The organism is Streptomyces sp. SP18BB07 (assembly GCF_036322545.1).
GTDB classification, from domain to species: Bacteria; Actinomycetota; Actinomycetes; order Streptomycetales; family Streptomycetaceae; genus Streptomyces; species Streptomyces deccanensis.
This window is the reverse complement of sequence record NZ_JAQYWT010000360.1, coordinates 1-57,336: the sequence shown is the minus strand read 5'-3', so window position 1 is coordinate 57,336 and position 57,336 is coordinate 1. Positions and strand designations below refer to the sequence as shown.

Sequence of the window (57,336 nt, the reverse complement as noted above, 5' to 3'; positions counted from 1 at the left end):
AGCGCGCCCCCTCCGCCTACCGCTCGGAGTCCGCCGGGTACGCCGCCGTCGCCGCCGTCCTCGCGGAGACAGTGGACGCCGGCCGGACCGTCGAGGCCCACCGCCTCGGCACCCGCCGCATCGACCTCTCCGACCAGCGGATCCGAGAATGGACCGCCTGGGAGCGGTACACGATGTGGCTGCGGTCGGTGCTCTTCCCCGTCCTCAACCTCACGCACACCATGGTCCTCGGCTCCGTCCTGATCATCGGCGGAGTGTTCGTCCTCCAGGACTGGATCTCGCTCGGGCAGCTGACCACGGGCGCGCTCATCGCCCAGATGCTCGTCGACCCCATCAACCTGATCCTCCGCTGGTACGACGAACTGCAGGTCGCCGAGGTGTCGCTGGCGCGCCTGGTCGGGGTGCGGGACATCGAGCCGGACGCGGGCGACCCGGCCGTGACCCCCGAAGGACGCCATGTCCATGCCGACCAGGTGCGCTTCGGTTACCGCGAAGGCGTCGACGTCCTGCGCGAGGTGTCCCTGGAGGTCGCCCCCGGCACCCGGCTCGCCCTCGTCGGCCCGTCCGGCGCGGGCAAGTCGACCCTGGGACGACTGCTCGCCGGGATCTACGCGCCCCGCGACGGCCGTATCACCCTCGGTGGCGCCGAGCTGTCCCGGATGCCCGCCGAGGACGTCCGCTCCCACGTCGCCCTGGTCAACCAGGAGCACCATGTCTTCGTCGGCTCCCTCCGCGACAACCTGCTCCTGGCCCGCACGGGCGCGCAGGACGCCGAGCTGTGGGCGGCGCTGGGCGCGGTCGACGCCGACGGCTGGGCGCGGGCACTGGACGAGGGGCTGGACACCGAGGTCGGTTCCGGCGGGTTCACGCTCACCCCGGCGCAGGCTCAGCAGATCGCACTGGCCCGGCTGGTCCTCGCCGACCCGCACACCCTGGTCCTGGACGAGGCGACCTCGCTTCTCGACCCGCGGGCGGCCCGCCATCTGGAACGCTCCCTCGCCCGCGTCCTCGACGGCCGCACCGTCGTCGCCATCGCCCATCGTCTGCACACGGCCCACGACGCCGACGTCATCGCCGTCGTCGAGAACGGCCGCATCAGCGAGCTGGGCAGCCACGACCAGCTCGTCGCGGCGGACGGCGCGTACGCCGCGCTGTGGAGGTCGTGGCACGGCTGACCGGCGCGGCGGCACCGCCGACCACGGGAGGACGTCCACCACCGATCGAACGGCGGACCGGGCCTGGCCCCTGACCGGCCCGTGCACGGCGCTCACGGGCGGTGGGGCCGCCCCGGCGGAGCCCTGCCGCCGAACCACGAGGCGCACGGTCCTCGGCGGCCGGCACCACATTTGCATCGGCCGTCGGCTCCACATCCGCCTCGTCCGTCGGGTCCACACCCACCTCGGCGGCCGGGTCCGCGCCCGCCCCGCAGAGTCGGCTCCGACTCGGCCGTGCCGACCGGCTCCGGCCGAGTCCGGCGGCCGCCGCTGCCCTGCCGTTGCGCAGTGCCGAACGCGAGTGGAAGTCTGGTGGTGGGCACTGATTCGGGGGACGCCCGTGAACCGCCCGGTTCGCGGGGTTCGGGCCGCCGCCCAGCGGTCCGTGCGCCCACCGTCGCCGAACGGTGGCACCGGGCCCGCCCCACCACTGGAGGTACCCGTGGACAGAGCCGGCGGATGGGGAGACGACGTCTACCAGCCAGACGGATCCGAGATCCAGGACGACGCGGGGCTGCTGGACGCCGAGGACACCCTGGTCGCCGACGGTGTGGCCGACCCCCTCGACCGGGGCTGGTCCCCACCGGAGCGGCCATGGGCGGTGGAGCACACCGGGGTGACGGCGGCGGAGCGGCTGCGCGGCGAGACCCTGGAACAGCGCCTCGCCGAGGAACTCCCGGACATCGCCTACCCCGCCGGGGACGGCATCGGCGACTCCCAGGACACCGACGGCGAGCCGCTGGACAACGAGGTGGGAGACCTCCGCTCCGGCCGTCTGGTCGCCCCCGACGAGGGCGCGCACGAGGACGAGGAGAGCGGGCTGATCGCCACCGACGTGGGTATCGACGGAGCAGCCGCCTCCGCCGAGGAGGCCGCCATGCACACCGTGGACGAGGACACCCTGCCGAGCTGACCCCGACGTGAGGGCCGCATCCGGACCTGGGCGGCCGGTACGTCGCGGGGCGAGCCCGCGCGGCCCGGTCAGATGACGTTCAGCGCCGCCGCCGCGCCCACTCCCCCGAGCACCATGAACACCGGCATCAGCACTCGCAGCTCGACCCAACTGCCGGCCCGGAACCGCATCACCTTCGGTGGCCCCACGGGGTACCAGCGCTTGCGCCCGATCGGTATCGGCCACAGGATCGGGCACCCCGAGACGGTCAGCGAGTCCCCGATGTCGTGCACCAGCGCGCCGAGGACGATCGGCAGTCCGAGCCACAGGTACTCCTGGCCCGGCTGCGTGAACAGCCACTCCGCCCCGTTGCCCGACTTGTCCAGGACACCCGCGAGGATCCAGGCACTGGTCGCCGCCAGCAGCCACACCAGCACATCGCTGCTCGAACCCCGGGCCGCCCGCCACAACAGGCCCTCGATGGCCAGGACCAGGTGGACGAAGAGAATGGCCAGCACCGCCCAGCGGCCCCCGGTGATCGCGGCGACGGAGGCACCGGCACCGAGCAGCGCAGCCCACAGCCAGGTGTGCGTGAGCGTGCGGTGCCCGCCCGAGCGACGCGGGTCGCCCTGCTTCTTCGTCGCCTTGTAGACGGCGTACGACAGCTTGTCCACGATCTCGCACACCCAGCGCGACAGCGGACCGAAGGAGCGGGAGATCGTGGCCGCCTTGTGGTCCAGGTCCGGGGCGAGTGCGGCGCCCGCGCAGATCAGCGCACCGACCAGGAGCACCGGCCAGGGCATCGTGTGCCCGGTGGCGGCCGCCGCGGCTCCCGCGCCGAGCCAGGCCGCGGCTCCCGACAGTGAGTGTGCTGGTCCCATCATGGCCGTGCCCCGTCCCATTCCGTTCGTGCCGCTGTCCAGGCGCCTTGTGCCGCTGTCCAGTTGTCCAGGTGCGCTGACGCTCCGTCGGCGCCACAGCGTAGCGTTCGCGATCTTCGGTCCGGCAGCCGATTCCCCCCTCGGGTGCGCGGGCAGGCAAGATGGGGGCGTGACCCTCATCGATCAGCTGCCGCGGACCGCCGACCCCGACGCCCTCTACGAAGCCTTCGAGTCGTGGGCCCAGGAACGCGGTCTCACCCTCTATCCGCATCAGGAGGAGGCGCTCATCGAGGTGGTCTCCGGCGCGAACGTGATCGTGTCGACGCCCACCGGCTCCGGCAAGAGCATGATCGCGGCGGGCGCCCACTTCGCGGCGCTCGCCCGTGACGAGGTCACTTTCTACACGGCCCCGATCAAGGCGCTCGTCTCGGAGAAGTTCTTCGAGCTGTGCAAGATCTTCGGTACCGAGAACGTCGGCATGCTCACCGGCGACGCGTCCGTGAACGCGGACGCCCCCGTCATCTGCTGCACCGCCGAGGTGCTGGCCTCCATCGCGCTGCGCGACGGCAAGCACGCCGACGTCGGTCAGGTCGTGATGGACGAGTTCCACTTCTACGCGGAGGCCGATCGGGGCTGGGCCTGGCAGATCCCGATCCTCGAGCTGCCTCAGGCCCAGTTCATCCTGATGTCGGCGACGCTCGGCGACGTCTCGATGTTCGAGAAGGACCTCACCCGGCGTACCGGTCGCCCGACCGCCGTGGTCCGCTCGGCGACCCGCCCGGTGCCGCTCTCGTACGAGTACGTCCTGACCCCGCTGACGGAGACGCTCACCGAACTGCTCGCCACCAAGCAGGCGCCGGTGTACATCGTGCACTTCACTCAGGCGCAGGCCGTGGAGCGGGCGCAGGCGCTGATGAGCATCAACATGTGCACGCGGGAGGAGAAGGACCGGATCGCCGAGCTGATCGGGAACTTCCGCTTCACCACCAAGTTCGGCCGCAATCTCTCCCGTTACGTGCGGCACGGCATCGGCGTCCACCATGCCGGCATGCTGCCCAAGTACCGGCGCCTGGTGGAGAAGCTCGCCCAGGCCGGTCTGCTGAAGGTCATCTGCGGCACGGACACGCTCGGCGTCGGCGTCAACGTCCCCATCCGCACCGTGCTGTTCACCGCCCTCACCAAGTACGACGGCAATCGGGTGCGGACCCTGCGTGCGCGTGAGTTCCACCAGATCGCGGGCCGCGCGGGGCGGGCCGGCTTCGACACGGCGGGCTTCGTGGTGGCACAGGCACCCGAGCACGTCATCGAGAACGAGAAGGCGCTCGCCAAGGCCGGCGACGACCCGAAGAAGCGGCGCAAGGTGGTCCGCAAGAAGGCTCCCGAGGGGTTCGTCGGCTGGACCGACAACACCTTCGAGAAGCTCATCGCCTCCGATCCGGAACCGCTCACCTCCCGCTTCCGTGTCACCCACACGATGCTGCTGTCGGTGATCGCCCGGCCGGGCAACGCCTTCGAGGCGATGCGCCATCTGCTGGAGGACAACCACGAACCCCGCAAGCAGCAGCTGCGGCACATCCGCCGCGCGATCGCGATCTACCGCTCGCTCCTCGACGGCGGCATCGTCGAGAAGCTCGACCAGCCGGACGCCGAGGGCCGTATCGTCCGGCTGACGGTCGATCTCCAACAGGACTTCGCGCTCAACCAGCCGCTGTCCACCTTCGCGCTGGCCGCGTTCGAACTGCTCGACCCGGAGTCCCCGTCCTACGCCCTCGACATGGTGTCCGTCGTCGAGTCGACGCTGGACGACCCTCGGCAGATCCTCGCCGCCCAGCAGAACAAGGCGCGTGGTGAGGCCGTGGCCGCGATGAAGGCCGACGGCGTCGAGTACGAGGAGCGCATGGAGCGGCTGCAGGACGTCAGCTACCCCAAGCCTCTGGAGGAGCTGCTCTTCCACGCGTACAACACCTACCGCAAGAGCCACCCCTGGGTCGGTGACCATCCGCTGTCGCCGAAGTCCGTGATCCGCGACATGTACGAACGGGCCATGTCCTTCACGGAGTTGGTGTCCTACTACGAGCTGGCCCGCACCGAGGGCATCGTGCTGCGCTACCTGGCCGGCGCCTACAAGGCCCTCGACCACACCGTCCCCGACGATCTGAAGTCGGACGATCTGGAGGATCTGATCGCCTGGCTCGGTGAGATGGTGCGCCAGGTCGACTCCAGTCTCCTCGACGAGTGGGAGCAGCTGGCCAACCCCGAGGAGATGACTGCCGAGGAGGCCCAGGAGCGGGCCGACCAGGTCAAGCCGGTCACCTCCAACGCGCGTGCCTTCCGGGTGCTCGTCCGCAACGCCATGTTCCGCCGTGTGGAACTGGCCGCGCTGGACCAGGTGGGCGAGTTGGGCGAGTTGGACGCCGAGTCCGGCTGGGACGCCGACCGGTGGGGCGAGGCGATGGACAAGTACTGGGACGAGTACGAAGAGCTCGGCACCGGTCCCGATGCCCGTGGCCCACGGCTGTTGATGATCGAGGAGGAGCCGCAGAACGGGCTGTGGCGCGTCCGGCAGACCTTCGCCGACCCGAACGGCGATCATGACTGGGGCATCAGCGCGGAGGTCGACCTCGCGGCTTCCGACGCCGAGGGACGCGCCGTCGTCAAGGTGACCGACGTCGGTCAGCTGTGAGCACAGGAGAGGCCAGCACATGACGACCAACCCCGCCGAGCGGCTCGTCGACCTGCTCGACCTGGAGCAGATCGAGGTCAACATCTTCCGCGGGCGCAGCCCGCAGGAGTCCCTGCAGCGGGTCTTCGGCGGACAGGTCGCCGGCCAGGCGCTGGTCGCCGCCGGGCGCACCACCGAGGGAGACCGGCCCGTGCATTCGCTGCACGCGTACTTCCTGCGCCCGGGCCGTCCCGGGGTGCCCATCGTGTACCAGGTCGAGCGGGTGCGAGACGGCCGGTCGTTCACCACGCGCCGGGTCACCGCCGTGCAGCAGGGCCGCACGATCTTCAATCTGACCGCCTCCTTTCACAAGCCTGAAGAGGGGAGCTTCGAGCACCAGCTGCCGCCGGCCCGCAAGGTTCCGGACCCCGAGTCACTGCCGACGGTGACGCAGGAGATCAGTGAGCATCTGGGCAGGCTCCCCGAGCAGTTGGAGCGCATGGCCCGGCGTCAGCCCTTCGACATCCGGTATGTCGACCGGCTGCGCTGGACCGCCGAGGAGGTCGAGCACGCCGAGCCGCGCAGCGCGGTGTGGATGCGCGCTGTGGGTCCCCTCGGCGACGACCCGCTTGTGCACACCTGCGCGCTGACGTACGCCAGCGACATGACGCTCCTGGACGCCGTCCGTATCCCGGTGGAGCCGCTGTGGGGGCCCCGTGGCTTCGACATGGCGTCGCTCGACCACGCGATGTGGTTCCACCGGCCGTTCCGCGCGGACGAGTGGTTCCTGTACGACCAGGAGTCCCCGATCGCGGTCGGCGGCCGCGGACTGGCCCGCGGCCGTATCTACGACCTGGAGGGTCGCCTGCTCGTGTCGGTCGTCCAGGAAGGGCTGTTCCGCAAACTCGGCGCCTGACCGCAGGCGCGGCGCCGGGCCGGGCCAGCCCGGAGACATGACGCCTGACCGGCCCGCTCAGTGGTGTCCGCGCCGGAGCCAGCCCAGCAGACCGCGTCGCCCCTCGGGAGCGCTGCCGGCGCTGGGCCCGGGGTGCCCGGGACGGCGTAGGCCCCGGCGCGGCCGTCGTCGTGCCGGTCGCGCCGTCTCGACGGGCGTCTCGTGCCGGGCCCCCGAAGGCGGCACCTTCCGGCGGGGCCTCGGGGCGAGTCGGTGCGCTCGGGCCTCGACGAGGGACTGTTGGAGGTCCGTCCGCAGCCATGCGATCTCGTCGGGGTCGTCGGCGGTCATGATCCGTGCCGTGATCCGTGCGGCGGGCGAGTCGGGCGGCCCGTGGTCGGCTCGCGCCGGCCGGTGGAAATGCAGGTGGGCGCGCTCGTAGGGGTCCTGGACGATCTCGGCGACCTGGAGGGGGTCGAGCAGGGAGGCCGGAGCGGCGGCACGGCTCCAGGGGTCGTCGGCCTGCCGCAGCAGGAATCCGAGGTGGCGTCCTCGCCAGTTCCGGGGGCGCAGGTCCAGTCCCGCGTCCAGCCGGCGCCTGAGATCCTCCGGGATACGACCCGTCAGCCACGGAGCGTTCGATTCGTCGTCCGCGAACTGCCGTAGTTCGGCTGCCAGATAGATCCAGATCACTGCGCGGTAGCGGTTGAGATGGAACTTGACCGGCGTGAGCAGTCCCAGTCGGGCGAGGCGCATGAACCGGGTGGGCGGCACGCCCAGGATCTCGGCGGCTGCCTTGGATCCCACGGCATCGACCCGTTCCCGCAGGGTCTGTGGGAAGCCCTTCTCGGCACGGAGCCGGTCGATCTCCGCCCGTGTGATGCGACGGCCTCCGCCTCCGTCGTCGACGACCGTTCGTAGGCAGCCCAGTTGTACGGCAAGGTCGAGTTCACTGCGCTTCAGGCCCAGTTCGCGGGCGGCTCGGCTCAGGGCCAGGGTGCCGCCGGCCGCCCCGGCAGGTGCCGGGGCACCGCGTCGTGCGGTGAGCGTGGGGGGCTCGGTGCTCGCGCTGGTCTGGGTGGTCGTGGTGCGGGTGACGGACTGCGTGACGGTGTCGCCGGACATGGCGGTTCTCCCCCGTGCGGTGTGGTGCTCGCGCTGGTCTCGCGCTCGCCTCGGGAAAAACCGTAGCCCGTTCGCGGAAAGTCGTGGCGGACCTGTGGATAACTCTGCCCGCGAAGGAGAGAACCGCAGGTCAGTGGTCCATTGCGGCCGAGCGTTCGGGGTGCCTGGCGTCCACCCGGAGGTGTTCGCCGACGCGGTTGACCAACAGCGTCATCTCGTAGGCGATCTGACCGATGTCCGCCTCCGCCGCGCTGAGGACGCACAGGCAACTGCCCGGCCCGGCAGCCGTGACGAAGAGCACCGCGTCGTCGAACTCGATCATCGTCTGCCGTACGTCACCGGCGCCGAAGTGGCGACCCGAGCCCTTGGCGAGACTGTGCAGACCCGAGGAGACCGCGGCCAGGTGTTCGGAGTCCTCGCGCCGCAGGCCGGTGCTGGCCGCGGTGACCAGTCCGTCGTTGGACAGCACCAGGGCGTGCCGTATGGGTTCCACGCGCTCGGTCAGGTCGTCCAGCAGCCAACCGAGCCCCGCGTTCTGCGACATCGTTCGCACTCCCCGTTTCGTCGTTCCCCCGGACACGGAGGATCCGACGATTCAGCCTTCCCCACTGCTGCGGTCGGAGCAAGCAGGATCGGAACATGGCGGGGAAGATGACCGACAAGGCATGCCGGTCCTTCCGTGCGAACAGCGACAACGGGTGCTTCCCCACCCGAAACAGCGGTGTCAAGGGACAGGTTCCGGCCAGGGAGAGGCGTGTTGACGCCGGTTCAGCCCACGGAGTCGAGCAGCCGGGCGGTGTGCATGCGCCCCGCGTATTCGACGAGCCGTATCAGCACCTCCTTGCCGGAGTCGCGGTCCCTGGCGTCGCAGAGGACCACGGGGGTGCCCTGGTCGAGATCGAGGGCGCGTGAGACGTCCTGGGCGCCGTGGGCGCGGGTCTCCGAGAAGCAGTTGACGGCGACCACGAAGGGGATGTGCCGGTGCTCGAAGTAGTCCACGGCCGGGAAGCAGTCCTGCAGGCGCCTCGTGTCCGCGAGGACGACGGCGCCCAACGCCCCTTGTGCCAACTCGTCCCACAGGAACCAGAACCGGTCCTGGCCGGGTGTGCCGAACAGGTAGAGCGAGAGCCCCGACCTGATGGTGATGCGGCCGAAGTCCATGGCGACGGTGGTGGTGACCTTCTGGTCCACGCCGTCGGTGTCGTCCACCGACTGGCCCACCTCGCTCAGGAGTTCCTCGGTGCGCAGCGGCTTGATCTCGCTGACCGCGCCGACCAGCGTGGTCTTGCCGACGCCGAATCCGCCGGCGACGAGGATCTTCAATGCCAGGGCGCCCGTGTCGCCGTCTGTCTCATCGGAGTGCTCGGGGACCATCGATCACTTCTCTCGGGAGTGTCGGCCGTGGTGGACATCGGTACGGCTGTGAGGAGTCAGCATCTTGGCAACTGCCACTCGATCGCGGGGCGTTGGACCGGTATTTCATGGCACCGACCGCTTGTGCTCGTTCGGTGCCGGGTTGGATGCGCAAGTCGGTACGGGACGGAACCGTATGTGTGTTCATCTACAGCGCCCTCAGCCCCTCGATCACCTCGCGCAGGATTCGCTCGTCCGGTAGTTGCGCGGGCGGCACGGGTCGGCTGACGGTGACTCGACCCGACTCCAGGAGGTCCCCGAGCAGCACCCGTACGACTCCGACGGGCAGGTCGGCGCCCGCGGCGAGTTCGGCGACCGACTGGGTCTCGGTCCGGCACAGTTCGAGGAGCACGCGGTGCTCCGGACCGAGCGAGGGGTCGTCGGCGGCGGGTGCGCCGGTGTCGAGCGAGACCAGGGCGATCAGGTCGAAGCGGGTCCCGCCGGGGCCGGGCCTGGTGCGGCCGCCCGTCATGGCGTAGGGGCGGACGAGCGGCCCGGCCTCGTTGTCGTACCAACGGCTGCCGGGCGTTTCCTGCGGGGTGCCGGTGTCACTGCCTTCGGTCATGAGCACGGCCCGTCCCTGGTTCATCCGGCCGTGGGCGGGCGCGCGCCGGCGCGGGTCGGGGTGCGGAGGTGCTCTCCGACGCGTTTCACCAGCCGTGCCATCTCGTACGCCACCAGCCCGATGTCGGCCGTGACGGAGGTGAGGAGGGCGAGACAGGAACCGTCTCCGGCGGCGGCCACGAAGAGGAAGCCGTCGTCCATCTCCACCATCGTCTGGCGTACGCCCCCGATGCCGAAGTGGCGGCCCGTGCCCTTGGCGAGACTGTGGAAGCCGGAGGCGACCGCGGCCAGGTGCTCGGCGTCCTCGCGCCTGAGGTCGCCGGAGGCGCCGACCGCCAGGCCGTCGTTGGACAGGACCACGGCGTGCCGCACCTCGCGCACGCGCAGTACCAAGTCGTCCAGCAGCCAGTCGAGTTCACCGGAGCGTTCGGTGGCCCTGGTACTCGGGTCATGGATCATGCGAGGTCTCCTTCGCTGCTGTCGCCGGCCGTCACGGGGGCATGGCCGGTTTTTCTGCCGGGTGCCCTGCCGCCGCCTCGTGCCCAGCCGTCGCGGTAGGCGGCCATGCGGTCCCTGACGAGTTCCGGGGTGCGCTCGTCGTCCGCTCCGGGAGGCGTCGTCGGCGGAGGCTGCCCGGTGTGCCGCTCGCGCAGCTGGGGCGCGAGGTGTGCCTGGCGTACGCGACGCGGCAGGTCATCCGTGCCCTCGGGTTCCGGCGGCCGACGGTGCGGCCTCAGGGTGGTGACGCCGGGGGGCGGCTCGGGCGGGCCGTCCCCCGTGGTCCGTCCGGCGGAGGCGACGGGGGCCGTGAGGGCGGGCCGGTCCGTGGACTGTTCGACGCGTTCCTGTTGCGGGGCCGCGGTCACGCGCGCGTACTCGCGTTCCTCCGGCTGCGGAGATGCTTCGGCGGAGGCACCGGGTGAACGTTCCGCCGCTCCGCTGTGGAGCAGGGTGGTGGGGAGGAGGACCACGGCCGTGGTGCCGCCGTAGGGGGAGGGCCTCAGGTGGACCTTGATGCCGTGGCGGGCGGCGAGGCGGCTCACGACGAACAGGCCGAGCCGGTCGCTGTCGAACAGGTCGAGGGCCTCGGACTGTTCGATGCGGCGATTGGCCTCGGCGAGCGTCTCCTTGCCCATGCCGAGGCCCCGGTCCTCGACCTCCAGGGCGTAGCCGTTGCCCACCGGCTCCCCGGTGACCCGCACGCGCGTGTGGGGTGGTGAGAACTGGGCGGCGTTCTCCACGAGCTCCGCGAGGAGGTGGGTCAGGTCGGCGACCGCGGTGCCGGCGATCTTCGCTTCCGGAAGTTGCCGCAGCTCCACGCGCGCGTAGTCCTCGATCTCGGAGACGGCCGCCCGGACCACGTTCGTCAGGGAGACGGGCATGCGCCAGGCACGCCCGGGGGCGGCGCCGGAGAGGATGATCAGGCTCTCCGCGTGGCGTCGCATGCGCGTGGTGAGGTGGTCGAGGCGGAAGAGGTCGCTGAGTTCGTCGGGATCGTCGGAGCGGCGTTCCATGCTGTCGAGCAGACCGAGTTGGCGGTGGACGAGGATCTGGCTGCGGCGGGCGAGGTTGACGAAGACCCCGGAGATGCCGCTGGCGAGTTCGGCGCGTTCGACCGCCGCGCGGAGGGCGGCGCGGTGCACGGTGCCGAGGGCCTCGGCGACCTGACCGGTCTCGTCCTCCGCGGGTGGGCCGGGCGGGGCCTCGGTGTCGACGTCGATCTCCTCGCCTGCGCGCAGTCTGCGCATGGCGTGGGGCAGTTTGCGGCGGGCGATCTCCAGCGCGCCGTTGCGCAGGCTCACCAACTCGACGACCAGAGCGCGTCCGATGCGTACGGAGATGACGAGGGAGGCGGCGACCGCGGCGAGGCCGAGGAGCACGGCGGCCCCGGCCGGGGTGAGCAGTGCGCGGGTGAACGGGTCGGCCCGGTCGGCGACTTCGCGGCCGGCGTCCGCCTCGATGTCGCGCATGTCCTTCTGCACGCGCGCGTGGGCGGACGTCCAGGCGGCTGCGGGGACGGCCTTCAGCACCTGCGACCCGGCATGGCTCGCGAGCACCTCGTCCTCGAGGGCGCGCAGGTCGGCGTAGGCGTTTCCGCCGGCGAGTGCCTGCCAGGCGGCGCGTTCCGGGCCGCGCAGGTCCGCGCCGGCGGCGTCGGTCAGGGTGCGGCGTGTGTCGACGGCGCCGGTGAACAGCCGCAACCGCTCTCGGTCGAGGCTTCCGGCGATGTGGGCGCCGGACAGGAGCGTGTCCTCCTGCGCCAGCGCCTCGCCCGCGCGGGAGAACTCGAGCAGTACGCGCGCATCGGAGCCGAGTTCGGCGTCCTGGATGCCGGTGAGCGCGCCGCCCACGCCGAAGGCCGTGGAGATGGTGGTGGTGTACCGCTCGTACGTCTCGGCCCAGCCGCTGCGGCGGTCGAGGACCGAGGTCCGCAGCGCGCGCAGGTCTTCGGCGCCGGTCACGAAGCCGGCGAGGCGTTCGGCCACCCCTGCGGGCAGGTCGGTGCCGTCGGCGACGGTGTGGCGGTCGCCCAGGCGCAGGGCGTCCACCGCCCCGTCGGTGCGTCGTGCGAGTCCGCGCAGCGCGCTCTCCCGTTCCGTGGAGGGTGCGGTGGCGTAGCGTACGGCGGCCGCGCGTTCCGCCTGGAGCGCCGCGACGGCGTCGGCGACCGGGCCGCGTACGGAGGCGTCGACGCGTTGCAACTGGCGGTGGCGGGCGACGTCCTGGGCGGTGGTCACGGTGGCGTACGCCCAGAGCGCGAGCAGGGAGACGACAGGCACCATCAGCAGGCAGACGATCTTGGCGCGGACGGTGCGGGGGCGCAGGTGCCGGCGCCCCACGCGGGTGGGTGGTCCGGTCGTCGGGGCACCGGTCCCGTCGGTTGCGAGGGGTTCGTCGGCCGGGGGCCCGGCGTGGGCGCGGCGTCCGCGTATCACGGGTCGGGGCGGCGCCTCGGCGGCGGCTGTCGGGGTCCTGCGGGGTGTACGCATGGCCTCCTCGATCAGGGTTCGGGGGCGGGCTTCGCAGGCCGTCGCGCGCGGCTAGTGGGCGGCGGCGTTCTCGACCGGCCGCTGTGCCGACGCGGATGCCTCGCGCTCACCGGCCGTCGGCGACAGGGCGACGAACGCCGAGGTGAGGAAGAGGTAGGACCCGAGGCCGACGGCGAGGGGGAAGATGAACTGCATCGCCGTGGCCCCGGGCAGGACCGCCGCGGACGGAGTGACCTCCACGCGGACCGCCCACATCGCGGTGTAGTGCATGCTGCTCACCGCTCCGCCCATGACGAGGGAGGCGACGGTGACCGCGAGGGGCGACCTGATGTTGAGCGCCGCCCAGAGGGCGGCGGTCGCGGCGACGACGGCGATCGCGACGGAGAGGGCGACGAGCGCCGGATCGTAGGTCACGTTGCCGTGCAGCCGCACGGCCGCCATGCCCAGGTAGTGCATGCTCGCGACGCCCAGGCCGGTGGTGAGGCCGCCCAGCAGGAGCGCCCGGGTGCGGTCCCGGCTGTAGCCGACGGCGAAGACGCCGCCGCAGACCACGAGCATGGCGACCAGGAGGCTCAGCACGGTCAGCGGCACGTCGTAGCGGATCTCGGTGCCGGTGACGCCGAAGCCGAGCATCGCCACGAAGTGCATGGTCCAGATGCCGGTGCCGATCGCCGAGGCGGCGGTGACGAGCCAGTTGCGGCGGGACCTGCCGGTGGTGGCGAGCGCGCGGAACGTGCAGCGCAGTCCGAGGGCGGCGCCGATGCAGGCCATGGCGTACGACAGCGCGGGTGTCAGCCAGCCGAAGGTGGCGTGGTCCAGGTGTCCCATGGCCCCGGGACGCTAGTGGGGGCACGGGAGCACGGAGGGGGCGCATTTCGAAAGCTGCCGCAATGTGGCGCATATATGCAGGGGAACGATCGCCTCCCGCCCGAACGTGCGCGTCATCCCTCCGCCGTTCCGGTGAGGGATCATGCGGAGCATGAGCGACGACCACACACACGTCCAGGAGTTCTTCACGGCACGCGCGGCTCACTGGGACACCCGGTTCCCCGACGACGGGCCCGCCTACGCCGCCGCGGTCGCCGAACTCGGCCTGCGCGAGGGTGACCGGGTGCTCGACGCGGGCTGCGGCACGGGACGGGCCCTGCCGCCGTTGCGCGGTGCCGTGGGAGCCTCGGGAGTGGTCCTCGGGGCCGATCTGACGCCCGCCATGCTGGAGGCCGCTGTACGGGCCGGACGGGACCGTGACGGGCGGCTGGTGCTCGCCGACGTCGGCCGTCTGCCGCTGCGCACGGCGTCGCTCGACGCGGTGTTCGCCGCGGGGCTCGTCGCACACCTCCCGAGCCCCGCGGAGAATCTGCGGGAGTTGGCCCGGGTGGTAAGGCCGGGCGGCACGCTGGCGCTGTTCCACCCCATCGGCCGGGCGGCGCTCGCCGCCCGGCAGGGGCGGCGGATCACCCCCGAGGACCTGCGCGCCGAGGCGAACCTGAGGCCGCTGCTGGCAGGTTCGGGCTGGCGCATGACGTCCTACGCCGACGAGGACACGCGTTTCCTGGCGCTCGCCACACGGGTGGGCTGAGCCCCACCCTCGCCCGGGAGATCGCTCCGAGCGGGGTCCTGAATGCGCCGTTCGCCGCGCTTCACCCCGCCCTCCCCCTTCTGTGGCAGCGGGTCCGTCTCTACGTTGAGTAGGACGAGCTGTGATACCGACACGGGGGAGTAGGTAGCCCATATGTTCGACAGCGTTCGCAAGTCCTTCGACAGATTCCTCGACTCGTTGCGCGCGGAGCCCACCGCGCAGGAGACGAAACGCACGCACAACTTGTTCGAGGCCGCCGCCGTCTACATCGCGGCGTGCGCCGAGGACGATCAGGACCAGATCGACGAGGCCGTGACCTGGGTGTCCCCCGAGGCCCTGTCGTTCGGAGTGAGCGAGCTGGCGTGCCGGGCGGTGATCGCCCTCGCACGGGAGCGCGACGAGTCGCCGCAGACGGTCGCGCGGTCACTTCTGGGGCTGCCCGCCGCCTGAACGAGTGAGGGTCTCCGGTCGATTCGCCCCTGTCCACCCGGATACCTGCAGCTCGCCCCGGATATCCGCAGCTCCGCACGGGGTTCCCGCTCGTGACAAGGGCCTGCCGGGCGCATTAGGGTGCGCCGACGGACGAGCGAGAGCGATGGGAGGGCCGGCATGGCCGGGACGGACGACGGCGCCGTCACCGCCGGGGACGACGACGCGCTGTATGTGCTGACGGCGGTACTGCTCACGCCCGCGAACTTCCCCAGTGTGCTGGGCGACGACTACCCGGAGGCCTGTGCGGCCCTGGGCCTCGCACCGCTCGCGGACGGTTACGGGATCGTCCTGGGCCAGGACGGCGAGGGAGCGAGGTGGACGGTGGCGGTCGACGACGTGTCCCTGGTCGCCGTGGCCATCGCGTCGTGGGACTGCGGCATGGAGTACGACCTGTCGCCCGACGAGGACACCGTCGTGGCGGCGCTGCCGGGCTGGCCCCTCGCGGTCGCCGTGGCGGCCCCGGGGGTGCCCGCTCCGCACGATCCCGATCCCGAGGTCTCGGACCGGCCTCCGCTGAGTCCGCCGGACACCGGCACCTGGGGTCCCGCGCAGCGGCGTCTGGGCGCCGACGAGATCGCTCTGCAGTGGTCCATGTGGCGGGAGCAGATCGACGACGCCGCGTTCGCGGGGCAGGACGGCTCGGACCGGGCCGCGGCCGGCGAGACTCAGGAAGCCGGGGCGGCTATCGGGAAGGACGACGGCGCTCCCCGTACGGGCATCCGCCGGGTGCTCGCGGAGGCGCGCGCGTACGTGGAGTCCCCGCCGCCGCTCGGGCGGGTCCGCTCCTCGTTCGCGCCGGGTGACGCCCGAACCCTCCGCGCCGACGGTCCCGGCTGGTCGATGGTGGCCAGAACCGACGACATCGCCTTCGTCCTTCTCGACGAGGAACCCGGCGAGGTGCTGCCGGTGGGCAGAGGCCCGGAACTGCCCGGTCTCCTGGAGTCCCTCGACAAGATCGCCGTACGCCCGAACTGATCCCGTGTGCCGCACCGGCCCGCCCGCGCGGGCCGGTGGCACCTCAGCGGCCGAGCTCCTTGCGGCCGGTCCGACGCAGCCTGCGCCGCTGCGAGGGGTCCAGCGCCAGGTACGCGGCCGTGGGGATCCCCAGGACTATCAGGAGATTGGCCCAGAAGGGGAAGGGCAACAGGATCAGCAGGACGATCCCGATTGCCGCACCTCCTGCGACGATCTTCGTGCTCTTCGACATCTCCGTCGCCTCCTTCGCGGCCATCGCCGCTCTCTGTCCTGAAAACGGGATCGGACTCCCCGCAGTTCCGGCGACGACCCTGACGCGTCCCTGAGTCGAACCCCCGTACAACCCTGAGATGCCCTCGCCACGGAACGGGAAAAGTGACGCACCTCACTTAATGGAACGCCGGACGAAGGTTTGAGATGCGGTAACCTCGGCGATTCTGCTTCAGTAGTCAAATTTGAGGAGCCCGGTATCCCTGTGCCGACGAACCCCGCGTCGCCCCTCCCCCAAGTCTCCGAGCTGGCCCGCTGCCGCGCCGTTTTCGTGGCCGCGGACCCCGCCCGCACCGGCCGCGTCGCCTTCTGGCGACCGGACGACGCGGCGCCGCCCCCGGTCGTCCCGGGCTCCGGCGGGGAGCTGACACTCGTCCGGCCCGGCGACCGCGGCGTCCAGCGGGTCACGGTGCCCGTCGTGTCGCTCCCGGTGCACTCCGCGCTGCCGGTGCTCACGCGCGCGCGTGCCACCACCGGTGTCCACCGGTCCACGGCCTTCTGGGGCGCCGCCGCCCTCCTCGCGCTGCAGTTCGCGGCGCGAGGCCTGCTGTTGCCCGGCGTCACCGCGAGCGGACAGGACGCCTGGCGGGCGGGGCCGCTGCGGGCCGAGGATGTGGACCGGGTCAGGGAGCTGGCCGCCGCGATGCCGCCCGAGGCGCACGCGCTGGCCGTCGACGACGGCGAGCCGCCCCGACTGCCGGATCCGGAGCGGCTACTGCGCGCGTTCCTCGACGCCGTCGTGGACGCGCTGCCCCGCTCCCCCGCCGCCGGCATCGCTGCGGGCGGCCCGGCCTTCGCCGCCCGTGATCCGCAGCTCGTTCCCGAACAGCGCGCCTGGGCCGCGGACGTGGCCGCCGGGCACGACGCCGGGGTCCGCGTCTCACTGCGCGTCGAGATCCCCGGGCTCGACTCGCTCCGCGCCGACGACCCGGACGAGGCGAAGCCGACGTTCCGTGTCGTCCCGCAGCTGCACAGCTTGAGCGACCCGGCGCTCGTCGCGGACGCCTCCGCGGTGTGGGCCGACGCGGCCGCCTTCGGCCCGCGCGCGCGGACGGACGCGCTGCTGGCGCTGCGCCGCGCCGCCCGCGCCTGGGCCCCGCTCGGCCCGTTGCTGTCGGCAGCCGTGCCGGACGCCGTGGAACTCGCCGACGAGGAGGCCACCGAACTGCTCGGCGAGGGTGCCCGGCTGCTGGCGACGGCCGGTGTCGACGTGCACTGGCCGAGGGAACTGGCCCGTGGGCTGACCGCCCGCGCGGTCATCGGCCCGCCGGACGGCGACGAGCAGGGCCCTGCCGGACACGCGTCGGACGCCCCGTCGTACCTGTCCGCCGACGCGCTGCTCGCCTTCGACTGGTGGTTCGCGCTGGGCGACCAGCGGCTCACCCGGCAGGAGCTCGACCTGCTCGCGGAGGCGAACCGCCCTGTGGTGCGCCTGCGGGACAAGTGGGTTCTGGTGGATCCGGAGGAGATCCGCCGGGCCCGCGCGCAGCAGGACCGCAAGGTGTCGCCCGTCGACGCGCTCAGTGCCGCTCTGACGGGCTCGACCGAGGTCGACGGCCGGATGGTCGACGTGCTGCCCACCGGGTGGCTGGCGGCGCTGCGGGAGCGGCTGTCGGACCCCGAGGGGCAGGACCCGGTAGGGCAGCCGTCCGCGCTCGCCGCGACGCTGCGGGACTACCAGCTGAGAGGGCTCGACTGGCTGGCCCGGATGACCTCCCTGGGACTCGGCGGCTGTCTCGCCGACGACATGGGGCTCGGCAAGACGATCACCCTCATCGCGCTGCATCTGCATCGGCAGTCGGACCCCTCGTCCGCGGGCCCCACCCTCGTGGTCTGTCCGGCCTCGCTGATGGGCAACTGGCAGCGGGAGATCGAGAAGTTCGCACCGGGCGTGCCCGTGCGGCGCTTCCACGGATCCGGGCGAAGCCTCGACGGGCTCGCCGACGCGGAGTTCGTCCTCACCACGTACGGCACGATGCGGCTCGACGCGCCCCGACTCGCCGACGTGGCGTGGGGCCTGGTCGTGGCGGACGAGGCACAGCACGTGAAGAACCCGTACTCGGCCACGGCACGGGAACTGCGCACCATCGGGACACGCGCGCGCGTGGCGCTCACCGGCACGCCCGTGGAGAACAACCTGTCCGAACTGTGGGCGATCCTCGACTGGACCACGCCGGGTCTCCTCGGCCGGCTCGGCAGTTTCCGCACCCGGTACGCACAGGCCGTCGAAGGCGGCCGGGACCCCGCCGCGGCGGAGCGGCTCGCCCGTCTCGTACGGCCGTTCCTGCTGCGGCGCCGCAAGTCGGACCCGGGCATCGCGCCGGAGCTCCCGCCCAAGACGGAAACCGACCGTGCCGTGTCGCTCACCAAGGAACAGGTGGGGCTGTACGAGGCGCTGGTCCGCGAGACCATGGCGGAGATCGCCGCCGCCGACGGCATGGAGCGGCGGGGACTGATCGTGAAGCTGCTGACCGGGCTGAAGCAGATCTGCAACCACCCCGCCCAGTTCCTGAAGGAGGAGAGGCCGCGGATCCCTGGCAGGTCGGGGAAGTTGGAGCTGCTGGACGAACTGCTGGACACCATCCTGTCCGAGGGGTCGAGCGTTCTGATCTTCACACAGTATGTTCGGATGGCTCGGCTGCTGGAACGTCACCTGGCGGTGCGCGGGGTGCCCACCCGCTTCCTGCACGGCGGGACACCGGTGCCCGAGCGGGAGGCAATGGTCGAGGGCTTCCAGGACGGCGAGGTGCCCGTCTTTCTGCTGTCGTTGAAGGCAGCCGGGACGGGGCTGAACCTGACGCGGGCCGAGCATGTCGTGCATTACGACCGCTGGTGGAACCCGGCCGTCGAGGCGCAGGCCACCGACCGGGCGTACCGCATCGGACAGACACGGCCGGTGCAGGTGCACCGGTTGATCACGGAGGGCACGATCGAGGACCGCATCGCGGACATGCTGCTGCGCAAGCGGGAGTTGGCCGACGCGGTGCTGGGCGCCGGCGACGCGGCGCTGACCGAGCTGTCCGACGCCGAACTGGCCGATCTGGTGGACCTTCGAGGGGACGCGCGATGACGGAACGCACGGAACATGACGAAGAGCGCACGTTCGCCGCACTGCCTCCCGTGAGCGGCGGAGGTTTCGCGCGGACGTGGTGGGGCCGGGCCTGGCTGAAGGCGCTCGAGGACGCGGCGCTGGACGGGGAGCAGGTGAAGGCGGGGCGCAGGTTGGCGCGTGCGGGGGCCGTGGGCGCCGTGTCGGTGCGCCCCGGGCGCGTCACGGCGGTCGTCCAGGACCGTGACGGCACCGGCCGTCGTGCCGACGTCCTGCTTCAGGAACTGTCCGGGGATCACTGGGACCGTTTCCTCGACATGGCGGTCGAGCGGGCCGGGCACGTCGCCGCCCTGCTCGACCGTGACATGCCGCCGCATCTGGTCGAGGACGCCGCGACGGCTGGAGTCGAACTGCTGCCCGGGCTCGGTGACCTGGAGGCGGAGTGCGAGTGCGGTGCCTGGGACCATTGCGGACACACGGCGGCGCTCTGCTACCAGGTGGCCCGCCTGCTGGATCAGGACCCTTTCGTCCTGCTGCTGATGCGCGGCCGCGCCGAACGTGCGCTGCTGGACGAACTCCACCTGCGTGGAACCGAGTCGGCGGCGGGCTGCCAGGACTCACACGATGGCCTCCCGACGGGCCTCGTGGAGAGCCACCGGGACGGTGTGGACGCCGCCGAGGCGTTCGCCACGGGGGAGATCCTGCCGCCGCTCCCCGAGCCGCCCCGGTTGCCGACGGAGCCCGGATTGCCGCCCTCCCTGGACACCGAGACCAGGCCCGCGCCGGGACTCGACCCGACAGCGCTGAAGTTCCTGGCGGCGCAGACGGCGCAGGAGGCACACCGGTTGCTGGCCGAGGCTCTTTGCCCCGGCCACGAGCAGCAGCCCCTGGGCGACGAGTTGACGTTCCGCCAGGACGTGGTGCGGCTGGCCGCCGGTGCCCCGGCAGCGAGCATCGCGGCACGGCTCGGCGAGGGTTCGGGACGCGGCCGGGAGGGGCTGGCGCTCGCCGTCCGCGCCTGGCGGTACGGCGGGGCGGCCGGTCTCGCCGTACTGGACGAGGAGTGGCCCGTACCGGCGGAGTCGCTCGCACGCGCGCGTGCGGCTCTGGAGACGGCATGGGACGAGGGCGAGCGGCCTTCGCTGCGGTCCACGCACAACCGCTGGACCGTCGTGGGCGGGTCGACCCAACTGCGCCTCGGGCGGGACGGCCGCTGGTGGCCCTACCGCAAGGAGCGGGGTCGCTGGGCACCGGCGGGCCCGGCGGCACATGATCCGGCGACGGCACTGGCCTCGGTCACCGGCGAACCCGACAGCTGACGTCCGGGAGTGAGCCCGTCACTCGAACTTGTCACTCACCCATCACTCGCACTCATCACTCCGTGTGGCCGACCGGGTCCGGGAAGAGTGAGTCGAGGTCGCTGGGCAAGCCGGTCGGGAATCCGCTCGGCAGATCACTGGGGAATCCGCTGGGCAGATCGCTGGGCAAACCCGAGGGCAGCGTCGGAAGGTCGCTGGGCAGCCCGGACGGAAGGCTCAGCGACGGGGTCGGCGAAGCACTCGTACCGCCACCGGTCCCGCCCGACGGCTTCTCGTCAGGCGATCCCTCGCCCCCGGCGGCCACCAGCACCACGGCGAGGACGGCACCGAGGGTGATGACCACCGCCAGCGCGATGAGCACGAGCCTGCGGCGCCCGTCGGGGGCGGGCCCACCGGACGGATCAGGTGGCTGCCAGCCCCCGCCCTGACCCGGGGGCTGCCAGCCACCACCTCCCCCGGTCGGATCGCCCGGCGGCGGACCGAAGCCCCCTGACGGGGGACCGAACCCGCCGCCGTTCGACGGAGGTGATCCGTCCGGCGGGCGGGGCGGCTGGGACGGTGGCGGCGGCATGCCCATACCGTCCAGAGTCGCCGCGAAACGGCCAAGGCGCGAGCTCCGCGCGGGAGTTGCTACGGACTCATGCCGTGGACCGCATGATTCCGGCACATTCCGCGCCGACCGACCGAGGGAGGCGTAGGAGTCGGCCGAGACAGCGCCCGACCGGAGGAGGGGAGCCCTGACCGCCTCGGCTTCAGCATCGCTCCAGCCCTGAGCCTGAGCTGCGGCTCAGCTTCGGCTCGTTCGGCATCGGCTTCGGCTTCGGCTTGAACGGAAAGGGCCCCCACGCGCGGGTGGTCAGTCGCGCGCACCCAGCAGGTGGTCCATCGCCAGCTGGTCGAGCTGCTCGAAGGCCATGCCGCGCGCGGCGGCGGCCTCGGCGTCGAACTCCTCGAAGGCCGTCCGGTCCGCGAGGAGCGCCTGCAGGCCGTCGGCGGCCGTGGGCTGGGCCAACTGGTCCAGCCGGGCGGCGCGCAGCGCCTCCTGGACCGCCGGGTCCGCGCGGAAGGCGGCCGAGCGCTCCTTGAGGATGAGGTAGTTGCGCATGCAGCCCGCGGCCGACGCCCACACACCGTCGAGGTCCTCGGTGCGCGGCGGCTTGAAGTCGAAGTGCTTCGGCCCCGCGTAACCAGCGCTCTCCAGCAGGTCGACCAGCCAGAAGGCGGAGCGCAGGTCGCCGGCGCCGAAGCGGAGGTCCTGGTCGTACTTGATGCCGGACTGGCCGTTGAGGTCGATGTGGAAGAGCTTCCCCGCCCAGAGGGCCTGCGCGATGCCGTGCGGGAAGTTCAGCCCGGCCATCTGCTCGTGGCCGACCTCGGGGTTCACGCCGTAGAGCTCCGGGCGCTCCAGGCGCTCGATGAACGCCAGGGCGTGGCCGACGGTGGGGAGCAGGATGTCGCCGCGCGGCTCGTTCGGCTTGGGCTCGATGGCGAACTTCAGGTCGTAGCCCTGGGAGGTGACGTACTCGCCGAGGAGGTCGAAGGCCTCCTTCATGCGGTCGAGCGCGTCCCGGACGTCCTTGGCGGCGCCGGACTCCGCGCCCTCGCGGCCGCCCCAGGCGACGTAGATCTTGGCGCCCAGCTCGACCGCCAGGTCGATGTTGCGGATCGTCTTGCGCAGCGCGTACCGGCGGACGTCGCGGTCGTTGGCGGTGAAAGCGCCGTCCTTGAAGACGGGGTGCGTGAAGAGGTTGGTGGTGGCCATGGGCACGGTCATGCCGGTCGTGTCCAGGGCAGCGCGGAAGCGCTTGATGTGCTCCTCGCGCTCGCTGTCCGAGGATCCGAAGGGGATCAGGTCGTCGTCGTGGAAGGTCACACCGTAGGCGCCGAGCTCCGCCAGACGCTGCACCGACTCGACCGGGTCGAGGGCGCGCCGGGTGGCGTCGCCGAACGGGTCCCTTCCCTGCCAGCCGACGGTCCACAGGCCGAAGGTGAACCTGTCGTCGGGGGTGGGTTGGTAGTTCATGCCGCGGCTCCTTGCGCTCCGACTATTTCGTCATGGCGATTTACAAATTAGTATGCGGACGCGTCTCTGGGAAGACAAGATGTCGCCGGACGGAGGCGTCAGCCGCGTCAGCGGCGGTCACGAGCCGCGTGAGAAGGAGAGCCCGATGTCAGCTGCCGAGGGTCCGCTCGTCGTCGGTGTGGACTCGTCCACACAGTCCACCAAGGCCCTGGTCGTCGACGCGTCGACCGGTCGGGTCGTGGCGAGCGGACAGGCGCCGCACACCGTGTCCTCCGGCTCCGGCCGGGAGAGTGACCCCCGCCAGTGGTGGGACGCGCTGTGTGAGGCGCTGCACCAGTGCGGGGAGGCGGCGCGTGAGGCCTCGGCGGTGTCGATCGGTGGCCAGCAGCACGGTCTCGTCACTCTCGACGCCCGGGGCGAGCCGGTGCGGCCGGCGCTGCTGTGGAACGACGTGCGTTCGGCGCCGCAGGCTGCCCGCCTGGTCGAGGAACTGGGCGGCGCGAAGGCCTGGGCGGAGCGTGCCGGCAGCGTGCCGGGGCCGTCCTTCACCGTGACGAAGTGGGCCTGGCTGGCCGAGAACGAGCCCGAGGCCGTTCGCGCGACCACCGCCGTGCGTCTGCCGCACGACTACCTCACCGAGCGTCTCACCGGCCAGGGCACGACCGATCGGGGCGACGCCTCCGGCACGGGCTGGTGGGCGTCGGCGACGGAGGAGTACGACGCCGAGGTGCTCGCGCATGTCGGGCTGGACCCGACGCTGCTGCCCCGTGTGGTCCGGCCGGGTGAGGTCGCCGGGACCGTCCGGGACGCCCACGAGTTGCCTTTCGCCAAGGGAACCCTGGTCGCCGCCGGTACGGGTGACAACGCGGCCGCCGCGCTGGGGCTCGGGCTGCGCCCCGGCACGCCGGTGCTGAGCCTGGGGACCTCCGGCACGGTGTACGCCGTCTCCAGGCGCCGCCCGGCCGATCCGACCGGCACCGTGGCGGGTTTCGCCGACGCGCACGGGGACTGGCTGCCGCTGGCCTGCACCCTGAACTGCACCCAGGCCGTCGACCGGGTCGCCGCCCTGCTGGGCCTCGACCGCGAGTCCGTCGAGCCCGGCACGGATGTCACCCTCCTCCCCTACCTGGACGGCGAGCGCACGCCGGCCCTGCCGCACGCCTCGGGCCTGCTGCACGGGCTGCGTCACGACACGACCGGCGGACAGTTGCTGCAGGCCGCGTACGACGGTGCGGTGCACTCGCTGCTCGGCGCGCTGGACCTGGTGCTCGACTCCGACGCGGACACCTCCGTACCGCTGCTGCTGATCGGCGGGGGCGCGCGGGGTAACGCCTGGCAACAGACCGTGCGCCGCCTTTCGGGGCGTGCCGTGCAGGTCCCCGAGGCCAGGGAACTGGTCGCGCTGGGCGCCGCCGCGCAGGCCGCGGGGCTGCTCACCGGCGAGGACCCGGCAGCGGTCGCCCGCCGCTGGGGCACCACCCGGGGGCCGGTGCTGGAGGCCGTGGAGCGGGACGAGGAGACGCTCGCCAGGATCTCCCGGGTGCTGTCCGACGCCGCACCGCTGCTGGACCGCGGACCGGACAGCGACTGAACCGGGCGAGGGGAGCCCGGACCGGCAAGGGGCGTCCGGACCGGCGAGGGGCGTTCCGGACCGGCGAGGGGGTGTCCCCGGACCGGCGAGGGGGCCTCTCCAGTGGGAAAATCCGATTCCGGCATGATCTACAGGGCACGGACAGCAAAACGCACAGGGGCACCCGCGGGATCACCCGCGGGAATACGCACCGGCACGCACCGACGGGAGCCGAGGGAGGCATGACCGCACCACTGCACGAGACCCACCCGAGCGGCTCCGGCCGCCGCCTGCCCGACAACCAGCAGGGCATGCGGCGCCGCAATCTCTCCCGGGTCATGCACACCGTCAACGCCGAGGGGCCGCTGTCCCGGGCCGCCGTCGCCTCGCACATCGGCCTGACCCGGGCCGCCGTGTCGACGCTGGTGGACGAGCTGATCCGTTCAGGGCTCCTGGAGGAACTGGGTCCCGAGCGTCCCGGCCGGGTCGGACGGCCGGGCTCGGCGCTCGCCCTCAGCGGACGCGGCCCCGCCGGTGTCGGCGCAGAGATCGGCGTGGACCACCTCGCGGTCTGCGCCGTGGATCTGCGGGGTGAGGTACGGGCTCGGGCGGTGCGGCACGGCACCAACCGCCGCCGGGCGCCAGAGCCGGTCATCGAGGAGCTGACCGAACTCGTCCGACAGGTCGTCGCGGAGGCGGAGGGCGAAGGCCTGTGGCCCGCGGGGCTCGCCGTCGCCGTGCCCGGGCTGGTGGCGAGCGACGCCCGCACGGTGGTCCGCGCCCCCAACCTCGACTGGCACGACACGGACCTGGGCGCCCTGTTGCCGACCGATCTGCCGGTGACCGTGGACAACGAGGCCAACTTCGGCGGCCTCGCGGAACTCTGGCTCGGGGACGGCACACCGCCCGACTTCCTGCACGTCTCCGCGGAGATCGGCATCGGTGGCGCGGTCGTCGTGGACGGTCGGCTGCTCCGTGGAACACGTGGATTCGCGGGCGAGTTGGGGCATGTCCCCGTCCGGCCGGAAGGCCCCGACTGTGCGTGCGGTGGACGCGGCTGTCTGGAGCAGTACGCCGGTGAGGAGGCGGTTCTACGGGCGGCCGGACTGGAAACGGGCGAACACCGTGTCGAGTTCCTCGCCGAGCGGGCCGCCGTCGGCGACAAGGACGTGCACCGGGCCCTGCGCGGCGCCGGCACCGCGCTCGGGGTGGCGCTGACCGGCGCGGTGAATCTGCTGGACCCGCAGACCGTGGTGCTGGGCGGCGCCCTGGCCGCCCTGGCGCCCTGGCTGCTGCCTTCGCTGGAGCGGGAGTTGGCACGACGGACTGCCGGTCCTGCGTGTTCCGTCACCGTGTCCCGACTGGGCTCCGAGGGGCCCCTGCTCGGGGCGGCGCACTCGGTGGTGCGTGGTGTGCTGGACGATCCGGCGACGGTCGGGGTGCGGCCGTAGCCACGTGTCCCCCTGTCGGGTGACGAAGTTATCCACAACTCGCTGGTTTTCCACCGTTCTCCACACGCCCGGGCAGCCGATCGGCAATCGCCGTACCGTGATCCACGTGAGGCGCAGCCGTTCGACCTGCGGACGCGTCTACGAGTACGCATGCGAGCCAACCAGCGCAGGACCACTCACCCGAACGGAAAGGCAGAGCCACATGGAGCGAGCCAGGCCGTTGCCGAGCAGGCGGCGGCTCCTGCGGGGCACCGCCCTCGCCGCGATTCCCTACGCGTTGCTCCCGAGCCCCCGGGCCGACGCCCAGTCTCCGCCGCTCGACCACACACCCGCCCGATGGGAGCCGGCCAGCCCCGCCAACTACACCGCGGCCGACCGTCCGTCCGGCCGGCCCATCGATCTGGTGATCATCCACGTCACGCAGACCACGTACAAGAACACGCTGCCCGTCTTCTGGAACCCGGCGAAACAGGTCTCCGCGCACTACCTGCTTCGGGCGGCCGACGGACGGGTCACCCAGTGCGTCCGAGAACGCGACATCGCCTGGCACGCCGGCAACTGGGACTACAACGCACGGAGCATAGGCATCGAGCACGAGGGCTGGATCGACCGGCCCGAGTACTTCACCTCCGCCATGTACGAGCAGTCCGCGGCGCTCACCGCGGCGATCTGCGACAGGCACGGCATCCCGAAGGACCGCGCCCACATCCTCGGTCACTACGAGGTGCCGGGCACCGACCACACCGATCCGGGGCCGCACTGGGACTGGGACCGTTACATACGCCTCGTCGGAGCCGTCTGACGTTGCCGTAGCGCGCGGCTTGTCGGGGCGCGGGTCCGGCGGTGACGATGGGTTCCAGCCGTGAGCGCATGTCCGGGAGGCCGAGTTGACCGATCCATGGGTGGCTCTGGAACCGGGCGCCGACCCCGTCGAACGGGTGCGGGTGCTGCGTCGCGCACATGAGGCGTTCACACAGCGGGGCACGGTGGCGCGACCGGTGCGTTCCGTGGTGGCGGACTCGTGGCGGCGTTCGGCGAAGGCGGGTGTCGGACCGGAGGGCACCGCTCGGGTGGAACTGACGGACGGCGACCTCGGTTCCTACCGCGCGGAGCATCCGCTGGCCCGGGTGATGCCGTTGGTGCGCGAGTTGCTGGGCTCGTTCGCGTCGGACGGCGAACACCTGCTGGCCGTGTGCGACGCGCAGGGCAGACTGCTGTGGGTGGAGGGGGACGCGGCGACCAGACGGCGGGCCGACCGGATGAACTTCGTACCCGGTGCGCGGTGGGCGGAGTCCGCGGTCGGGACCAACGCTCCGGGCACCGCGGTCGCCCTGGACCGGCCCGTGCAGGTGTTCGCGGCCGAGCACTTCATACGGCGGGTGCAGCCGTGGACGTGCGCGGCGGCGCCGGTGCACGATCCACGCACCGGGCGGGTGCTCGGTGCGGTCGACATCACCGGCGGCGACGGCCTGGCGCATCCGCACAGCCTCGGCTTCGTCCAGGCGGTCGCCCGGGCCGCCGAGTCCCAGCTCGCCCTGCTCGCCCCGCCCGGGGCTTCGGCGGACGCGCTCGAACTGGCCGCTCTGGGCCGGGACGAGGCGCAACTCCTGGTCCGTGGACGGAAGATCAGGCTCAGTCGGCGGCACAGCGAGATCCTGGTGCTGCTCGCCCGCCACCCGGAAGGACTGTCCGGCGACGAACTGCTCTGCGCGCTGTACGAGGACGAGTCGGTGACACCGGTGACGCTGCGCGCCGAGCTGGCGCGGCTGCGCCGTCTCCTCGGGCCTGGGTTGCTGGGGTCACGGCCGTACCGACTGACGGTTCCCGTCTCGTCCGATGTGGCGGTGGTCGAACGGCGCCTGGAGACGGGCGCGGTGACGGCGGCCGCGTCGGTGTACGGGGGCCCGCTGCTGCCGGGCTCGCAGGCGCCGGCTGTCGTACGGCTGCGGCGCAGGCTCGCCGACGGGCTGCGCACGGCGCTGATCGCCGGGCACGACCCCGACCTCCTGGCGGACTGGGCGCACGCGCCCTGGGGCGAGGACGACGTGGAGGTGTGGCGGGCGCTCGCCACCGTACGCCCGACACCGGCCGTACGGTCCCGACTGCGCGAACTGGAGGCGGAACTGTCCGCGCCACCGGACTGGGTGCACCCTCGTCCTCGACGACCGTGAGGGATGCGGAGGCGCAACGTCGTTGCAACATTGTGGCTCCTAGCCTCCCCACGAGAGCCGCCCAACGGCGGGTGGCGCTTCTCGGGAGGCAGGTATTCATGACCCGTTTCGCAGCGCCCGGTACGGATGGCGCGGTCGTCTCCTACGAGGCGCGTTACGACCACTTCATCGGGGGTGAGTACGTGCCGCCGGCGCGCGGGCAGTACTTCGAGAACCCGAGTCCGGTGAACGGGCTGCCGTTCACCGAGATCGCGCGGGGTACGAGCGAGGACGTGGAGCGCGCGTTGGACGCGGCGCACGCGGCCGCGCCCGGCTGGGGGCGCACGTCCGTGACCGAGCGTTCGGACGTCCTGCGGAGGATCGCCGACCGGATGGAGGCGAATCTGGAGCAGTTGGCGGTCGCGGAGAGCTGGGAGAACGGCAAGCCGGTGCGGGAGACGCTGGCCGCGGACATCCCGCTTGCCATCGACCACTTCCGGTACTTCGCCGGGGCGATCCGCGCGCAGGAGGGTTCGCTGGCGGAGCTCGACGACGACACGGTGGCGTACCACTTCCACGAGCCGTTGGGAGTGGTCGCCCAGATCATCCCGTGGAACTTCCCGATCCTCATGGCGACCTGGAAGCTGGCGCCGGCGCTGGCGGCGGGCAACGCGGTCGTGCTCAAGCCGGCCGAGCAGACCCCGGCGTCCATCCACGTCTGGATGAGCCTGGTGGCTGATCTGCTTCCGCCGGGTGTGGTGAACATCGTCAACGGGTTCGGGGTGGAGGCGGGCAAGCCGCTGGCGTCGAGTCCGCGGGTGGCGAAGGTGGCGTTCACGGGCGAGACGACGACGGGGCGTCTGATCATGCAGTACGCCTCGGAGAACATCACGCCGGTGACTCTCGAACTCGGTGGAAAGTCGCCGAACATCTTCTTCGACGACGTGTGGTCGGCGAACGACGACTTCCGTGACAAGGCCCTCGAAGGCTTCACGATGTTCGCGCTCAACCAGGGCGAGGTGTGCACCTGTCCGTCGCGGGCGCTGGTGCAGCGCGGCAACTACGCCGAGTTCATGGAGGCGGCCGTCGCCCGCACGGAGCAGATCAAGACCGGGCACCCGCTGGACACCGAGACGATGATCGGCGCCCAGGCCTCCAACGACCAGCTGGAGAAGATCCTCTCCTATCTGGACATCGGTCGGCAGGAGGGCGCGAAGGTCCTGACCGGCGGGGAACGTATCGAACATGACGGCGACTTGAAGGGCGGTTACTACGTCCAGCCGACGATCTTCGAGGGCGACAACCGTATGCGGATCTTCCAGGAGGAGATCTTCGGTCCGGTCGTCTCCGTGACCTCGTTCAACGACTTCGACGACGCCATCAAGATCGCCAACGACACGCTGTACGGCCTGGGTGCGGGTGTCTGGACACGTGACACCAACACCGCCTATCGCGCGGGCCGTTCCATCCAGGCGGGCCGGGTCTGGACGAACTGCTACCACGCCTACCCGGCGCACGCCGCGTTCGGCGGCTACAAGGGTTCGGGTATCGGCCGCGAGACCCACAAGATGATGCTGGATCACTACCAGCAGACGAAAAACTTGTTGGTGTCGTACTCGCCGAAGAAGCTGGGCTTCTTCTAGGCACAGAAAAAGGGCGCCTGACCTGGTTAAACACCCGTCAGGCGCCCTCCGGTGCCTGGACTCAGGCACCGAGTCGATATGTACCCCTACTCCCAATATCTCCCGCAGGTATCCCACGTCTGACCAGCTGTTCCGGGATATATCCGGGCCAGATCCCGCTTACGCGCCTTCACGGCCGCCGTCCGGTGCCTCCCATTGCTTCATCGACTCCTCGATCATCCGGTTGGCGTGGTCCCGTGCCTCGGCCAGGAACTTGGCGTAGTAGCGGAAGAGAACCTGGATGCTCTGTCCCGCTCGGCGTGCGCACTCTGCGGGGTCGACACCGGATGCCAGCCAGAACGAGATGCCGGCATGACGCAGGTCGTAGGGGCGCTTGGCAAGTTCGAGAGCGTGCTCCTCAAGCGTGAGGGTGGCCTCGCGTGCTCGTCTCCAGGTGATGCTGTATGCCGCGAAATCGATGTAGTTCCCGGCTGCGTTCTGGAACACCCTTCCGTCGGCCGCGACGCCGAAGCGCTGGATGTGCTCGCTCAGCATGCGGACGAGTACTGGAGGTATGGGCACAGGGCGCGTGGCCTTGCTCGCGCGCCGTTTCAGCGAGTGGATTTCGTGGACGGCACCGTCATCCGTCCACTCCTTGCCGGCGGTCACTACACCGCCTTTGAGATTCAGCAGACCCCAGCCGTTCGCCGGCAGACGGCACTGGTTCCGCTTCAGGTGAATGACCTCTGCCGGGCGCATGGACGCGTAGTACATGCAGCCGAAGAAGGCGTAGAGGTGGGGTCCACGGCCAGGCAGAGCCCTGACAGCCGTGAGAAGTCGAGCGACCTGGGCGGGATTCGGCACGCAGTCGGGATCGACCTCATCGGCGACCTCCGGTGCCGCCCAGCGAAGGCCATTCAGTGGATGGTGCGAGAAGTAGCCGCGTTCCATGGCTGCCACGAAGACCTCGTTGACCGCGGCCTTCTTCCGTTTGGCGGTCGTCGCGGCAGCCGCCGTTCCGTCCACCTTCCGGCACAAGGCGTCCAGACCGCGGCGCAGCACAATGGGGTCCTCCAGTTCGCTGACCGGGAGCGAGTGCCGCCGTAGCCAGTCCAGCGCGGTCCGCCACTCTTCGCACGGCTGGCCCCTCCATGCCTTCTTGTTGAAAGCGCACGAGTAGAGGGCGCGTCGCAGGACACGGGGCTCGCGATACGCAGACCCTGGTTCGACGAAAGCAGGGGTGATCGTCGCCAGCGCGTCAGCGAGCGTGCGGCGGGTGTTGCCCGGGGTACGGTCCCACCGGTGCTCGATGTACTCCCGGGCCAGGTCGTACCAGGTAGTCCGCTGCTTCAAAGCCCGAAGCTCGGAGGCCGGCAGGCCGGTTCGTGTATCGAACGGCTCACCGTCACGAGCGGCGGTGATCAGCTTCGAACGTCGACTCTCGGCGAGCCCCTTGCTGATGAACGACTCGGAGTTCTCCAGGCCGTTCACCGTCCAGCGAACCTCATAAGCCTTACGGCGGTTATCCCGTTCCCGTATTTCCCAGAACCGGACTTTGTAACTCATCGCCATGCAGGCGTATCCCTTTCACACGCTTCCCACCACGCGTCGAGATCGGCGCGGCGGCAGCGCAGTTCACCGTTGGGCAGCTTGATCATTCGGGGTGCCTGACCACGAGCGCGCAGCCGATAGAAGGCCGATGGACTCATACGGATCTCAGCGAGAACCTCGGCGAGCTTGAGCGCAGGGGGGCGAGCCAATTGATGATTCCTCGGGGTGTCGGAAGTCTTCTCCAGACGGCCGGGCGGGAGCGGGCAACTTGCAGTGCTCCGCAGCACAGGCCGCAAGACCCGAACGGCTCCTGTGCCTTCGCAGCCGACGGGAATGGCATCAATGGTCTACGTGATCACCGGTTTGGCTAACCGGCGATCGTGGTCTATGTTGTCCACCCCCAGGACACTCACAGACACTCCGAGAAGGCAGACCCACTCGGCCGCCGCCTGGAGCAGCCGCTCGGCAAGTCGGGCCGAGGCAGGCAATACATCGTCACTGACTCCTTACTTCGGCGTCGTTGTACGTTGCCATGCTTCCGAAACGAGATCCAGTCTTTGAGGGCCTTCCTCGTCTGCCGTGGGCGAATTTGGCGCAGGTGATGCCTGAGAATGCCAAATTCGGCGTTGCTGGGGGAAGCAGCCAAAAATTCCGACCGGCGCCTTACAGGTATGCCGGCCCCGGCTGATTACTTACAAAAGACCGCCACAGGGCTGTCCTTCTCGTGTCGCTTCTCGGCGAGTGCAGTCGAACACAAGCCTGTTCAGGTAGTCCTGTACGGGCAGATGAGCCTTGGCTGCCAAGGCACCACCAACCCCGCGACCAGGCAGGCGAGATGACGCCGAGAGATCCCCGTGAACAGCCGATGCGCCAGGACCGCCCGATTGACCATGATCGCCACACCAGGATCGTGCCACCGGCAAGGCGCGACGCCTCACCCGCGATCACGCACCAACGAGGAACCCGATCTGAGCGTCGGCGACCTGCTCAAGCTGCCGCTTCGACCACCAGTGTCGAGACAGCTGGCCGCGCCTTCGGAATCAGCCGCAGAAGAGCGTACGAGCTGGTATACAAGGGCACCTTCCCCTGCGAAGTTATCAAGGTCGGGGGTGAGCGGGTCGGGTACAAGGTGGTGACCGCCGACCTCCACCGTGTTCTTGGCATACGGCAAACCGCCGAGCAGGCCCCGGCGGCATAGCTCCGCCCCCCTAGTGCTCTGACCGGGAACGTTCGCCGGGTCGGTGGAACAGGATGAGATAACTGAACCGTTCGGTAATGTGTTCGTCCGGGAGGGCCCGAATCGCTGCTGCCAGGTGGCAACGGCAGCCACAGCCGTAGACACGTCTCATGACCACGGACGTCGGCACGGCCTCCGGCCCCTGATCCCAGAGAACGGACCACGAGACGGACGGGGGAACACCGATGACGACCGCTCACGCCTTATCCGGGGTTGGGAGCAGTCCACCGCCAGAGAGCGACACGGTCATCGACGTACGGGATCTGCGGATGCGCTACCGCAGCCAGGACGTATTGAAGGGTGTCGGCTTCACGGCCCGGCGAGGCGAAGTCGTCCTGCTGCTAGGCCCGAACGGCGCGGGCAAGACGACCACGATCGAGGTCTTGGAAGGCTTCCGGATGCGATCGGCCGGTGAGGTAACCGTCCTCGGCACCGATCCGGCAGGCGGGGACGAGCGGTGGCGTGCGCGCCTGGGCATCGTGTTGCAGTCCTGGCGCGACCACGGCAAGTGGCGGGTGCGGGAACTGCTGGCCCACCTTGGCTCGTACTACGCGCCGTACTCCACCGCCCTCGTGCGGCGGCCGTGGGATGTTGACGAGCTCCTCTCTGCAGTGGGGCTGACCGAGCAGGCGGACAAACGGGTCGGAACTCTGTCCGGCGGGCAGCGCAGGCGTTTCGACGTGGCCGTCGGCATCGTAGGCAGACCCGAGGTGCTGTTTTTGGACGAGCCGACGGCCGGTCTGGACCCGGAGGCGAGGAACGAGTTCCACGGCCTGGTACGCGGGCTGGCGGACGAGAACACCACTGTTCTGCTGACCACGCACGACCTCGCCGAGGCGGAGAGGCTCGCCGACCGGATCCTCATTCTGGCCGGTGGCCGGATCCTGGCCGATGGCTCGGCCGAGGAGCTGTCGCGGCAGGCATCGGCTGAGGCCACTGTGCGCTGGACGCGGGAAGGGCGGCCCTTTGAGGAGGCGACGGCCGAGCCCACCCGGTTCGTTCGTCGGCTGTTCGAGGAGCATGGCGAGGCGATCGGCGGGCTGGAGGTGCGCCGGGCGAGCCTGGAGGATACCTACCTGACGATGGTGCGGGAGCTTGAGGCGGGGAGCGTTCCCGATGAGCGGGCGGTGCATGCTTTCGGGGAGGGATCGTGATGAGTCCGGTGTGGTACGCGGCGGTAGTTGGGGTGCGGCGCGGCTGGACGGAACTTCGACAGACTTTCACCACCGGCCAGGACGTGTTCGGTTACGTGCTCTGGACGGTTCTGCTCATCGTGCCGCTGTTCTTGGTCAGGGACGATCCGCTGAAGGGCGCCGGCATCTCGGCCGGCGCGTTCATGCTGCCGAGCATGCTGGGGATGACGCTCGCGTTCACGGGGATGATGACTACGGCGCAGCTGCTCGCGACCGAGCGTGAGGACGGCACCCTGCTGCGGGCCAAGGCCGTGCCCCACGGCATGGTCGGCCACCTGGTCGGCAAGATCATCATGGTGTCGGGTACGGCTCTCGCTTCCATGGCACTCCCGTTCGCCGTTGGCGTGTTCCTGGTGGACGGGGTTGCCCGGCAGGGTGGCGGAGCGTTGCTGACGCTGGTGTGGGTGGTGCCGCTGGGTCTCCTGGCCACCCTGCCGATGGGCGCTGTCATCGGCTCACTCGTCGGCAGTCCGCGCACCGTCGGGTTGCTGATGCTTCCGGTGATGGGACTCGTCGTGATCTCCGGGATCTACTTTCCCCTGTCGAAGCTGCCCGAGTGGCTGCAGATCGTCGGGCAGATCTTCCCCGTGTACTGGCTCGGCCTCGGTCTCCGCTCGGCGCTGCTGCCAGCCGATGCGGTCGCCGCCGAGATCGGCGAATCCTGGCGGCACCTGGAGACAGCGGGCGTGCTGGGTGCCTGGGCAGTCGCCGGGCTGCTCCTCGCACCGTCGGTCCTGCGCAGGATGGCCCGCCGCGAGTCCGGGGCCGCGATGGCGGAACGGCACCGAAAGGCGATGCAGCGGGTCGGTTAGTGATGTGCCGGGGATGCCGGCCCGGCTCCTGGTCAGGCCGCGTTGGGCAGAGGGCGTCCGCCCCAGCGGATGCCCTTCTCGCTGCGGATGCGGGCGCGTTCTTTGCGTTGGGCGGCGAGGACGTCGGGGTGGCGGGCGTTGGCGTTGCGCCAGCGCAGGTATCGGTGCAGCGCCTGGGTCTGCGCGGGGTGGCTGCGGTGGTGGGAGTTGGCCAGTGTGAACTGCCGCAGCGGGCCGAAGTGGGCCTCGATGGGGTTGGCCCAAGAGGCGTAGGTCGGGGTGAAGCACAGCTCGACCTTGTTCTTCTCCGCCCAGCGGCGGATGTCCGCGCCGGTGTGGGCGGAGAGGTTGTCCAGGATGATGTAGATCGGGGCGCCGTCGGGTCGGGCGGCGCGGATCGACTTCAGCGCCGCCAAGGTGTTGGCGGTGCCTTTGCGACGGCGGTTGACGCCCCACAGACGGTCGTCCCCGACGGAGTAGCAGCCGTGGAAGTAGGTGACGCCGTGGGTGCGGCGGTAGGTCGCCGGCAGCCGGTTGGGCTTGCCCTGCTTCGCCCAGCAGGAGCCCGCGGTGGGCCGGATTCCCAAGGGCCCGAACTCGTCGAAGGCGAAGACTCGGTCGGGGAATCGGTATAGCACCTGCTCAATGCGGTTGAGCTTGGCGTCGCGATCAGGATCGGGCGATTCCTTCCAGGTCTTGGTGCGCTGGAAGGTGATGCCGCGGCGCAGGAGCAGGCACCGTAAGGCTTCACGGCCGATGCGGATGGCGCGTCCGTGCACTTTCCGCAGGTAAGCGGCGAGTTTGCGGATCGACCAGCGAGTGAAGGGCTGGCCGAGCCTGGTGGGGCGAGTGGTGGCCGTCCGGATGACGAAGTCCTCGTCGTCAGGGTTGAGCAGGCGGGGACGGCCTCCCGCCCACTGAGGGTCCAGGCAGGCCAGGCCGATCTCGTTGAACCGGTGGATCACATCGCGCACGGTGTCCTCGTCGGCCTGCACCAGTTGGGCGATCACCGGCACCCGGTTCCCGCCCGCCGAGGCCAGCAGCATCATCGCCCGCCGGTAACGCACCGAACTCGTGCTACCCCGGCGCACGATCTGCTGCAGCTTCTGCCCCTCCTGGTCGGTCAGTCTGCGCACACGGACAGGCTCAGCCACCAACGCCTCCACCGGTCGGATGGACATCACCGCACATCCAACCGTCGCGACCGCCAACCCGGCGAACCTACGTGGTCACAGCACTGTAGTGCAGCAGCACCAGGCGGACCGCGTCGGACACGGCGACCAGCGCGGTGCTGTGGCTGGAGGTCGCCAGCCGGTCCCTGATCAGCTCCAGCAACCGGTCGTGGTCGGGGAAGATCACCGCTTCCTTGGACCGCTAGTGCCGGAAGAACGTGGTACGTCCCACACCGGCCCGTTCGGCGATGTCGTCCACGGTGGTCTGCTCGTATCCGCGCTCGTCGAACAGGGCGAACGCGGCGTCTGCGAGTCGCATCCGCGCAGATGGCTTGCTCATGACCACCCATCCTCCCCCATCCCGGTGTCCGGATGCCTCTTGCCCTCACCGATGGCACTGAGTACCGGCGGTCACCGCGTAGAGGTCTCGGAGCAGGCGCAGGGCAAAGTTGGTGAGGCCGGGCAGCCGGCCGGCATCGACGGCTTCGATCCAAGCCGCGGACATGGCGATGCAGGTGGGTGACGTTCGTGCATCCCGCGGCGAACCGCCGTTCCAGATGTGAGCGCCCCCGGTCCTCCTCCTGAGAGTGTCGTCTCCAGGGCTCTGAACCCGATCATCGCCCAACCGTGGCCGTTGATCGCGACCAGTCGCCGGTGGCGCGGGCCGAGGAGGGCTGTGGTTCCTGTTCGACGTCCTGATCGGGCCGGCGACCGAGGCACCGGCCGTGAGCTCCACCAGGATGACCGCGGGTGCATCTGCACCGTGCGGCTGTGGATCCGCTGGTCGTCTGAATCCGCGTCCGTTCCAGGCCGTCGTCACGCCCCGCGTAAGCGGCGAGCGGGGCAGCTGTGATCACCAAGCCAGGCGGACTCTCACTGACCGATCTGGCGTGAGGCAGACGTGCACTTCATCCCGGACCGACACCTGCCGCAGGCACCCAGCCCGCTACCGCGCACGCGCACTCCCCCGCACGACGGCACCTACAAGGTGCCCTCCGGGACGTACTGGGCGTTGCGGTCGACCGAGTGGTAGATGTCGGCGGCGATGGGGTGGCGGAGTTCCTCGGCGAGGTGACCGAGGAGTCCTGCGGCGCGGGCGAGCAGCGCGAAGCCTCGCAGCAGTTCGGGGGGCAGCCGGAGATCAGCGAGGGCCGCTCCGCACACTCCGGCGCCGTTCAGTGGCAGTGTCCGGCCCAGGACCTCGGGCGCCATCCGCCCTATTGCTTCGAAAAGGGCCAGGTGAGGCCCATACGCCCCTTCCTCCTGAGCGATTCGGATGATCACTGCGGTCCGGGGGTCACGTTCCTTGTGGACCGGGTGGCCTAGGCCCGGCACAAGCCGTTTGGCCGCCTTGCGCTCCGCCAGGGCCCTGCGGGCCAGCGCGTCCCATTCGGCGTCAGTGGCGGCGCGGGCGGCGTCACCCTCTCCCGAGATCACCTCCGCGAGGAACCGGCCGGTGTCCTCAGTGACACCGAGGAAGCGGGACCCGCCGCCGAGCAGCCCGGCGGCCATGGCTCCTTGTACGGACTCAGGCGCCGACAGGAGGGTCAAGCGGGCCGCGATGGCGGTGGGAGTGAATCCGTGGTCGGCGAGTGCGACCAGCACGGTCTCGAAGAGCCGCACCTCGCCCGCATCGGGGCGGCGCCGGGCGGCCAGCCAGAAGGCGAGTTCACCGAATCCCACCTGCCCCATGAGCTCTTCCGCCAGGTCGTGTCCCAGCAGGCGGATGGTGGTGGCGTCCGACGTGCCGAGTCCCGTCGGGTACTGCGGTTGTCCTGTGGTCACTGATCTGCGTCCTTTCCTGCCGCGAGCCAGGCCCGCAGCTCTGCGCCGTGCTGATCGAGGTCGGGTGGGGGCAGGACATACCGGGTTTCGGTGGCGCTGAGGGTGATCGGGTTGCGGATCATCGGCACCGCGTGTGCCTCGGTCCCGACGGTCACCACGGGGTCGAGTCCCAGCTCTGCCGCAAGGGCGACGCCTCCGTCAACGTGGTTGATCGGTCCGCAGGGGATCCCCGCCGCGGACAGCTTCTTGAACCACTCGTCCGCCGGGCGCTCCTTGAGCCTCGCGACCAGGAGCGGACGCAACTGCTCGCGGTTACGGGTACGGACCTCGTTCCCCGCGAACCGGGGGTCGTCCGGCAGGTCGTCGAGGCCGAGTTCGGCGCAGAGCCTGCGGAACTGGCCGTCGTTGCCCGCGATGACGATGAGGTCCTTGTCCGCCGTCGGCAGCGGCTCGTAGGGGAAGAGGCTGGGGTGGGCGTTGCCCATCCGGTGCGGGACGGTACCGCCGGCCACATAGCCGGAGGTGTGGTTCACCAGTCCGGAGAGCGCCGAGGACAGCAGGTTGACCTCCACATGTTGCCCGGCCCCTGTCCTGTTGCGGTGGTTGAGAGCGGCGAGGATGCCGAGGGCGGCATGCATCCCGGTCATGACGTCGAACACGGAGATGCCCGCCCGGTAAGGCGGCCCGTCCACGTCTCCGGTCAGGCTCATGAGTCCGGAGGCCGCCTGGACCAGCAGGTCATAGCCGGGCAGGGACGCCCCGCCCGCCGTGCCGAACCCGCTGATCGACGCGTAGATGAGCCCCGGGTTGTCCGCGCTGGTCGCCTCGTAGTCAAGACCGAACCTGGTCAGGCCGCCCGGCTTGAAATTCTCGATCATAACGTCGGCGCGCGTCACCAGTTCCTTGGCCAGCCGCAGGTCCTCGGGCCTCCTGAGGTCCAGAGCGATGGAGCGCTTGTTGCGGTTGATGCCGAGGTAGTAGGTGGACACCCCATCCCGCTCCGGTGGCATCCAGGTGCGGGTGTCGTCACCGGCCGGCGACTCCACCTTGATCACCTCGGCTCCCATGTCCCCGAGCAGCATGGTGGCGTACGGCCCGGCCAGGATTCGGGAGAAATCGGCGATCAGCAGGCCGTCGAGGGCCCCTACTGAGTCGGTCATGAAGCGAACACCCTTCAAAGTTGTCCGACACACGGACGTTCGTCCGCTGTTGACGGCTCCCCGTCACACTAACAATCGCGGGTTGCTGGACCTGCTTTCCACTCCCGCAGGAGAAAATCTGACCGTCTCGCGGACGTCTGTCCACTGAAACTCCCACGGGAGGCCGTGCCTCTTGCCGAAAACGGCCCGAGCGTGCCGGAAGCGGCTCGTGCCGCCGGTTGCTCCCTCTTACCGTCAGCGGTGAGAACAACGCGGGGAACTGCTGTCGCAGCTCGGGAATTGACAGGTGGAGGGCGTCATGGGTGTGCAGGGGATACGGGTCTTGGGCATAGGCGGGACGACGCGGGAGAACTCCAGCTCGGAGCGCGCCCTGCGGGTCGCCGCAGCGGCGGCGGCCGAGGCCGGTGCTTCCGTCGAGCTGATCACCTCGGCGGATCTGGTCCTTCCGCTCTACGCCCCCGAGAAGCCGGATCGGTCGGATCGGGCCGCGGCGCTGGTGGCGGCGCTGCGTGAGGCGGACGCGTTGCTGATCTCGTCCCCGGGCTACCACGGCACGGTCTCGGGCATGGTGAAGAACGCCCTCGACTATGTCGAGGATCTGCGGGACGACGAGCGCTCCTACCTCTCCGGCCTGCCGGTCGGCTGCATAGCCGTCGCCTACGGCTGGCAGGCGAGCGTGGCCACCCTGCAGACCCTCCGCACCTGCGCACACGCTCTGCGGGGGTGGCCGACCCCGATGGGTGCGGCGCTCAATGCCTCGGTGCCGGGGCTGTTCCACAGGACCACGGGTGCTTGCATGGACGAGTCGGCCCGGTTCCAGCTGGAGACCGTCGGCCGGCAGGTCGTCGACTTCGCCACCGCTCGGCTGGGAGCGGTAAGGGCCCTGGATCCGGCACATGCGTGACGGGCTGACGGCGTGACGGTGGGGCAGCGTTTCCCGCTGCCCCACCGTCACGCCGTGGGCGCGTTCGCCGCCGGAGGAAGCGACGTTACAGTGTCGGACAACCATCCGGTGAGCGGCCGATCAGCACGTCCGCCCATCTCACAACCGTGGAGGGACGAAGGATGCGTCGGGACGCCGGTCCGGATTTCATCGAGGCTCTCGCCAGGGGGCTCGACGTCCTGCGCAGCTTCCAGCCTGCCAGACCGCACATGACGCTGAGCGAGATCGCCGCCGAAGCGCGGCTTGCCAGGCCCACAACGCGCCGCATCCTGATCACGCTCCAGACGCTGGGCTACGTACGCAGCGACGAGACCGGATTCTCGCTCACGCCCCGCGTGCTCGAACTCGGGATGACCTACATCGGCTCGCAGAACATCTGGGAGCTGTCGGAGCCCCATCTACGGAGCTTGAGCGCCCGTACCGAAGAGTCATGCTCCATCGCGCAGTTGGACGGCTCCGACATCGTCTACGTATCCCGCGTCGCCGTGCCGAAGCTGGTGACGTTCTCGGTGACCATCGGCACCCGCTTCCCCGCCGTGCAGACATCCCTCGGAAAAGTGCTGCTGGCAGCCCTGGACGGACCCGAGCTGGACCGTGTGCTCGCCTTGCCCGGCAGATCCGGGATCACTCCCCGGCATCATCCTCAGCGCGACGAACTCGACGGGACGTTGCGTGACGTGCGGGCCAAGGGATGGGCCATGGCCGACGAGGAACTCGCCCTCGGTATCCGTTCCGTCGCCGCGCCCATCCGCAACGGGCAGGGTCGGACCGTGGCAGCAGTCAATGTGAACGCCCACGCAGCCGAGACCTCGGTCTCCGAGCTCCTTGAGGACTATCTCCCTCCCCTGCTGCGCGCCGCCGGGGACATCAGCGCCGACTGGGCCGCGTGGGAGGCCCGTCCCATCGCCACGATCGCCCCCCGGGCCGGCTGAACCGGCCTGGGGGGCGACGTTCGGGTGTCGGCTCTCCTGTTGTCGGGGCGGGACAGGATCAGGAGGCGGCCGTCACCCTGTCCGCGACTCCCAGCGGACGCAGGGCCGGCATCACCTGGGTCGCGAACAGTTCCATGCTCCGGTTCATCTCGTCGGCGGTGATGTCACCGACCGAGAAGAGACCGATGAGCTGTCCGAAGCCGAGCTGCGCCTGGAGCTCGGCCAGACGGGCCGTCACGGTCTCGGGGCTGCCGACGACGGCGTATCCGCCCGCTAGGAGCTCCTCGTACGACGTCTCGGTGTACGGCTTCATCCCGGACATCAGCATGCCGCGCATCGAGCCCGGCGACATGTAGCCCGGCGGATAGACCTGCGGGAAGCTCTGCTTGAGTCCGCGGTGGAACAGCCACTCGATGTGCTGCCGCCCCTCCCTGTGGGCCTTCTCGTCGGTCTCGGCCACATAGATCGGCACCGAGAAGGCGGACTTGACCGGGTCGTGGTCCATCCCCAGTTCCTCCACCGCCTGACGGTGTCCGTCGAACCAACGGCGAACCAAGGGCGTGGGAGCGTAGACCGACATGTAGGTGTGACCGTGCTCGGCGACGAACTTCATCGTCTCCGTGCTGCCCGCACCTGGGATGTAGATGGGTGGATGCGGCTCCTGCACGGGACGGGGCCAGAGGTTGACGTACCGGTACTCGTAGTTGGAACTGATCCACTGGAACGGTTCGTCGGCCGTCCACGCCTTGATGATCAGGTCGTGTGCCTCGTTGAACCGGTCACGGGAACGGGTCGGGTTGACGCCGCTGGCGAAGTACTCCCAGCCGATGCCCCGGACGAACCCGGAGACCACTCGCCCGTTGCTGAGGTGATCGAGCATGGCGATCTCCTCCGCCACGCGCAGCGGGTTGCCGCGGATGCCTATGGCGTTTCCGAGGATCATGATCTGCGCCCGCTCCGTGCGCCGGGCGAGGGCGGCGGCCATGATGTTCGGCGACGGCATCAGACCGTAGGCACTCTGGTGGTGCTCGTTGACGGCGATGCCGTCGAAACCGAGCTTCTCGGCATGTTCCAGCTCGTCGAGGTACCGGTGGTAGAGCCGGTTGCCCAGTTCACGATCGAAGTACTTGTTCGGGAAGGTCAGGGAAGGGCTCGGGTAACCTTCGTCGAAGTCGTCCGGGAGGTACGGGTAGGGCATCAGGTGGAAGAACACGAACTTCATCGGCTCGCTCCACTCTGCTGGGTCCCGGCTTCGACTTTGGCCAGGAAATCCGTGACGACCTCGGCGAAATCCCCAGGTCGCTCGAAGTACATTGCGTGGCCGCAGTCGTCGACCTGCGAGAACCGTGCCTGAGGTATGAGTTCCGCGTACCGCGCACCGTGCCGCACCGGAATGACCTTGTCCTCGGCAGGACATGCGACGAGCGTGCGGGCGGTGATGCGGTGCAGCCTGCGTTCCAGCTTCGGGTTGCTGAGGAACGGGTACCAGGAGAAGCGGGCCAGCGCCGTCATGTCCCGGTAGGCCGCGAGCACATCGTCGAGGCTCGGCTCGCCCGGAAAGAGCGCCGAGGCCCTGGCGGGGTCCTTGAACAGCGCTCCGACCACCTGCTCAGGAGTCATCAGGAACAGGTCGGCGACCGGATGTTCCGGCAGTCGCAGCCCGGCCGGGCCGAGCAGGGTCAGGGAGCCGATCGCGTCCGGACGGGCCACAGCGAGCTCTGCCGCCACCCATCCGCCGAAGGACGCCCCCACGACATGCGGACGCTCCAACCCGAGCGCTGCGATGACATCGAGGTAGTGGAAGACCAGATCGTCCACGCCTTCCAGTTCGGGGAAGTCGTCCGACCCGCCGAACCCCGGGTGGTCGGGAGCGAAGACCTCAAAGCGGCGCGAGAGCAGTTCATGGAACTCGTGCCACCGGCCGGCGCCGCCGGCCGCGTGGAGAAAGAGGACCGGCGCACCATCTCCGCCGCGGAACAGATGGACCTGTCCTCCGGAAACTTCGAGAAAACCCTCGGTCGGCGGGCCACCCACGCCCTGCCCCGCCTCAGAGGCCGTCACTTGCGTCACTGCACTACCTCCAGCTTCAGTGCTGATGACGTCCGAAGGTAGGAGCCGAGGGCCGGTATGCCGAGCCGGATGCCGCACACTCGGGCCGCTTTCCGCATGACGGTTGACTTACCGGCCCGAACCCTCGATTCTGCGAGTCGGACATCATGCGGACAGATGTCCGATGGTGGAGGCAGTCATGCACGTTCCGTCAGTGTCGATGGGCGACGAGCAGATACCCGAGGGCACCGGCGTTCCTCACGGCCGAATGATCAGCACGCGGGACCCTTCCGAGGCGAAGGCCCGGACCCAGGAGCTCCTCAACAACGTGCACAGCATGCGCGTGCTCGAACGCGGCAGGCCGTTCGAGGCACGTGTCGCTTACCAGAAGCTGCATGGGATAGGTCTCATGGCTTCCGGCTACGGCCCCGCCCTGGAGATCTCCTGTGCTCCCCCGATCAGCATCGTGACCGTGAACTTCGTCTTCGGCGGCACCATGCTCATCGACGACGGCAGGGCCGACGAGCCCACCGCCGTCGCCGACCAGCACCACGCCGGCGTCTTCTGCTTCCCCGAGAACGTCCGCATGCGGTGGGCTCCCGGCCTGCGCCAGCTCATGCTCACCATCGACAAACCCCTGATAGACCGCCATCTGCGGAACCTGCTGAACGAACCGCTGGATGCCCCCCTGCACTTCGAGACCCTCATGGACCTCAAGGGCGGCGGCGAGGGAATCACAGCCGCGACCAGAACGCTCCGCCGGGCCCTCGCCCAGTGCGGCAAAGCCGGTCCGCCCCCGGTGCTCGCCAAGGAGATCGAGCAGAGCGTCCTGACCGCCCTGCTGCTCGGACAGCGGCACAACTACACCGACCGCATCTTCTCGCCGCAACCGCTGCCGACGCCTCGCGTCGTCCGGCGGGTGCTGGAACTCATCCACTCCTCCCCCGACGCCGCCTTCACCGTCGCCGACCTCGCCGAGTTCGCCGGGGTGAGCGAACGCTCCCTGCACTCTGCCTTCCGCCGACAACTGGGCACGTCCCCGATGTCCTACGTACGCCGCCACCGCCTCGAACAAGCGCGCGAGGAACTGTTGCGCTCAGACCCTTCCGAGGGCGCGAAGGTCACCGACGTGGCACTGCGCCACGGGTTCACCCACACCGGCCGGTTCGCTTCCGCGTACCGGGCCCGCTTCGGAGAGTCTCCTTCCGCGACGATGCGCCGCTGAGAGCCGGAGGCGGTCCGCTCTAGAAGAAAGCAAGCAGTGGACCCTCTGATCCTCTTCGTGCACGGAGCCAACCACGACGGATGGTGCTGGTCTCCGGTCCTGGAACGGCTGGACCGCGCCGGCGTCGCCGGCCGATCGGTCGACCTGCCGCTGACGTCGTTCGAGGACGACACCGCCACCGTCCGCGAGGCGGTCCGCGAAGCAGCGCGCGTACGGCCCGTCGTGCTGGTCGCCCACAGCTACGGCGGCCTTCCCGTGTCCGCCGGAGGGCACGGGGCGGACCGGTTCGTCTTCGTGGCCGCGCGCATGCCGCTGCCCGGGCAGTCGCCCTCGGCACACACCCCTCACTGGGGTCATCCAGAGTTCCGTGCCGCCTGGAACACGGACGCGGACGGCGCCGTGGTCCTGCGTGCCGAGGCCCGCGAGGTGCTCTACGCGGATTCGCCGCCCAACATGGCGGACCTGGCGAGCATGCGGTGGCGGCCGATGTGGAGCCACGTGCCCGAGGAGCCCGTCGCTGAGCCGGCCTGGATGTCCGCGCCGTGCACATACGTCGTCTGCCTCAAGGACCGCACCGTGCGGGTCGAGGCCCAGCGCGAGTGCGCAGCACACGCGACCGGAAGCGTCGAGATCGATTGCGACCACTCCCCGTTCTTCTCGGCACCGGACCGCCTCACAGCGCTTCTCGCCAAACAGGCGGCATGCGCGGCGCGGACGACCCGGACCTGAGGCCGCCGGGCGGCGGGCGGCGGGCGGCGGGCGGCGGGCGGCGGGCGGCGGGCGGCGGGCGGCGGGCGGCGGGCGGCGGGCGGCGGGCGGCGGGCGAACGAGGCCGCTGTCCGGCCCCGGCGCGCGTCCGGTGTCCGCTTGCTTCATCCACTTTCCGCAAGGCGCTGGCGCCACTGTGCCGTCACCCCTTGACCGAGGCTGAACCTCACGCGATCGTCAACGCATTGCTCGCCTGGCGGACAGATGTCCGGAGCCGTCCTGTCACGCCGACGAGCCGGAGATCACGAAGGAGAGTCAACGATGACCCAGTCACTGCCCGAGGCCACCGTCCCCAGCTCGGACGTCACGTCTCTGCCTGCGCGCCTCCACCACAACGCCTACGTGACGCGGGACCAGGAGGCCACGCGGGCGTTCTACGAGGACATCATCGGTCTGCCGCTGGTTGCGACGTGGAAGGAGTCCGACGAACTCTTCGGAGCCGTACGGACGTACTGCCACACCTTCTACGGCCTCGGGGACGGCAGTGCCCTGGCCTTCTTCCAGTTCGCAGACCCCGCCGACCAGGAGCAGTTCGGCCCCCGCATGCCGCACTCGCCGTTCCAGCACATCGCGCTCAAGGTCAGTGAGGAAGTCCAGAACGACATCGGCCGGCGCCTCGACGATGCTGGCTGGAAGCCCGACGAGACCTACGTCCTGGAGCACGGTTACTGCCGCTCCCTCTACACCAGCGACCCGAACGGCCTCCTGCTCGAGTTCACCCTGGACGCCCCAGGAATCGAAAAGTCCGACGCGGAGCGCAGGCGCACGGCACACGACGACCTCAGGTCCTGGCTGGCGGGCGACCACGTCAGCAACAACACGCACCGCTGAGCCCGCGACCACCGCCCGTACCCACCACCGTTGCCCTGTGTCCCTCGCAGATGGGTGGGTGCGGGCGGTATCAGCGCGCATCCTCTCCCTGGCTCTCCGAGGAGTGTCGGGCGGTGGGCGGAACTAGGCTGGAATCCGCACAGCGAGCGTGGTCGGCACGGCGGCGGGCGAGCGGCCCTCGTCGACACACGCCCGTGGACCGGCAGGAGGCGGGGTGTGAGGACGAGCGACACGACGCCGAACAAAGGCGCCGGGGAATCCCAACCGTCTCGGCGCCAACGCTCCACCGCCGAGGAGGACGGGATGTCGAGCGCCCTTGCCGGTACACCGGGTGAGCGGACGTCCCCACAGGGCGAGGACGTGGTTCTTGCGTTGATACGGGCCATGGGCGAAGCCGTCTTCACAGTCGACGCGGCCTGGCGGATCACCTTCGCCAACGACTCCGCCAAGCGACTTCTCGGCCCCGGTCGACTGGTCGGCGACGACCTGTGGGAGATGCCCGCGGCTCGCGTACCAGGTCTGGAGGTTCAGTGCCGCCGTGCCTCCGCCGAGGGGAAGACAGTCGAGTTCGACCTCCGATGGCCCGGTGACCGAGGCCTTCGGAGGGTACGTGTGATCCCGGTCCGGGATCACGGTCAGATCATCTCCCTCTTCGAGGTCACCGAGCCGAGGCCGACGGAAGACGGGAAGAACGGCCGGACACAGTCCCCCGATCGGTTGGCGAGCCGGATGAGTGAGTTGACCATGGCACTCGCGGAGGCGCTGACGTCGAAGGACGTGGTCCGGGCTGTCGCGGATCACGTTCGGCCAGCTTTCGGCGCCGACGGAGTGGCGGTGGAGGCCCTGGAGGGCGTGCACATCCGCGTTGTCGACGCCATCGGCTACAACCCCGAATTCCTGCGTCTGATCGACAGACTCCCCCTGAACGCCAACAGCGCGGCCACCGATGTGCTCCGCACCCGTACGCCGAGGTTCGTCGAGTCACCGGCTGACTTCGTTCGGCTGTACCCCGACCTTCAGTACCTGGCGGAGACATCGCCGAAGAAGGCCTGGGCGTTCCTGCCGCTCATCGCTTCCGGACGTGCCATCGGATGCTGCGTCGTCGCCTTCTCCCGACCGCACATCTTCAGCGAAGAGGAGCGCGTGCTGCTCACTGCGCTCAGCGGTATGGTCGCCCAGGCGCTTGATCGGGCACGCCTGTACGACGCGGAACACACACGCGCTCAGGGACTCCAGCGTGGCCTGCTTCCCCAGAGCCTGCCGGCCCTGCCCACGGTCTCCACCGCCGCGCGCTACCTTCCCGCCGGCAAGGGTGACGAGGTAGGGGGAGACTGGTACGACGTCATCACGCTCTCGTCCGGTCGCGTCGCCATGGTCATCGGTGATGTCATGGGACACGGCATCGCCGAAGCCGCCACCATGGGACGGCTCAGAACGGCCGTACGCACCCTTGCCGACCTGGACATGGATCCCGACGAACTGCTCAGCCACCTGAACGGTCTGGTCAGTGACCTCGGAGACGACTACTACGCGACTTGCTTGTACGCGGTCTTCGATCCGGTGACGCGGCTCTGCTCGTTCTCAGTGGCCGGTCACCCGCCGCCACTCATCATCGTCCCCGACGGCTCAGTGCACTACCCGGATGTGGCCGTCAACCCGCCTCTCGGCGCCGCAGAACCACCATTCGAGACCGTTGAGCTGACGGTGGCGGATGACAGCCTTCTGGTGTTCTGCACGGACGGCCTCGTCGAATCCGCCACGCGTGACATCGACCGTGGGCTGGTCGAACTCGGGCGCATCCTGGCGGACGCCGTCACCCACACCTCGTACTTCTCCGTCACCGGCCCGGACGCACAGGCTGCCGCACTGGACCACCTCTGTGACACGGCCGTCTCGGCTCTCGTGCCGGACCCGGAGCTATCCGCCGACGACGCGGCGCTGCTCATCATGCACACACGCGGCATGGCCGCCGAGGACGTCGCCACGCTCGACCTTCCCGAGCATCCCAGGGCGGCAGCGAAGGCCCGTGACCATGTCCGGAGGCAACTCGCGCGCTGGCACATGGACGACCTCGTCATGACGACCGAGTTGCTGGTGAGCGAGATGGTCGGCAACGTGATCCGACACGCCAAGGGTCCCATACGACTGCGCCTGCTGCGCGGGTCGTCGCTGATCTGCGAGGTCTACGACGGCAGCCTCACTTCCCCACGCATCCGGCGCGCGGGCTTCAACGACGAGGGAGGCCGAGGGCTCCAACTAGTGGCCGCCGTGTCAAGGCGATGGGGCACTCGTTTCCTCGGTGACGGCAAGTGCATTTGGGCCGAACAGGACCTGCCGGCCGGCGGCAACGGATGACGCCCTCCAGGGCCAGCTCGGCCATCAGCCGCTCAACCGTTGCAGCGGGCGACGTGCACACCCTTGCGCTTGAGCGCGCGGGGGGATCCTGCGGACGCCATAGGTGCGGCCGGACTCGGCATGGACCTGTTCGATCAGCGGCATGAGCTGCTCGTCACGCAGCCGGCGGGCGGACTTCGGCTGCTTCTTGCGCGCCTAGTACGCCGACTCGGACAGCCCCAGCACCCGGCAGGCGAACCCGACCTCGAGGCCCTTGTCCCTGAGGTGCTCGATCACCTGGTCGGCCTCGTCCGGGGACGGTCGAGTTCCGCCGCACAAAACGCGCTCGTGGCCTTCAGAATCTCGTTCGCCCGCCTCAACTCCGCGTTCTCCCGCCGGAGTTGCCTCAGCTCTTCCCTCTCCGCGGTGGTCAGCCGGTCGTCGCGTTCGCCGGTGTCCGCCTCGGCCTGGCGGACCCAGCCGCGCAGGGCCTCCTTGTGGATGCCCAGGTCCTTCGCGACATGCGCGATCGGACGGCCGGTGGAACGGACCTCACGGACGGCCCGCTCACGGAGCTCGTCCGGGTACTTACGTGGTGCTGGCACTGCTCGTGGTTCTCCTTCGGGTCAGGATCATAAGCCTGGCTTCAGGGACTCCGCGAAACCGGGGTCAGCTCATCCGTCCCGGTGTCTCCGGCCTGGGCGCTCGTCAAACGAGGCCAGCGGGTGATTGTCTGTCGCGGTAGGCGCGTGGGCCCGTTCCGTAGTGGTTCTTGAACGCCCTGGTGAAGTGGGAAGCGTCTTTGAAGCCGAGACCGAAGGCGATGTCGGTGATCGTCCGCCTCGCATGGCGAGGGTCCGTGAGGAGCCGCGCGGCGCGTTCGAGCCGCTGTTCCTGGATCGACCGGGAAGGTGAGGTGCCCTCGGCACGGAAGAGCACCTGCAGATACCGGATGGACACACCGAGGACGTCGGCGACCATGGCGGGCGAGAGCTGTGGGTCCGTGATGTGCTGCGCAATGTACTGACGGGCCCGCAGCCACTGTGCCGATCGAGGGAGCGCGGAGCCGTCACCAGCGGCGGGGCCCTTGGGCAGGGCGGCATCCAGGAGCTCCAGAACATTGATGCCGACCTGCTGGACGACATCGGGCGCCAGTTCGGCCGCGTGCCTGGTCAGCGAGCGGAGGTAGGGCGAGACCAGAGCGCCGACGCCGTGATCGCCTCGAACGACGGTCGCTGTCGCGTCCTGCGGCAGTCGGCAGTATGCGGTGAACAGTGCCCGGGGGATCTTCAGCGAAACCAGCTCGAACCGGTCGGGACCGGTGATCCGGCACGGACGGGCGCTGTCGTAGAGGGTGAATTCTCCTGGCCGCAGGACCGCGTCGCGCTCTCCCTGGGTCACGATGACCGAGCCCCGGACAGCCAGGTTGACGAGGAAGTCGTCCTGTGGCGACCGGCGTAGCAGCGATGGCGTCCTGAACACCGTGTGCGGATCGGCGTCGACGGTGGCCACCTGCATGCCGCCGATCGCGTGAGCGGTGACTGTGCCCCGGAAGCCCTCGGTGCGGCCCCGCGGCGCCACGACTTCGTAAGGGACGAACGCCTCGCTGACCACCTGGTGCCAGTACGACAGCTGTGAGGGGTCATCGACCTTCGCTGTGGAGAATTCCAGACTCATGCGGTTACCTCGCTGCCGACCCTGCACGGACAAAAGGTGACCCGTGTGCGCGCAGAGTCAACAATCCCGTGCGGCGGGAGTCAAGACGTGGCCAGACGTCTCCTTCTACGTTCGGTGCGGGCTCGGGGAACCGGCGCCCGCCAGCGGCAGCCGAAACCGGAATCGGTTGTTGCGAAATCCACATCCATCCCCGGCTTCAGAAAAAGAGGAGAGATGACCACTTCCGACGAGATCATGAAGCAGCATGTCGCGACAGAGTCACGGGTTGACCTCATGCGGGACAAGTACGCCCTCGAAGAGGGCTATATCAGCGACGACAGCACTCCGTGGGTGCCCTTCGCGCCCAACGTCTTCATCAAGCACCTCACCTTCGACGTCCGGACCAGCAGCGCCGCGAACGTGTTGTGGGTGCAGGAGGGTGGGGTGCTCGGCCGCCACCGCCACCGCGGCCCGGTCTCCGGTTACGTGCTGGAAGGCAGCTGGCGGTACATGGAATACGACTGGGTCGCCCAGCCGGGCGACTTCGTTCGCGAGAGCCCGGGGCGAAGCCACACGCTCTACTCCGAACGCGGCATGAAGACGATGTTCTGGCTCAACGGGCCGCTGGAATTCCTCGACGAAGAGGACCGGGTGCTCGAAACGGTCGACGTTTTCTGGTTCATCGATCATTACGAAAGCCACTGCAAGGCGAATGGGATCAAGATCAACGAGAGGCTCTACCTCTAGCGCAGGCGGGATCACAGGACTCACGTGGCCCAGCGCGTGTCAGCCTGCGCACGGTATGAACGGGCTCACCGTGCGTGGCTCAGCAGGGGTGACGTCATGGTCCGCTTCAGCGTCAGTGCGCAGGCTCGGCGTTATGCACGCGTTCCGATCTCTTGACTGCCGGCGCGGTGTGCCAGTGACGTCCTCGACAGCTCCGGACGGCACCGACCCTTCGCTGCGGCCGTCACCGCGGAAGATGCCGCGAAGCCGGCACCTTCGGCTGGCCGGCCTGCCCTTGGCATGCTTCTTACTTACCTGTAAGTTAGAAGCATGGTTACGACCGTGTCCGAAGTGGCCGCATCAGACATCAAGGCCCTTGAGGCGTTCTGCGATCGATGGGAGAGGGCTTGGAATGAGCACGACGGCGATGCTGCGGCCGCGTTGTGTGCCGAAGGCCTGGTGTACGACGAGCCCGCACTCGGTGAGACGGCGCACGGCCCTGACAGCATCCGCGACTTCGTGACTCAGATGGCACACACCTTTCCCGACTACTCGTTCACGCGTATGGGGTTGTACGGGGAGGTGACGCGGCGGGCCGTGCTGGTGGCGTGGCGCTTCTCGGGGACCCTGGCCGGCACGGACCACCGCGTGGAGTTCCACGGTGACGACCGTCTGGAGCTGGGAGATGACGGGCTGATCCACGCCTACCGGTGCCTGTACGACTACCGCTTCGTGCTGAGCCAGCTCAAGCGCGCGGAAACCGGGCAGTGACCGAGCCGGGCCGCACGCGTAAACCGGCGGCAGTGCGGCGGGCCGAGATCATGGAAGCGGCCGACGCGGAGTTCGCCCTGAAAGGACTGTCGGGGGCGGGCATCGAGGCGATCGCCGCCCGTGTCGGGATCTCGCACCCCCGCATCGTGCAGATGTTCGGCTCGAAGCGTGATCTGTTCCTTCAGGTCGTGCACGCGGCCTACGACAGGATCGAGACCACGTTCGAGAGCGCCGAGCCGACACTGAGCGCGCTCGGGGACGCCTACCGACATCTCCTGCAGAGCCGACCCACTGTCGGCCTCGTGCTGTTGCAGGCTTACGCCGCGGCAGGTGACGTGGTGGTCCAGGAGTCGGTACGGGTGCGCCAGCTCGACCTCCAGCAGACCATCACCCATCTGACGGGCGCCGACCCGATGCAGGTGCGTTCCTTCTTGGCCACCGGTCTCGTCCTGACGGTCTCCACGGTGCTGGACCTGCCCGAACGGCGCGCCGATACGCAGTGGTGCGCCTGGATCATCAGCCTCACGGACCCACCCGTCGGCGAGCCATGAGGTGCAAGCGGCGACAGAACTGATTGGCCCTGGAGGTGGTCACCCGCAGCGCCGCGACACCGTGCGATCGGCGGGCCGTCACCCTGGGGCGCGGCAGCCTTCGCCGATCTCCACCCGCCGACTCGTCTTGGCGGTGGCTCTTTCGGCGCTGCTCGGCAGCGGACCGTTCGTGGGCACGACGCCCCGACGAGGCGCCCACCTTTCCGAAAAGGATGCATCATGACAGACCGCCTTGAGATCCGGTCGGCTTCAGGCACCTTCGACGCGATGGCGGCAGGACCAGCCGACGGGCGCCCCGTCCTGCTCCTGCACGGCTTTCCCCAGACGGCCATTCTCTGGGAGGAGCAGCTGGCCGCGCTGGGCAACCAGGGCTTTCGCGCGGTCGCGCCCGACACCCGTGGCTATTCGCCAGGTGTGCGCCCGATGCGTGCCGCCGGGTACGGGGTGAGTGAACTGGTCGGGGACGTTCTGGCGGTGGCCGACACACTCGCCTGGGACCGCTTCGACCTCGTCGGGCACGACTGGGGTGGTGCCATCGCCTGGTGGACGGCGGCCCGGCACGCCGGGCGACTGCGCACGCTCACGGCTGTGTCGACGCCGCATCCCAGCGCGCTGGGCGAGGCACATCGCATCGACGACGACCAGCGCCGCCGCTCCCAGTACCAGCAGGACTGGCGCAACCCCGACGCAGAGGCCCGCTTCCTGGCGGACGACGCCGCGCTCCTGCGTTCCCTCTACCAGGGCAGGGTTCCCGACCGTCACGTCGACGCATACGTACAGCGTCTGTCCGAACCCGGTGCGCTGAGCGCGGCCCTCAACTACTACCGAGCCGAACGGCCCGACGCCGCGGTCGGGAAGATCCAGGTACCCACGCTCTACGTCTGGGGCACCGAGGACGTCGCGCTCGGGTCCACCGCAGCTCATGCCACAGAAGAATGGGTGAGCGGCCCCTACTCGTTCCACGCACTGCAAGGCATCGGTCACTGGGTCCCCGATGAGGCTCCCGAGATCCTCACCAGCCTGATCATCGACCACCTGAACGAGCATGAACCGGCGCTCTGACGCAGTAGTCGGTACGAGTGCTTGCCCAGCGCGCGGGGAGCGATACCCCGTCAGCGGGGTGCGCAGCGCGCTGGGCTGGGCCTTCCGGCAGAGCAGTGGACCGATGCGGCCGGTGGCGAAGGCGGCGTGCAGACGGGAGGTGGTTGCCGCCACCTTCGCCGTCAGGGGCGGGGCCGAGGTCGGGGCCTTGGCCATCGAGTATGGAGGAAACGGAATCTTGCGATATGAGCTCACTCACCCTCGTCCAGCTCACTGAACGGCTCCACAAGGACCTCGGTCGCCCCGAGCGTGACCTGCTGGCGCCGGGCAGCCCCTGGAACCTGTCCCAGACGCTGCAGCACTGTGCCCAGACCGTCCGCTACTCCGCGACCGGTTATCCCGAGCTCAAGCCCGCCCTGTTCCGTGCGACGGCAGGCGCTCTGGCCAAACGGGTCTTCCTGCGCCGCGGAGCGATGAAACACCCGCTCGGCGCGGAGATCGATGGAGCGCCACCGCTGGACCCGGGCCTGCCGGTGACCGAGGCCGCGGCCGGCTTCGCGGACGTGGTGGCCCTGTTCACCGGCCACGTGGGAGAACACGCCCCCCACCCCGCCTACGGACGCTGCACGCACGACGAGTTCGCACGGCTGCATGCCATGCATCTCACCGAACACCTCCCGGGACTGGCCCATGCCTGACACCGCGCCCGCCGGTGCTCGTTCATCGTGACGCAGGACGTGCGCGACGCCGTTCCGCGGCCGGGCGAATTTCACCTCCGCAGAAAGTGAGTGTTCCCGTCGAACGGGCCACGGCTCGCCCTGCCGTCATCATGGCCCCGACGGCAGTCCTGGTGTGCACCAGTGCGGTGGCGCCCACCGCCTCGGACTCGCCTGCCGTGCCGTCCATGACGAGGCGGGATCGGCTGGCATCGCGAGCCGCTGTGGCAGGTCGGCAGTCGCACGCTGCTGACGGCGTGGGCCACTTGGCGTGGCACGCGGTGGCGGACTTGGCGGCGCATCGAAGCTCCGGTCGGGGGAACGACAGGTAACCCTGCCCACCGGAGCTTCGTCGCGTACGGCGTGTGCCAGCTGGCATCGTCACACCGCCGCCACCCGCGCACCTACGAGATCGTCGGAAAGGTGGCGTCACCCTGCCCCTGTAGCGCCTGTTCCGCTTGTCGGACCGGGCATCTGGCGAGGGGCCTGGTTCTCAGCCGAGTGTCCAGTTGACGCTGTCGGTGTAGGTGGAGCCGTTGATGGTCGCGGTGACCGTCACGGTGTTCTGTCCGGGCCTCAAGGTGATGCTGGGCCATCTGAAGATGTGGTCGCTGCTGCTCAGGGTTCCCAGGGAGGTGCCGTTGAGGGTGGCGGTGACCTGGCCCGCGTTGGAGTAGACCTTGAGTTCGGTGGTGGCGTCGGTTCGCTGGGTCCAACGGCGGCTGGTGATGTAGAGGGTGGGAGTGTCGGCCCAGTTGGCCTTGTACCAGTAGAAGGCGTCCTTGCGGGTCTGCCGGTCGCGGGTGACCAGGCCCTTGTCGTTGATTCCGGGCTGGCCCCCTTCGTTGCGGCCGTCGGAGGGGAAGTCGAACATGGCCCAGACGAACGTGCCCCAGATGTACGGACGGCTGGCGAGCTGCTTCCAGGCCGCCTCGTGGAACAGCGACTGGTACTCCTCGGGGTGCCAGGATCCGCCCGGAGCCGGCTTGGGCGGGTTGAGGGCGTGCTGGGTGGTGCTGGCGCCGACGCCGTACTCCGACATGGCGATCCTGCGGGACGGGGAGGTCGCGTGCAGGTTGTCGGCCCAGGCACCAAGGTCGCCGTCCTTGGAGCCGTAGTACCAGCCGTAGTACTTGTTGAAGCCTGTTGTCTGCGTGTGCAGCCCTGCCTGGGCGTTGTCGGGGTCCTCGCCGCGCACCGCGTAGGTGGAGAGGCGGTCGGGGTCCTCGGCTTCGACAATGCCGGCCAGTGATGCGAGGAGCCTGTTCGTGGCGGTGCCGTTGTAGTCGAGTTGTTCGTTGCCGATGCCCCAGAAGGCGATCGAGGGGTGGTTGTAGTTCTGCCGGATCAGCTCCCGCAGTTGGTTCTGCGTGCTGGTGGTGAAGGCGGCCGAGTCGGTGACGATGTCGACCAGCGGGATCTCCGCCCACACGACCATTCCGCGTTCGTCGGCGAGGTTGTAGTCCTTCTGGTCGTGCTGGTAGTGCGCCATCCGGATGGCGTTGGCGCCGATCTCGCTGATGAGGTCGAGGTCCTGGGTGTGATCGGCGTCGGATATCGCCCAGCCCTTGACGGCCCGGTCCTGGTGCAGGTTGACGCCGTGCAGGTGGACGTGGCTGCCGTTGAGGCGGAAGCCTGTGTTGGCATCGACGGCGAGGGAGCGAAGGCCCAGCCGTTCGGTCACCACGTCCGTGATCTTGTCCCCGCCCCCGGTGACGTCATGGATCTCGACGCTGGCGTTGTGGAGGTAGGGGTCCGCCACGCCGTTCCACAGGCGCGGGTTGTCGATGCGGAGGGTCTGCCGGATCTCCGCTCCGGTGGCCGCGGGGACGGTCTGCGCGGTGCCGGCGGCCTCCACGACGACGGTCCCGCTCTTGTCGGCGATGACGGTGCGGACGACCACCGATCTGGTGGTGCTGCTGTCGTTCCACAGCTTCGTCGTCACGGTGACCGTGGCCGACGCCGCGGTGACATTGCTCTGCCGTAGATACACGCCGGGGCCCGCGTAGTCCGTCATCCGCACATGGAGGTCTTCGACGGCCCACAGGCTCACGTTGCGGTAGATGCCGCCCTGGAAGGTGTAGTCCGCGCCCACCGGGGCGATGTTGGTGTCGCGGGCGTTGGTCACCTTCACCGCGATCACGTTGTCCTCGCCCGGGACGAGCACGGCGGTGGCGTCGAACCTGAAGCGGGAGTACCCGCCCTTGTGCTGCCCGAGGTACGTGCCGTTGACCCAGACGTCGGCGACCTGGTTGACCCCGGCGAACTGCAGGTACAACCGCTTGCCCGCCAGTTCGGACGGCACGGTGTAGTGGCGGCGGTACCAGCCCACTCCGCGGTGGTAGTTGTTGCCGCCGTCGGCACCATCGACGGCGTTCCAGGTGTGGGGCGTGGTGACGGACGTCCATCCGGAGTCATTGAATCCGGTCGCCTGCGCGCCTGCGACGTCCGATCTGATGAATCGCCACCCGCTGTTGAGGTGGATCCACACACGGGGATCAGGTGCGGTGTACGTCGTGGCGGCGGACGCGGAACCGGCAGGCGGAATCCCGGCCAGCGAGGCCAGCACTCCCGCAGCCGCCCCGCCGAGCATCTGTCGGCGGCTGGGCAAACCTGTCATGTCAGAACTCACTTCCGTGGAGTCGGAGCAGGAAATTCCCTGGGCGCGGCGTTGTGCCTACGCCCGTGGCGGGCCGGGCGGCACCCGGATCGGGCTGACGGCCCGCCTCACGTAACCGAGAGAAGTGCCTCGGTGCCACCTCGCATCCAGTCGGCGGTTCTCCTGGATCGCGGTGCCTGAGTCGCGCGAGGTGTGGTTCTCAGACACGCTCGGCGCGCCTGGAGGCGCGGCCGTCGGTGATGTGGAAGCCGGGCGCGGTCGCGTGTGGAGAGAGGGCCCCGGCACGGCGCCACAGTCGAGCGGACCCAAGTCCGTCGCGTCGTTTCAGTCGCCGCACACGTGGCGGCAGCACCGGCCGTAGACGGGCGACGTCCGTACCGCGCGGCGCGGCGCGGTGAGAGCGCCGCCCTGTCCTGATCTTCATGTCCCAAGTGCCTCATGGGCCACACGGCCGAACCTCGCTGACTGTCGAAGTCGTCCGGTCGGCCGCGCGGTGACGTCCCACACAGTCACATCCCGAAGCGAAGGGGCAGTGCCCGAGGGGAGACCGACACACGGAGCAACCTCAGATGCCTCACCCGCCACTCGGTTCGCGCGTCGCCTCGCGGACGACTGCGACGCCGCCTTCGGGGACGGTGACGGAGCCCACGACCGGTTTACCGGTGAGGAGTTCGACTCCTTCGGCGGGGATCTCGGCGCCGTGGCCGGCGTGGTCGATCAGGAAGAGGTAGTCGGCCTCCGCGCCCCGCCGCCTCACCACCTCGATGCCGGCTGGTACGTCGTGCTCCGGGCGCACTCCGGCTTCCTCTCGGATGCGCTCCAGGACGGTGGCCAGGGTGGTGGGGTCCGGGTGGGTGGCGAGGTACCAGGCGGTGCCGCTGCCGTACGAGTGGCGGGTGATGGCCGGGACGCCCGCCAACGGTCCGTCCGCGTACGTGGCCACGGCCTCCGCCCCGGCGAGCCGGAGGCGTTCGGTCCACAGGTCGGCGGTCGCGTCCTGCGGGACCTGCCCGGCCAGGCCGACCGACTGGCCGGGCAACAGGGGGAACAGCTCGTCCGTGCGCACGCCGAGGATCTTCCGGAAGGCGCCCGGGTAACCGCCCAGCCGGACATGGCAGTTCTCGTCCACCGCACCGCTGTGGAAGCCCACGGCGAGGGTGCCGCCGTGCTCGACGAACGCCGCCAGGTTGGTCGCTCCCTCGTCGTCGACCAGGTACAGGCTGGGGGCGAGTACGAGCCTGTAGCGGTCGAGATCCGGGGTGTCGGGGCGTACGAAGTCGACCGCCACACCGGCTCTCCACAGCGGTGTGTACCAGTCCCTCACCAGGTCCTGGAAGCGCAGTTCGCTGCTGGGCTGGGAGGGCAGTTCCATGGCCCAGCGGGCGTTCCAGTCCCAGACGATGGCGACCTTGGCGGGGCTGATGCTGCCGCCCACTTCGGCGAGGGCCCGCAGATCGGCGCCGAGCCGCACGACGTCCTGCCAGATCTGGCTGTCGGTGCCCGCGTGCGGGAGCATCGCCGAGTGCCACTGCTCGGCGCCCGCCTTGGCGGCCCGCCACTGGAAGTAGGCGATGCCGTCGGCGCCGTGGGCGACGTGGGCGAGCGCGTTGCGGCGCATCTCGCCGGGCGTCTTGGCCCGGTTGACAGGCTGCCAGTTGATGGCCCCCGTGGAGTGTTCCATCAACAACCAGGGCCGCCCGCCGGCCAGGGAGCGGACCAGGTCGCCGCAGAGCGCGATGTCGGTCTCAGACTCCGGGTCGGTGGCGAGCAGGTAGTGGTCGTTGGAGACGATGTCCAGCTCGGGGGCCCAGCGCCAGTAGTCCAGGGCGTCGAAGTTGTGCATCACCATGAAGTTGGTGGTGGCGGGGAGGTCCGGGGCGGCGCGGCGGAGTACGTCGCGCTCGGCGGTGAACAGTGACAGCAGTTCGTCCGAGCAGAAGCGGCGCCAGTCCAGCCGGTGGGTCGGGTTGGGGTCGGCGCCGGTGGCGCGGGGCGGGATGATCTCCTCCCAGTCGTAGTACCACTGGCTCCAGAAGGTGGTGCCCCAGGCGTGGTTGAGCGCGTTGAGGTCGTTGCCGTACTTCGCCTTCAGCCAGGTGCGGAAGGCGGCCGCGCTGGTGTCGCAGT

The 57,336-nt window shown here is 69.8% G+C and carries 49 protein-coding genes and 2 pseudogenes (1 of these 51 only partly in view); 27 read left to right on the top strand and 24 right to left on the bottom strand.

Features of this window, described 5'->3' with window-relative positions; genetic code table 11:
• Positions 1-1,175, top strand: partial view of an ABC transporter ATP-binding protein gene (locus tag PUR53_RS38650; RefSeq protein ID WP_329897363.1) — the 3' portion only. It extends 607 nt beyond the left edge of the window; only the last 1,175 of its 1,782 coding nucleotides appear in the window; the start codon falls outside the window, past its left edge; it ends in the stop codon at positions 1,173-1,175.
• 481 nt (positions 1,176-1,656) lie between these two features.
• A complete protein-coding gene (locus PUR53_RS38645) occupies positions 1,657-2,127 on the top strand; it encodes a DUF5709 domain-containing protein (RefSeq protein ID WP_329897364.1) in 471 nt (156 codons plus the stop codon).
• 68 nt (positions 2,128-2,195) lie between these two features.
• On the opposite strand, the gene PUR53_RS38640 is transcribed toward PUR53_RS38645, so the two are convergent.
• Entirely contained in the window at positions 2,196-2,990 is a 795-nt protein-coding gene (locus tag PUR53_RS38640; RefSeq protein ID WP_329911461.1) for a metal-dependent hydrolase, read from the bottom strand.
• Positions 2,991-3,156: 166 nt separating this feature from the next.
• Here PUR53_RS38640 and PUR53_RS38635 point away from each other — a divergent pair, with 166 nt between their 5' ends.
• A complete protein-coding gene (locus PUR53_RS38635; protein WP_329897366.1) occupies positions 3,157-5,670 on the top strand; it encodes a DEAD/DEAH box helicase in 2,514 nt (837 codons plus the stop codon).
• Positions 5,671-5,689: 19 nt separating this feature from the next.
• The gene (locus tag PUR53_RS38630) at positions 5,690-6,565 is read left to right on the top strand and encodes an acyl-CoA thioesterase (RefSeq protein WP_329897367.1); all 876 of its coding nucleotides are present in this window, start codon (positions 5,690-5,692) and stop codon (positions 6,563-6,565) included.
• 57 nt (positions 6,566-6,622) lie between these two features.
• Here the strand turns inward: PUR53_RS38630 and PUR53_RS38625 are convergent, their stop codons facing one another.
• The 7 genes from PUR53_RS38625 to PUR53_RS38595 form a co-directional block, all read right to left on the bottom strand.
• A complete protein-coding gene (locus PUR53_RS38625; RefSeq protein ID WP_329897368.1) occupies positions 6,623-7,669 on the bottom strand; it encodes a DUF6397 family protein in 1,047 nt (348 codons plus the stop codon).
• A gap of 130 nt (positions 7,670-7,799) precedes the next feature.
• Positions 7,800-8,213, bottom strand: a complete 414-nt coding sequence (locus PUR53_RS38620) for a roadblock/LC7 domain-containing protein (protein ID WP_329897369.1) — start codon at positions 8,211-8,213, stop codon at positions 7,800-7,802.
• 224 nt (positions 8,214-8,437) lie between these two features.
• A complete protein-coding gene (locus PUR53_RS38615; protein WP_329897370.1) occupies positions 8,438-9,043 on the bottom strand; it encodes a GTP-binding protein in 606 nt (201 codons plus the stop codon).
• A gap of 187 nt (positions 9,044-9,230) precedes the next feature.
• Positions 9,231-9,647, bottom strand: coding sequence for a DUF742 domain-containing protein (locus PUR53_RS38610; protein WP_329897371.1), 417 nt, complete (start codon positions 9,645-9,647; stop codon positions 9,231-9,233).
• Positions 9,648-9,667: 20 nt separating this feature from the next.
• A complete protein-coding gene (locus PUR53_RS38605) occupies positions 9,668-10,105 on the bottom strand; it encodes a roadblock/LC7 domain-containing protein (RefSeq protein ID WP_329897372.1) in 438 nt (145 codons plus the stop codon).
• Positions 10,102-12,636 carry a sensor histidine kinase gene (locus tag PUR53_RS38600; protein WP_329911460.1) on the bottom strand — a complete coding sequence of 845 codons (2,535 nt, stop codon included), beginning with the start codon at positions 12,634-12,636 and terminating at the stop codon, positions 10,102-10,104. The genes PUR53_RS38605 and PUR53_RS38600 overlap by 4 nt, the downstream gene beginning before the upstream one ends.
• A 51-nt stretch (positions 12,637-12,687) precedes the next feature.
• Entirely contained in the window at positions 12,688-13,464 is a 777-nt protein-coding gene (locus PUR53_RS38595; RefSeq protein ID WP_329897374.1) for an MHYT domain-containing protein, read from the bottom strand.
• A gap of 151 nt (positions 13,465-13,615) precedes the next feature.
• Between PUR53_RS38595 and PUR53_RS38590 the strand changes: the two genes are divergently transcribed.
• The 3 genes from PUR53_RS38590 (at position 13,616) to PUR53_RS38580 (ending at position 15,682) form a co-directional block, all read left to right on the top strand.
• Positions 13,616-14,215 carry a class I SAM-dependent methyltransferase gene (locus PUR53_RS38590; RefSeq protein WP_329911459.1) on the top strand — a complete coding sequence of 200 codons (600 nt, stop codon included), beginning with the start codon at positions 13,616-13,618 and terminating at the stop codon, positions 14,213-14,215.
• Positions 14,216-14,368: 153 nt separating this feature from the next.
• Positions 14,369-14,665 (top strand): hypothetical protein, encoded by a 297-nt coding sequence (locus tag PUR53_RS38585; RefSeq protein ID WP_329897376.1) that lies wholly within the window; start codon positions 14,369-14,371, stop codon positions 14,663-14,665.
• A gap of 159 nt (positions 14,666-14,824) precedes the next feature.
• A complete protein-coding gene (locus PUR53_RS38580; protein WP_329911458.1) occupies positions 14,825-15,682 on the top strand; it encodes a hypothetical protein in 858 nt (285 codons plus the stop codon).
• Positions 15,683-15,725: 43 nt separating this feature from the next.
• Here PUR53_RS38580 and PUR53_RS38575 read toward each other — a convergent pair whose 3' ends face one another.
• Positions 15,726-15,938: a hypothetical protein gene (locus PUR53_RS38575; protein WP_078853702.1), complete on the bottom strand. Its 213-nt coding sequence runs from the start codon at positions 15,936-15,938 to the stop codon at positions 15,726-15,728.
• Between the two features lie 219 nt (positions 15,939-16,157).
• Between PUR53_RS38575 and PUR53_RS38570 the strand changes: the two genes are divergently transcribed.
• The gene (locus PUR53_RS38570; protein ID WP_329911456.1) at positions 16,158-19,022 is read left to right on the top strand and encodes a DEAD/DEAH box helicase; all 2,865 of its coding nucleotides are present in this window, start codon (positions 16,158-16,160) and stop codon (positions 19,020-19,022) included.
• Positions 19,019-20,320, top strand: a complete 1,302-nt coding sequence (locus PUR53_RS38565) for an SWIM zinc finger family protein (protein WP_329911455.1) — start codon at positions 19,019-19,021, stop codon at positions 20,318-20,320. Before PUR53_RS38570 ends, PUR53_RS38565 begins: the two co-directional genes overlap by 4 nt.
• A gap of 55 nt (positions 20,321-20,375) precedes the next feature.
• Here the strand turns inward: PUR53_RS38565 and PUR53_RS38560 are convergent, their stop codons facing one another.
• Together PUR53_RS38560 and xylA are read right to left on the bottom strand one after the other, a co-directional pair.
• A complete protein-coding gene (locus PUR53_RS38560; RefSeq protein WP_329897380.1) occupies positions 20,376-20,681 on the bottom strand; it encodes a hypothetical protein in 306 nt (101 codons plus the stop codon).
• Positions 20,682-21,176: 495 nt separating this feature from the next.
• Positions 21,177-22,343: a xylose isomerase gene (xylA, locus tag PUR53_RS38555; RefSeq protein WP_329897381.1), complete on the bottom strand. Its 1,167-nt coding sequence runs from the start codon at positions 22,341-22,343 to the stop codon at positions 21,177-21,179.
• 145 nt (positions 22,344-22,488) lie between these two features.
• Here xylA and xylB point away from each other — a divergent pair, with 145 nt between their 5' ends.
• The 5 genes from xylB (at position 22,489) to exaC (ending at position 29,157) form a co-directional block, all read left to right on the top strand.
• Positions 22,489-23,934: a xylulokinase gene (xylB, locus tag PUR53_RS38550; RefSeq protein ID WP_329911454.1), complete on the top strand. Its 1,446-nt coding sequence runs from the start codon at positions 22,489-22,491 to the stop codon at positions 23,932-23,934.
• Between the two features lie 221 nt (positions 23,935-24,155).
• Complete coding sequence (locus PUR53_RS38545) at positions 24,156-25,364, top strand: ROK family transcriptional regulator (RefSeq protein ID WP_329897383.1); 1,209 nt, start codon at positions 24,156-24,158, stop codon at positions 25,362-25,364.
• A 202-nt stretch (positions 25,365-25,566) separates the two neighbouring features.
• Positions 25,567-26,166, top strand: coding sequence for an N-acetylmuramoyl-L-alanine amidase (locus PUR53_RS38540; protein ID WP_329897384.1), 600 nt, complete (start codon positions 25,567-25,569; stop codon positions 26,164-26,166).
• Between the two features lie 85 nt (positions 26,167-26,251).
• Positions 26,252-27,535 (top strand): GAF domain-containing protein, encoded by a 1,284-nt coding sequence (locus PUR53_RS38535; protein ID WP_329911453.1) that lies wholly within the window; start codon positions 26,252-26,254, stop codon positions 27,533-27,535.
• A gap of 98 nt (positions 27,536-27,633) precedes the next feature.
• Positions 27,634-29,157, top strand: a complete 1,524-nt coding sequence (exaC, locus tag PUR53_RS38530; protein ID WP_329911452.1) for an acetaldehyde dehydrogenase ExaC — start codon at positions 27,634-27,636, stop codon at positions 29,155-29,157.
• Positions 29,158-29,316: 159 nt separating this feature from the next.
• Here the strand turns inward: exaC and PUR53_RS38525 are convergent, their stop codons facing one another.
• From PUR53_RS38525 to PUR53_RS38515, 3 genes and pseudogenes are all read right to left on the bottom strand, one after another.
• Positions 29,317-30,708: an integrase gene (locus PUR53_RS38525; RefSeq protein ID WP_329911451.1), complete on the bottom strand. Its 1,392-nt coding sequence runs from the start codon at positions 30,706-30,708 to the stop codon at positions 29,317-29,319.
• Entirely contained in the window at positions 30,699-30,896 is a 198-nt protein-coding gene (locus tag PUR53_RS38520) for a helix-turn-helix transcriptional regulator (RefSeq protein ID WP_097282426.1), read from the bottom strand. Before PUR53_RS38520 ends, PUR53_RS38525 begins: the two co-directional genes overlap by 10 nt.
• A 587-nt stretch (positions 30,897-31,483) precedes the next feature.
• Positions 31,484-31,579: pseudogene (locus PUR53_RS38515) on the bottom strand (transposase family protein); the annotation flags it as partial.
• Between the two features lie 530 nt (positions 31,580-32,109).
• Here PUR53_RS38515 and PUR53_RS38510 point away from each other — a divergent pair.
• Positions 32,110-33,078, top strand: a complete 969-nt coding sequence (locus PUR53_RS38510; RefSeq protein WP_329911449.1) for an ABC transporter ATP-binding protein — start codon at positions 32,110-32,112, stop codon at positions 33,076-33,078.
• A complete protein-coding gene (locus PUR53_RS38505) occupies positions 33,078-33,929 on the top strand; it encodes an ABC transporter permease (RefSeq protein WP_037691710.1) in 852 nt (283 codons plus the stop codon). Before PUR53_RS38510 ends, PUR53_RS38505 begins: the two co-directional genes overlap by 1 nt.
• A 32-nt stretch (positions 33,930-33,961) precedes the next feature.
• On the opposite strand, the gene PUR53_RS38500 is transcribed toward PUR53_RS38505, so the two are convergent.
• The 4 genes and pseudogenes from PUR53_RS38500 to PUR53_RS38485 form a co-directional block, all read right to left on the bottom strand.
• Entirely contained in the window at positions 33,962-35,083 is a 1,122-nt protein-coding gene (locus PUR53_RS38500) for an IS630 family transposase (protein WP_329911447.1), read from the bottom strand.
• An 85-nt stretch (positions 35,084-35,168) separates the two neighbouring features.
• Positions 35,169-35,441: pseudogene (locus tag PUR53_RS38495) on the bottom strand (helix-turn-helix domain-containing protein); the annotation flags it as partial.
• 641 nt (positions 35,442-36,082) lie between these two features.
• Positions 36,083-36,886, bottom strand: coding sequence for a citryl-CoA lyase (locus PUR53_RS38490; RefSeq protein WP_329911446.1), 804 nt, complete (start codon positions 36,884-36,886; stop codon positions 36,083-36,085).
• Positions 36,883-38,046, bottom strand: coding sequence for a CaiB/BaiF CoA transferase family protein (locus PUR53_RS38485; RefSeq protein WP_329911444.1), 1,164 nt, complete (start codon positions 38,044-38,046; stop codon positions 36,883-36,885). Before PUR53_RS38485 ends, PUR53_RS38490 begins: the two co-directional genes overlap by 4 nt.
• A gap of 298 nt (positions 38,047-38,344) precedes the next feature.
• Here PUR53_RS38485 and PUR53_RS38480 point away from each other — a divergent pair, with 298 nt between their 5' ends.
• Entirely contained in the window at positions 38,345-38,950 is a 606-nt protein-coding gene (locus tag PUR53_RS38480; RefSeq protein WP_329911442.1) for an NADPH-dependent FMN reductase, read from the top strand.
• 161 nt (positions 38,951-39,111) lie between these two features.
• Positions 39,112-39,921 carry an IclR family transcriptional regulator domain-containing protein gene (locus PUR53_RS38475; protein WP_329911441.1) on the top strand — a complete coding sequence of 270 codons (810 nt, stop codon included), beginning with the start codon at positions 39,112-39,114 and terminating at the stop codon, positions 39,919-39,921.
• Between the two features lie 58 nt (positions 39,922-39,979).
• Here the strand turns inward: PUR53_RS38475 and PUR53_RS38470 are convergent, their stop codons facing one another.
• Positions 39,980-41,143, bottom strand: a complete 1,164-nt coding sequence (locus PUR53_RS38470) for an LLM class flavin-dependent oxidoreductase (protein WP_329911439.1) — start codon at positions 41,141-41,143, stop codon at positions 39,980-39,982.
• The gene (locus tag PUR53_RS38465) at positions 41,140-41,982 is read right to left on the bottom strand and encodes an alpha/beta fold hydrolase (protein ID WP_329911438.1); all 843 of its coding nucleotides are present in this window, start codon (positions 41,980-41,982) and stop codon (positions 41,140-41,142) included. Before PUR53_RS38465 ends, PUR53_RS38470 begins: the two co-directional genes overlap by 4 nt.
• Positions 41,983-42,169: 187 nt before the next feature.
• Here PUR53_RS38465 and PUR53_RS38460 point away from each other — a divergent pair, with 187 nt between their 5' ends.
• The 4 genes from PUR53_RS38460 (at position 42,170) to PUR53_RS38445 (ending at position 47,149) form a co-directional block, all read left to right on the top strand.
• Positions 42,170-43,195, top strand: coding sequence for an AraC family transcriptional regulator (locus PUR53_RS38460; RefSeq protein WP_329911436.1), 1,026 nt, complete (start codon positions 42,170-42,172; stop codon positions 43,193-43,195).
• A 36-nt stretch (positions 43,196-43,231) separates the two neighbouring features.
• Positions 43,232-43,924, top strand: coding sequence for an alpha/beta fold hydrolase (locus tag PUR53_RS38455; protein WP_329911435.1), 693 nt, complete (start codon positions 43,232-43,234; stop codon positions 43,922-43,924).
• A 300-nt stretch (positions 43,925-44,224) separates the two neighbouring features.
• On the top strand, positions 44,225-44,794 hold the full coding sequence (locus tag PUR53_RS38450; RefSeq protein WP_329911433.1) for a VOC family protein: 570 nt from the start codon (positions 44,225-44,227) through the stop codon (positions 44,792-44,794).
• 303 nt (positions 44,795-45,097) lie between these two features.
• Positions 45,098-47,149, top strand: coding sequence for a SpoIIE family protein phosphatase (locus tag PUR53_RS38445; protein WP_329911432.1), 2,052 nt, complete (start codon positions 45,098-45,100; stop codon positions 47,147-47,149).
• Positions 47,150-47,421: 272 nt separating this feature from the next.
• Here PUR53_RS38445 and PUR53_RS38440 read toward each other — a convergent pair whose 3' ends face one another.
• Both PUR53_RS38440 and PUR53_RS38435 read right to left on the bottom strand, forming a co-directional pair.
• Positions 47,422-47,733 carry a transposase gene (locus PUR53_RS38440; RefSeq protein ID WP_329911431.1) on the bottom strand — a complete coding sequence of 104 codons (312 nt, stop codon included), beginning with the start codon at positions 47,731-47,733 and terminating at the stop codon, positions 47,422-47,424.
• A 103-nt stretch (positions 47,734-47,836) separates the two neighbouring features.
• Positions 47,837-48,805, bottom strand: a complete 969-nt coding sequence (locus PUR53_RS38435; RefSeq protein ID WP_329911430.1) for a helix-turn-helix domain-containing protein — start codon at positions 48,803-48,805, stop codon at positions 47,837-47,839.
• 213 nt (positions 48,806-49,018) lie between these two features.
• Between PUR53_RS38435 and PUR53_RS38430 the strand changes: the two genes are divergently transcribed.
• The 5 genes from PUR53_RS38430 (at position 49,019) to PUR53_RS38410 (ending at position 52,571) form a co-directional block, all read left to right on the top strand.
• The gene (locus PUR53_RS38430) at positions 49,019-49,531 is read left to right on the top strand and encodes a 2,4'-dihydroxyacetophenone dioxygenase family protein (protein WP_329911428.1); all 513 of its coding nucleotides are present in this window, start codon (positions 49,019-49,021) and stop codon (positions 49,529-49,531) included.
• A gap of 309 nt (positions 49,532-49,840) precedes the next feature.
• Positions 49,841-50,281, top strand: coding sequence for a nuclear transport factor 2 family protein (locus tag PUR53_RS38425; RefSeq protein WP_329911426.1), 441 nt, complete (start codon positions 49,841-49,843; stop codon positions 50,279-50,281).
• Positions 50,278-50,832: a TetR/AcrR family transcriptional regulator gene (locus tag PUR53_RS38420; RefSeq protein ID WP_329911425.1), complete on the top strand. Its 555-nt coding sequence runs from the start codon at positions 50,278-50,280 to the stop codon at positions 50,830-50,832. Before PUR53_RS38425 ends, PUR53_RS38420 begins: the two co-directional genes overlap by 4 nt.
• Positions 50,833-51,051: 219 nt before the next feature.
• Positions 51,052-51,894, top strand: coding sequence for an alpha/beta fold hydrolase (locus PUR53_RS38415; protein WP_329911424.1), 843 nt, complete (start codon positions 51,052-51,054; stop codon positions 51,892-51,894).
• A gap of 224 nt (positions 51,895-52,118) precedes the next feature.
• Entirely contained in the window at positions 52,119-52,571 is a 453-nt protein-coding gene (locus PUR53_RS38410) for a DUF1569 domain-containing protein (protein WP_329911423.1), read from the top strand.
• 511 nt (positions 52,572-53,082) lie between these two features.
• Here PUR53_RS38410 and PUR53_RS38405 read toward each other — a convergent pair.
• The gene (locus tag PUR53_RS38405; RefSeq protein ID WP_329911422.1) at positions 53,083-55,209 is read right to left on the bottom strand and encodes a glycoside hydrolase family 2 protein; all 2,127 of its coding nucleotides are present in this window, start codon (positions 55,207-55,209) and stop codon (positions 53,083-53,085) included.
• Positions 55,210-55,783: 574 nt separating this feature from the next.
• On the bottom strand, positions 55,784-57,336 hold a 1,553-nt coding region (locus tag PUR53_RS38400; protein WP_329911420.1), incomplete at its 5' end, for a beta-galactosidase.

Excerpts from the sequence above, each read along its gene's own strand:
- PUR53_RS38450 (WP_329911433.1), top strand. The coding sequence starts at position 44,225 with ATGACCCAGTCACTGCCCGAGGCCACCGTCCCCAGCTCGGACGTCACG.
- PUR53_RS38470 (WP_329911439.1), bottom strand. The coding sequence starts at position 41,143 with ATGAAGTTCGTGTTCTTCCACCTGATGCCCTACCCGTACCTCCCGGAC.
- PUR53_RS38430 (WP_329911428.1), top strand. The coding sequence starts at position 49,019 with ATGACCACTTCCGACGAGATCATGAAGCAGCATGTCGCGACAGAGTCA.
- PUR53_RS38605 (WP_329897372.1), bottom strand. The coding sequence starts at position 10,105 with ATGATCCATGACCCGAGTACCAGGGCCACCGAACGCTCCGGTGAACTC.
- PUR53_RS38460 (WP_329911436.1), top strand. The coding sequence starts at position 42,170 with ATGCACGTTCCGTCAGTGTCGATGGGCGACGAGCAGATACCCGAGGGC.
- PUR53_RS38475 (WP_329911441.1), top strand. The coding sequence starts at position 39,112 with ATGCGTCGGGACGCCGGTCCGGATTTCATCGAGGCTCTCGCCAGGGGG.
- PUR53_RS38630 (WP_329897367.1), top strand. The coding sequence starts at position 5,690 with ATGACGACCAACCCCGCCGAGCGGCTCGTCGACCTGCTCGACCTGGAG.
- PUR53_RS38580 (WP_329911458.1), top strand. The coding sequence starts at position 14,825 with ATGGCCGGGACGGACGACGGCGCCGTCACCGCCGGGGACGACGACGCG.
- PUR53_RS38525 (WP_329911451.1), bottom strand. The coding sequence starts at position 30,708 with ATGGCGATGAGTTACAAAGTCCGGTTCTGGGAAATACGGGAACGGGAT.
- PUR53_RS38410 (WP_329911423.1), top strand. The coding sequence starts at position 52,119 with ATGAGCTCACTCACCCTCGTCCAGCTCACTGAACGGCTCCACAAGGAC.
- PUR53_RS38565 (WP_329911455.1), top strand. The coding sequence starts at position 19,019 with ATGACGGAACGCACGGAACATGACGAAGAGCGCACGTTCGCCGCACTG.
- PUR53_RS38435 (WP_329911430.1), bottom strand. The coding sequence starts at position 48,805 with ATGAGTCTGGAATTCTCCACAGCGAAGGTCGATGACCCCTCACAGCTG.
- PUR53_RS38610 (WP_329897371.1), bottom strand. The coding sequence starts at position 9,647 with ATGACCGAAGGCAGTGACACCGGCACCCCGCAGGAAACGCCCGGCAGC.
- PUR53_RS38505 (WP_037691710.1), top strand. The coding sequence starts at position 33,078 with ATGAGTCCGGTGTGGTACGCGGCGGTAGTTGGGGTGCGGCGCGGCTGG.
- PUR53_RS38640 (WP_329911461.1), bottom strand. The coding sequence starts at position 2,990 with ATGATGGGACCAGCACACTCACTGTCGGGAGCCGCGGCCTGGCTCGGC.
- PUR53_RS38575 (WP_078853702.1), bottom strand. The coding sequence starts at position 15,938 with ATGGCCGCGAAGGAGGCGACGGAGATGTCGAAGAGCACGAAGATCGTC.
- PUR53_RS38480 (WP_329911442.1), top strand. The coding sequence starts at position 38,345 with ATGGGTGTGCAGGGGATACGGGTCTTGGGCATAGGCGGGACGACGCGG.
- PUR53_RS38405 (WP_329911422.1), bottom strand. The coding sequence starts at position 55,209 with ATGACAGGTTTGCCCAGCCGCCGACAGATGCTCGGCGGGGCGGCTGCG.
- PUR53_RS38445 (WP_329911432.1), top strand. The coding sequence starts at position 45,098 with ATGTCGAGCGCCCTTGCCGGTACACCGGGTGAGCGGACGTCCCCACAG.
- PUR53_RS38615 (WP_329897370.1), bottom strand. The coding sequence starts at position 9,043 with ATGGTCCCCGAGCACTCCGATGAGACAGACGGCGACACGGGCGCCCTG.
- exaC (WP_329911452.1), top strand. The coding sequence starts at position 27,634 with ATGACCCGTTTCGCAGCGCCCGGTACGGATGGCGCGGTCGTCTCCTAC.
- PUR53_RS38545 (WP_329897383.1), top strand. The coding sequence starts at position 24,156 with ATGACCGCACCACTGCACGAGACCCACCCGAGCGGCTCCGGCCGCCGC.
- PUR53_RS38425 (WP_329911426.1), top strand. The coding sequence starts at position 49,841 with ATGGTTACGACCGTGTCCGAAGTGGCCGCATCAGACATCAAGGCCCTT.
- PUR53_RS38625 (WP_329897368.1), bottom strand. The coding sequence starts at position 7,669 with ATGTCCGGCGACACCGTCACGCAGTCCGTCACCCGCACCACGACCACC.
- PUR53_RS38620 (WP_329897369.1), bottom strand. The coding sequence starts at position 8,213 with ATGTCGCAGAACGCGGGGCTCGGTTGGCTGCTGGACGACCTGACCGAG.
- xylB (WP_329911454.1), top strand. The coding sequence starts at position 22,489 with ATGTCAGCTGCCGAGGGTCCGCTCGTCGTCGGTGTGGACTCGTCCACA.
- PUR53_RS38540 (WP_329897384.1), top strand. The coding sequence starts at position 25,567 with ATGGAGCGAGCCAGGCCGTTGCCGAGCAGGCGGCGGCTCCTGCGGGGC.
- PUR53_RS38415 (WP_329911424.1), top strand. The coding sequence starts at position 51,052 with ATGACAGACCGCCTTGAGATCCGGTCGGCTTCAGGCACCTTCGACGCG.
- PUR53_RS38600 (WP_329911460.1), bottom strand. The coding sequence starts at position 12,636 with ATGCGTACACCCCGCAGGACCCCGACAGCCGCCGCCGAGGCGCCGCCC.
- xylA (WP_329897381.1), bottom strand. The coding sequence starts at position 22,343 with ATGAACTACCAACCCACCCCCGACGACAGGTTCACCTTCGGCCTGTGG.
- PUR53_RS38590 (WP_329911459.1), top strand. The coding sequence starts at position 13,616 with ATGAGCGACGACCACACACACGTCCAGGAGTTCTTCACGGCACGCGCG.
- PUR53_RS38595 (WP_329897374.1), bottom strand. The coding sequence starts at position 13,464 with ATGGGACACCTGGACCACGCCACCTTCGGCTGGCTGACACCCGCGCTG.
- PUR53_RS38510 (WP_329911449.1), top strand. The coding sequence starts at position 32,110 with ATGACGACCGCTCACGCCTTATCCGGGGTTGGGAGCAGTCCACCGCCA.
- PUR53_RS38585 (WP_329897376.1), top strand. The coding sequence starts at position 14,369 with ATGTTCGACAGCGTTCGCAAGTCCTTCGACAGATTCCTCGACTCGTTG.
- PUR53_RS38485 (WP_329911444.1), bottom strand. The coding sequence starts at position 38,046 with ATGACCGACTCAGTAGGGGCCCTCGACGGCCTGCTGATCGCCGATTTC.